This window comes from Pseudomonas sp. (genome assembly GCF_035554175.1).
GTDB lineage: Bacteria > Pseudomonadota > Gammaproteobacteria > Pseudomonadales > Pseudomonadaceae > Aquipseudomonas.
Genome location: NZ_DATMIV010000045.1, coordinates 57,672 through 110,527 on the forward strand (window position 1 = coordinate 57,672; position 52,856 = coordinate 110,527).

The window sequence follows — 52,856 nt, forward strand, 5'->3', positions numbered from 1 at the left end:
TGGGTGTGCACGTCGATGAACCCCGGCGTCAGCACCTGGCCGGTGGCGTCGATTTCTTCACTGGCGCTGGCGTCGTGCAGGTCGCCGATGCGTTCGATGCGGCCGTTGAGAATCGCTACGTCGGCCTTGTAGCCGGGCGTGTTGCTGCCGTCGATGATCACGGCATTGCGAATGAGGGTGTCGTAGTGCATGTCAGTCTCCCAGCGGCAGGTGATCGTCGCCGCCACGGTATTCGTCGAGGGCCAGTTTGATCCGCCGCAGCCGTTCTTGATTGTCTTCGGGGCTGGCCAGCGCCAGCTCGGTGGCAAGCACATCGATGGCCAGCAGCATGCCGTAGCGCGCGGCCGTCGGTTTGTAGATGAACGAGGTTTCCGCGCCTTGCAGCGGCAGCACGACGTCGGCAAGTTCAGCAAGGGGCGAATCGCCGCGAGTGATGGCGAGAATGCGTGCGCCGTAGTTGCGCGCCAGCTCGACGGTTTCCAGCAGTTCCGGGGTGATGCCGGTCAGCGAGCAGACGATCAGCACTTGCTCGGCGTTCAGGCTGGCGGCGGTGACGCGCATCATCACCGCGTCGTGGCACACCGCAATCGGATAGCCGAGGCGCACCAGGCGCACTTGCAATTCATCGCTGCACAAGGTCGAGCAACCGCCCATGCCGAACGCGTGAATCATCCGCGCTTGGCCGAGCAATTTCACTGCATCGGCGAAGCGCGATTCGTCGAAACCGGCCAGATGCTGACGCAGCGTGGTTTCGATGTCGCCGACGATCTGCCCGTAAAACGCCGACTGCTCGGGCGTGCCCGCCGGGTCGAGAAAACGGCTGCCGACGCCGCTGGCCTGGGCCAGTTGCAGGCGCAGGTCGCGCAAGTCACGGCAACCAACCGTGCGGGCAAAGCGCGACAGCGTGGCGGTGCTGACCTCGGCCCGTTGCGCCAGCTCTTCGAGGCTGGCGCTGGCAGCAAAGCCGACATCGTCGAGCATCAGCCGGGCGATGCGGCCCTCACCGGCGCTGAAGAAATCCTGGCGGGCGCGGATCTGGTAAAGGATGTCCATGGGCGGCGGGCTCCGGTTACAGCAGGTAGGAAAGGCCGACGGTCAGGGCGAAAGCGACCAGCGAGATCAATGTCTCGAGCAGGGTCCAGGTCTTGAACGTCTGTGCGACCGTCATGTTGAAGTATTCCTTGATCAACCAGAAGCCGCCGTCGTTGACGTGGGAAAAGATAACCGAGCCCGCGCCGGTCGCCAGCACCAAAAGCTCAGGGTGTGGATAACCCAGACCGATGGCCACCGGCGCGACAACGCCCGATGCGGTGGTCATCGCCACGGTGGCCGAGCCAGTGGCAACGCGCATCAGCGCCGCGAACAACCAGCCCATGATCAGTGGCGACAGGTGGAATTCGTGAGCGAGGCCGACGATCTGATCGGTGACGCCGGCATCCACCAGAATCCGGTTCAAGCCACCACCCGCGCCGACCAGTAAGGTGATGCTGGCGGTCGGCGCCAGGCATTCGTTGGTGAATTTGAGGATCGATTCGCGGTTGAAACCCTGAGCAATGCCCAGCGTCCAGAAGCTCAGCAAAGTCGCCAGCAACAGCGCGATCACCGAGTTGCCGATGAACAACAGAAACTGGTTGAACGCACTGCCGGGGGTGGAAATCAGGTTGGCCCAACCGCCGATGAGCATCAGCACCACCGGCAGCAGAATGGTCGTCATGGTGATGCCGAAGCCCGGCAATTTGTCGCGCGGCTCGCGCTCGAGAAATTGCTTTTCCAGCGGGTTGTCCGCCGGCAATTGAATGCGCGGCACGATGAATTTCGCATACAGCGGGCCAGCAATGATCGCGGTGGGAATGCCAATGGCGATCGCGTACAGCAAAGTCTGCCCGACCGAGGCCTGATAGGCCTGCACCGCGAGCATCGCCGCCGGGTGCGGTGGCACCAGTGCATGCACCACCGAGAGCCCGGCGACCATCGGCAGACCGACCATCAGAATCGACACGCCAACCCGGCGCGCCACGGTAAACGCAATCGGCACCAGCAAGACGAAACCGACTTCAAAGAACAGCGGCAGACCGACCAGAAACGCGATGCAGACCATCGCCCAGTGCGCGTTCTTCTCACCGAATCTGTCGATCAGCGTGCGCGCCATCCGCTCGGCACCGCCGGACTCGGCCATCATCTTGCCGAGCATCGTCCCCAACGCCACCACCAGCGCAATATGCCCCAGCGTCTTGCCGACGCCAGCCTCATACGCGCCGACCACAGCGGACGGCGGCATCCCGGCGACCAGCGCCAGACCAAGGGATATCAGGGTGATGACAATGAATGGATTGAGCCGGTAACGGGCGATCAACACGATCAGCGCGATGATGGCCACGGCGGCATACACCAGCAGCCAATAGCCGAAGGAAGGCGTCATGCGGTACTCCTCGAAAGGGTCACGTTCGAATGGGTTGTGAAACTCATAAATCATTTCGAGACCGGGATTTCAAACCGCATGAAAGTAATTTTCGTGGAGAGACAAGGCGTGTCGCTGTCGGATACGACGTGTGTTGGTTTATGAAAATCACCCACCGAAGTTTTCATCAGCGAAACGTTTCATCAACCTTCGGGTTTGCGCGCCCCTGTTTATCTCCGGAAACATACAACACGAATAAAACTGCCAAAACAGACTAAAACCTGCAAAAACAATTCTTTCAGAAGTTTACCCGCGAATCACTTATTTCAATTATTTCCGTCTTACTTGCAGCGCAGAATATTCCTACATTTATAATTTCGCCAACCGAGTTATGTTTGCCGCCCCAAAGACACAACGCTGACCGGCAGACTTAGAATATGAATGAAATAGAACCTGACAACTTCAAGAAGATCACAAATTCGGCAGGCACTGATTCTCTCGAAATATACAACACCACCATCAGCTCCGTGCTTGATGTGATAAGGCAATCGAAACAACAATACAAAAACACCCTGAAAGACAGCGACTCAAAACTGTTCGCCGATAAAATTCACGACTACGCCAGCAGTGTTGCCAGGCAAATAACTCGCGAGCAAATGGAACGCCAGCTTCACAAGACAGAGAGTGACCGCAACAAGCGTGACCTGAGCGTCACCGAAGCGAGCTATAACAATTTATTTAAAGAAAACTGGGGGATCTTTTGCGCGCAGAACGATATAGCTGCAATCGATTCGCCAGCAGCCTATCTGCGTGCCCTGTATATATTTGCCGGCCAACTTGATGCAGACGAAAAAAATGAGCGAAAAATAGACACGCTTCGCCCGGATATCAGTGAACAGAAAATAGATGCCGCCAGTGTTTTCGAATCGATTCCGGCGTTGCAACTCGTCAACGCTGTACTCGCTAAAAAAATTCAGAACCATCCACTCCACGCGAGGGACAAGGAGGCTTTGGAAATAATGTCAAAGCAAACCAAACCTCTGCACTTCCCGTACCATCACCAGCACCGCCGGTGCGTGGCAGCGCTCGCCACGAAAAATGAACGACCAGGTATTCTTGACTACAAGTTACAGCTTGACTGGCCGGATTCTTTTTTCCAGAAATCTATCAAGGCAAACCTGCTACAGCATTGCAACACTCAGATAAAGATGTCGAGTCTTGGCAAAAGGCAAATCGATGTTCTGACCGCCAGACTCGCAGAATATACCAGCCCAACAGATCCACAGACAGGCGCAGCAAACAGTGTCGTGGATAGATCCGAAATAAAAAATGGATGCTACGATCTTGATCGGTTTGCCTCACAAACCAACTGCGCTCCGGCACAGATCAAGCAACTCCTTGAACTGCAAATTACCAAGTCATACCCCTCACACGATTCGTTTCTGGTGGTAACCGATATACCTAACAGCGAACAAAAACGCATTTCGTTGACATACCAAAATGCCGATGCGCACATGTTCACTGCCCTTGACCGTTTGCAGCGAATGATACGTTTGCACAGATGGACTGACATCTCGCTGGAGGAGCTCGATGTGTTGGTCTGCAGCGCAACCCTTGGCAAGAACATTGATACATTCATTACCAACTCGACATTAAGTGCTCTGGGTGTTTATCAATATTTCAATCAACGCTGTGGGATTGAGGCAGAGGAATTCGCTGCCCTTCTATACCGCCTGCCCACCCGCCCAATCAACGGCCGTACCTCTTTGTTCGATCGTGTTTTCCAGCGTAATCTCCTGGCTGCCAACCCGTTCAAACATGAAACAGGCAGTATCGAAGCATCTCCTGCACTCCTTGCCGATGGATTGAATATTCAGATTACGCAGGATTCGTTCGGATTCATTGCGCGGTTAACCAAAAAACATCTTGGCAAGTTTCATCAAAACCTGATCAGTGCTTCATCCATTTATCGTCAGGCGCGCGTAGCACAACTGTTTGGTTTGTCCCCGCTCGAGTGTCATGAATTAGCCGATTTACTGGGCGGTGAAGCATTCGAGCGACTTCTGGTAACAGGACAGTCGGGCGATGAGGGCGAACCCGACTTCCTCCATCTGCTGATGGCATTGGACGGAGTGATGACGTGGTTGCGTTCGGCCGGCCTGACAGCGGCCCAACTATTGCGCATGCTGGGCCGCCGTCTTCCTTTTGCTCGTGAAACGCTGCCTGCGCATTTGGCGGCGATACGCGCAACGCGTCATACGACGGAAGAAGAACCGCAAATCCTCGCAATACAGCAGCTGTTGCAGGACGTTGCAGGGCTTTCGGCGCAATACGTACCCTGCGTCATGAAAATGGTGGGTACCAACGAACAATCGCTCGATGCGCAAATCAGGGACGGGAAGAACCTGCTGGTGAACAGATCACTGGCTGCCGCGGAAATCTGCCAGGCACTGAACATAAGCAGCGACGCACTGCTGACATTGTTGAACACACCGGATTTGCTCAAAGCGCAATGGCAAAACGTATTTCAATTACCAGAGCTTTATTGCCTCGAACGTTTTGCCAATTACAGTCGACGCGATGAAAACGCAAGCGAAAAACTACTCGGTTACTTGTCCTCAGCCCAAACCGTTCAGTCAAAAGACGCCAATGATGCGCTGAGGGATCTTCTTGCTGTCGAACGCCCCCTGGACATCCTGACTAGCCAATTACCCAAGAGCCATGTCGAGAACATGCAACAACTGGACTGGATCATCCGCCACCTCGACGTATCCACCCGTACAGGGCTTTCGTTGAAAGGCTTGCGCGATCTTTTGAAGTTGAACGACGAAAGCTCGATGAAAGACTGGAGCATCGTCGCAGCCGAACTTCTCCCAGGCAAAAATGTTTAAGGACTGAACATGAACACCATAGAAATTCAAAAGCACTTGGAAGAAGATCTGCGCGATGCCCAGGTGGCTTATTACCTTCACCTCGAAGCATCTGCAAATGCCAACACCAGGATCACCTCTGCCGAAGCACTCTACGATCATTGTTTGTTCGATGCGCTGATCAGTCATGATGTGTCAGCGACGCCGGTCAGCTTTGCCATTTCCAGCCTTCAACATCACCTGGAACTGATCATGACTCGCCGTTCGTCCGGCTATGCGCTGACCGAGGAGCAACGCGCTTACTGGCACAATGTTTTGAGCCATTACCCGACATGGGCGGCCCACCAGCAACTGATGTATTTCCCTTCGCTTTATCTTGACCCGACATTGCGAGTCGATAAGAGCGAAAATTTCCGCCAACTGGAAAACGATCTGACGCAGGGCCGGATCGACGCAGCGACCGCACAAAAAGCGATTCTGGGTTATCTGACCCGATTTGAAGAAGTGGCTAACCTGAAGATCCTCAGCGGCTATATCGATGGCGATGATGCCGACAACGGTATTTATTATCTGCTGGCCAAATCACGCTCTTCTGAACGCTATTACTGGCGCTCGCTCGATATGTCGCAGCGACCTGTGAAACTGTCCGCTTCCGGATCCGAAAAAGTCGAACGTCCCGATCCTCAGGCGTGGAGTCAATGGGAGAAAGCCGATGTGCCCATTTCACAAAATGCCATTGAGCAAACCATTCGGCCCGTTTGGTTCAACAATCGGCTTTTCGTATTCTGGGCAGAAAGTTATCACCAGCATCCTGATCAGCTCACAGAGAAAAGTTCAAGCGCAAGAAGCAATCCACAGCTCAAACTCAATTACGCGTGGCGCAAAATAGATGGTAACTGGAGCCTGCCGACGGCGTGTCTCGAAAGTTTTTTCAACGGCAGCCTATGGAGTGCCGCAACACCCGAGAAACTGAAGGAAAACATTACGACTTACGCTTTTGAAGAAAATAACCGGATCGCAATAGGCCTTGCACTGGGTGGGGAAAATGTGACCGGCTTTATCGACAAGAATTTTTCGATCTCGATAACCGACAGGAGTTCGCCCGAAAAAGCACAGCGTGAACAGTTGAAGGCTGCCATTGAGCTCCTTCCCGGCTCAGACAGCCTGATGATGAAAAATAATCAAAAGACTCAGTGGAAGATCGTCACTGAGGGCTCGTCTCAACTATTGCGATTGCGGGAAGAACGCGCCGGTTCTTCGTCCGGCGCTGATAAGCAGATCAGTCTCAATACCGGCTTCGCCGCCGAGATGATCCGGCGCGCGGAGAACAGTCTGGATGAGTTGTTCAACCTTGACTCACCGAAATCCGAACCTGTCGCGCCAGATTCAACCCGCCCGAGCCGCCAGGCGCTGGATTTTCACGGTGCTTATGGCCAGTACTTCACGGAATTGTTTTTGTATGTGCCATGGCTGGTCGCGAGCCGTTTGAACGCAGAGCACCGTTACGAACAAGCGTTGAAGTGGACCAACTATCTTTTCGATCCCTGGGGCCAGGATGAGTCCGGCCAACAACAACTGTGGAAATCGGAACCCCTGAATCCTGTCGAAGAGCCCTCCTATGCGCAGAATGATCCTTATGATCCGCACCAGATCGCACTCAGCCATCGCGTGCATTTTCGCAAAGCGGTGTTTTTCCTCTACGTGGATATTCTGCTCAATCGTGCTGATGAGGCCTATCGCCGGCTGACGACCGAAAGCCTTGGCCAAGCGAAGTCCCTTTATTTGCAAGCGCAACACTTGCTTGGCGACCGCCCGGTGATCAACGGGCCGAAGGCCGTCTGGACGAACCTCACCCTGAAAGACCTGGCCAGCACTGACCTGACGCAGATGAAAAAACTCGAGCAAGAGCTCATCAAGGGCGACAGCGTGCAGCTTCAGCCAGGCAGGCAAAACACCGCGCTACCGCTCGCGCTTCCGGCGAGCAGTCATCTGCGCATTCCTTTCCACCCGGATCTGCTCAAGCGTTGGGATCAGGTGGAAAGTCGCCTTTATAACTTGAGACATGGTCTGGACATCGCCGGTAAACGCCAACCCGTTCGCGTGTTCGAAGCACCTCGAGACCCTCGCACACTGTTGCGCGCTGGCGCCCCCGGCGGGCCGAGTGATACACGCTCCTCCCCTGCCGCCAGCCGGATTCCGCATTACCGCTTCAATGTGATGCATGGCCAGGCGCTGAGCGCCGTTGACAATCTGATTCAGTTCGGCGGGACGCTGCTTTCGCTGATCGAGCGTCAGGAGCAAACGCAACTTCAGGAGGTTCAGCAACAACAAGCCTGGGCGCTGGCATCGCTGTCCGTCGAGTTGCAGACACAAGCGTTGCGCGCCGAACAGCAGAGCCACAAAGCGCTGCAGGTGGGCAAAGCGATCGTGCAGCAGCGGCTTGAACATTTTGAAACCTTGCTCAAACAGGACATCAGTGCCGAAGAGACCAATGCCAGCCAGTTGTACCTGCGTAGCGGTGTAGGCGAGCAGCTGGCATTGGCTTCCCAGGTAGGCGCCGGCGCGCTGATGCTCGCGCCAAACACCTTCGGCCTCGCCAATGGCGGCATGCGCTGGGAAGGCGCCCTGCATGCCTTGAGCGCAATCGCCCAAGGGGCGGCTGCCGCTGACCGAATGGCCGCCAGCCACCTGGATCGCACGGCCCAATTCACTCGGCGCCGTGAAGAGTGGACATTTGCACGTGATCAGGCCGCACTGGAACTGTCACAGATCGATGCCCAGTTGCAAGCCACGGAGGAACAGCGCAAAGCCAGCGCATTATTGATGCGTCAGGCCGAGACCACGTTGTCCCAGGCCAAGAGTAATCACGACTTTCTCAGCACGCGCTTCACTCAGGCACAGTTGTATCAATGGCTTGGTACTCAGCTCGCGCCTCTTTACAGCCAGGCTTACGACATGACTCTGGCCCTGTGCCAGGCCGCCGAGGCAGCGTGGCAGTACGAGATTGCCGACTTTGACACGACCTTCCTGCAGCATGGCACCTGGCAGAACAACCAGCGCGGCATGGGGGCTGGCGAGCACCTCAAGCTGGCGTTGACGAAAATGCAGACGGACTACTTGCAGCGCAATGGCAGGGATCTGGAGATCCGCAAAACCGTGTCGCTGCGCGAGCTCAAACAACAGAAAAAGATTGACTGGAACGTGGTACTGGGTGATTTCAAATCCACCGGCAAATGCGATTTCGAATTTGACAAAGACCTGTTCGAGCGCGATTACAACAATCACTACCTGCGCCGGGTCAAGACCATCAGCGTTTCGTTCCCGGCGGTTCTCGGCCCGTATGAAAACGTCCGGGCGACCCTGATGCAAGTGTCCAGCAAGGTGGAATTGGCTGCGGCCGAGAACCCGCCGGTCAAGCAAGACCTGCGGGTCAATGAAGTCATCGCACTGTCGACCGGCGTTGACGATAACGGCCTGTTCACCCTCAATTTCAACGATGATCGCTATCTGCCGTTCGAATTTACCGGGGCCATTTCCAGCTGGCGCCTGTGCCTTTCCAATCATGAAGGCCAAACGACGTTCATCGATTCGCTGACTGACGTGCTCGTCCACATCAACTACACGGCCAGGTCGGCGGGAGGCCAGCAGTGAGTCGCCCGGAGTCCATGTCCATCAATATTCCCGCGCTGCCCAAGGGTGGTGGCGCCATCCAGAGCGTGGGTAAAGGCTGGGGGCCGGTAGGGCCGACCGGCGCTTGCAGTTTTCAGCTGGCGATGCCGATTTCGCCGGGGCGCGGTTTCGACCCGGCCCTGACCCTGGGTTATTCGAGTTCGGCAGGTAACGGTGTGTTCGGTATCGGCTGGAGCCTGCCGACACCGGCAGTGACGCGGGTGACCGGTAAAGGCGTGCCGACTTACACCAGCGAAGACGAAATCGCCGGCCCTGACGGCGTCGAATGGTATCCGGCGCAGGCGAGCCAGCAGGACAAGTTCAACGGTCTCGAGCTGAAAAAAACCTACACGGTCACGCGCTATCACGCCCGTGTGGAAAGCACTTTCGACCGGGTTGAACATTGGTCTGCCGACGATGACCGCGCCGGTTTCTGGCTGGTCCATGGCGCTGATGGCACCCTGCATCTGTTTGGCCGTCAGGCCAGCGCACGACGGGCTGATCCTGCCAATCCGCAGCGCGTCGGTGAATGGCTGCTGCAGGAAAGCGTCAATACTTCAGGCGAGCATATTCTCTACGAATATCAAGCCGACATGGAGGGTGGAGAAACCACGGCACAGCGTTATCTGAGCCGTGTGTGCTATGGCAACGAAAAAGCCCAGCAACATCTGTATCTGTGGCGGCCGAAGCGTCTGGAATCCGTGCGCTGGCATTTTGAGCTGATCCTGGACTACGGCGGACGCGCCACCGGATATCGGCAAAAACCCGCGTACGTGTCCGACCGCGCAGCCAATCGCGACGATGAGGTTCTCAATTACGCCTACGGCTTCGAGTTGCGCACAACGCGCCTGTGTCGGCAGATTCTGATGTTCCATTGGTTCCCCACCGAACTGGGAGAGACTGCGCAGCTGGTCAGACGCCTGCTGCTCGATTATCGGCAGACGGAGGCGGGATATCATTTGCTGTCGGCGGCTCATGAGCAAGCATTCGACGAATCGCCCGAGCCCGAAAGCCATCCGCCTGTGGAGTTCACCTACAGTGAATTTACGCTGCAACCGTCGGCTTGCGCCTGGGCTGGCTTCAACCAGATGCCCAAAGTCGCCGGCCACCGCATGGAGTGGGTCGATCTGTATGGCGAGGGCTTGCCGGGGCTGCTCTATCAGCAGCATGACCATTGGCGCTATCGCGAGCCGCTGCGGGGCGAGCGGAACACTGACAGCGTTGTCTACGGCGACGGGCAGCTTCTGCCCGCCATGCCAATGCTCAACAGTGCGTCCCGGCAAGCGCTGAGCGACCTGACCGGCGACGGCCGTCTGGACTGGATCATTGCGCAACCGGCCATGAGCGGCTTTTTTTCCATGACACCGAATCGCTCGTGGAGCGACTTCAGCACGTTCACTGCATTACCTCTGGATTTCTTCAACGATAAAGCGCATCAGGCTGATCTGATCGGCGAAGGTCTTGCCGATCTTGCACTGATCGGGCCACGCAGCATTCGGCTGTACGCCAACCAGCGTCGGGACGGGTTCGCCGCAGCCCATGAAGTCGCCCGCGCAGCTGACGAAGACAATCTTCCGCTCTTCAGCGATTCGAAGCGCGAGCTGGTCGCCTTCAGTGACCTGCTGGGTAGCGGCCAGCAGCATCTGGTGCGCATCCGTCACGATGAGATCAAAGTGTGGCCAAACCTCGGCCGTGGGCGTTTTGGCCAGGGGCGGGCTTTGAGTTGGCCCGGTCTTGCGCCCGAAACCTTCGATGCCTCGCGCATCCGTCTGGCGGATCTCGACGGTTCGGGCGCGGCCGACCTGATTTACCTGACGGCAGAACACGCACTGATCTTCCTCAATCGTGCCGGCCACGGCTTCGACTCACCCATGACATTGGCCTGGCCCGACACATGGCGCTTCGACGACCTGTGCCGTGTCGATGTGATCGATACCCGGGGACTGGGCTGCTCCAGCCTGATAATCCATTCGCCCCGACAGTCGCCACAACACTGGCGCTATGACTTCGTCCGGCACAAGCCCTACCTGCTGACCGCATCGAACAACAACATGGGCCAGTCTACGAGCATTGCTTATCGCAGCTCCGCGCAGGAGTGGCTGGACGAGAAAGCCGAGCGCTTGAAGGAAAAGAAAGTCGATCTGGCCTGCCATTTGCCCTTCGCCTTGCATCTGGTCAGAAGCCAGACGCAACGGGACGAAATCACCGGGAATCGGCTGACGCGACGATTCAGTTATCGCCAGGGCTATTACGACAGCAGGGAGCGGCAACTGCGAGGCTTCGGGCTGCTGATCGAAACCAGCAGCGAGCGCTTGTCCAGCGCCGACCTCATGCCACCGAGCAGGACCCGCCAGTGGTTTCATACCGGCCAGCCAGGCGAGCCATCCCGCCTGGGTTATGACACATCCGACAAACATGCATTGCCCTTGGGCAAGGTCTATGTGAGTCGGTATCAGAACAGCGAAGACATCGCCGTCGAAGCGACCGATGAGGCCACCAGCCGGGCGATTGCCAGAGCCCTGTGCGGGCGCTTGCTACGGCGCGAGGTTTTCGAGCTCGGCCCCACAACGAAACTGCGCAAGCTGCTGCAGGTAGAAGAACACCGTTATCACGTGCGCCTGCTGACCCCGCAGCAGGTTGCGCGAGGCCACATCCGCGTACTGCCGCTGGAACTTGAATCGATCAATTACAGCTACGACGGCTTCGTTGCAGATCCGCAATGCCTGCACACGATCAATGCCCGCCGCGACCGGTTCGGCGCCGTAGAGCAGAGTTTCCAGATCCATTACGCCCGTCGCCTGAGCGCCAATGACACCGCGCCCTTCGACCAAACCGATGAAAACGCCTGGTGGAAAGACGCCCACGACCCAGCGCAACAGCGTTTCTACATCAGCGAGAACAGCGCCCGATACATTCATCTCACCCACGATGCGGGTTGGCGTCTCGGCCTGCCCTGGCGCCAGCGCAGCCAGGCATACGAAGCGGGCAAGTCACCGGCAGTCGATGGATTGAGTCCGAGCGAGATCAGCTACGAAGCGTTTGCCAAATGGCTTGTCGATTCTGGCGTTGCGAAGAAAGGCGTGCTCACCGGGTTGTCGGTACAACGCTACCAGAATGCCCGCAGCGGCCACGTATTGCCCGACGGTGTGGCTGAAGTGGCCGGCATCGGCGCCTATCTTGAAACGGCCGAACTTGACCAGACGTCATTGCGTGCCTTCGACACTCTGGCGCCCGAGCTTCGGCCCGACGACACATTGCTCACACGCTTTGGCTATGAGCGCATGACTGACTGGCTCGACCCCGACGCGCAACACAGCTTCTGGTCGGTCAAGAGCGGCTTCGTGAGCGTGGCTTCGGGCAAAGGCTTCCATAAAGTCAAATCGCAGCAGACCACCGCACACCAGGGGCCGGTGACCATCGAGCATGATGCGTATCACTGCTGTGTCATCGCCATTCGCCAGGAGGACGGCTGTACCACCCGGTGCAAATACGACTACCGGGTGATGGCGCCAACGCAGATTACCGACGCCAATGGCAACATCAATGAAGTGCTTGTGAACCGTTTCGGCGAGGTATTGGCCAGCAGTGTGCATGGAACCGAACAGGGCCGACCGGTCGGATTCGCCGGGCTGAGCAGCTACCGGCGACCGGATGCTCTGACACCGGCGGGCGCAATTGCAGATCCGCAAGGCGCATTGCAGAAGGTAGCGAGTATCGCGGCGTACGATGTGTTCAGCTGGATGGGCCGCATTGAAGCGGATGCACGGCGCGACGGTGAATGGCTGATGCGCTGCGTAGCGCAGGGTCTGCTGTTACCCGACGGCCACATTTGCGCACGCGCCCGCGAACTCGCGGCCAGTGGCGCTCGGTTGAGCGAGGATGCGCAACGGCTCGCAGCACTGATTGCGCAGACGCGTCGCGAGCCCGTGCACACAGCCTTGTTGAGCGCAGACCGTTATCCCGGCGATCAGCAGCAGATCCGTATTTCCCTCAGTTGTCTGGATGGCTTCGGGCGGGAGTTGCAAAGCAAACAAAAGGTCGAGCCGGGTCTGGCATACCTCGTGGAAGACAGCAGTCTCGTCCTTGACAACCATGTGGCACGCGAAGGCTTCACCACCACGCGCTGGTGCGTCACGGGCCGGAAGGAATACAACACTCAGGGCCTGCCGATCCGGATCTACCGACCGTACTTCGCCAATCATCATGGCTACATCAACGACACGTCCATGCGCACGCTGGATCATCACGACCTTCAGCATTACGACGCGCTGGGCAGACCCACCGAAACGGTTCTGGCGAGACAGGGCACGATTTCATATCTGCGTCGCCAGCGCTATCACCCTTGGTACTCAGTCATGGAAGACGAAAACGACACCCTTGAAGAAGCGCTGTCCGCAACCTCGCAAGGAGTGCAAGCATGAGCGCACGCCTGCACAACAAGACCCCCAACGTCAGTGCCGTCGACAGTCGAGGCCTGGTGGTGCGACACATCGCTTATTACCGCAGCAGCGAATCGGCGATACCTGCGACCGCTCGGGTCACCCGGAACACCTACGACAGTGCCGGACATCTGGTCGAGCAGCGGGATCCCAGACAAGGGGCACGAAAACGGACCCCGAATCGCAGGATGTACTACACGCTGTCGGGCACCCCGTTGGGCGTTGCCTGTGTCGATTCCGGATGGAGTCTGGCACTGGCAATGGCCACCGGCCAGATTGGCAGGCGTTGGGACCAGCACGGCAACCTCTGGAACATGGAATACGATCGCCAGCTACGTCCGGTGCGCATCGATGCCCAGTCGCCGGATCAGCCCATGCGCGTTGCCGAGCGTTTTACCTACGGCGACAACTCGGCCAACTCTGCACAACGCAATTGCTGCGCCAGACTGGTGCGTCACGATGACAGCGCCGGCACGCTGTCGAACGATGCCTATGCGCTGTGTGGAGAACCGTCCAGCCAGACACGCCGCTTACTCCTCGATTCACAGCTGCCAGACTGGCCAGACGCTGTAGAGACACGCGACGCCCTGCTTGAAGCCCGGCGCCATACCACCCACTGGCGGTATGACGCGAGTGGCGCAATGCTGGAGCAAACCGATGCGGCAGGCCATACCCAGCGCTACACATTCAATGTCGCCGGGCAGTTGAAAACGCTACTTCTGAAGATCGCTGGCCAGTCCGCCGAACGCGTGATCATCAGCGACATCGAGTACAACGCATTTGGGCAGATCCAGAGCCAACGGGCCGCAAACGGTGTGACCAACCGCGCCAGATACGACTCGGCCAGCGGTCGCCTCTGCGCGCTGAGTGCCGCGAAGGGCGCCCGCGTCCTGCAGGACTTGCAGTACACCTTCGACGCGGTGGGCAACGTCTTGTCGATTACCGACAAGGCCCAGCCCGACAGCTATGCGAACAACCAGCAGGTACAGGCCATCAGCCGTTTTACCTATGACAGCCTCTACCAATTGATCAGCGCAACTGGCCGCGAGTCGCAGGCAGCCATCACCCAGGCAAAACTGGCGCCTGCCGCCAGCATGGCGATCCCGGCCGGAGAGTTGTTCAATTACACGCAGCATTTTGCCTATGACACTGGCGGTAATCTGACCACGCTGCGCCATGTTCGCGACGGCAACCAATACACGAGAAATCTGAATATTGCCGATGACAGCAATCGTCTTGTTTCATGGAACCAGGGCCACGCCGTCACCGACACAGCCATGGGCACGGATATCCGAGGGAATCTGCTGAGCTTGCAGCCCGGTCAGCCACTGCAATGGAATGCCTTGGGCCAACTGGCTGGCGTGACGCTGGTCAGCCGTAAAAACGGTATCGATGACGAAGAACTTTACACGTATGACGGCAGCGGTCAGCGCGTGCGCAAATGCCGCACGTATCACGGCGGGACAGTTGTTCATCGCGATGAGGTGGTCTACTTGCCGGGGCTGGAATTGCGTGCGCAAAACAGGCAGCGCCTGGAGGTCATTACGATGCAGGCCGGCCGATGCAGCATCCGCTATCTGCACTGGGCCGAAGGCAAACCCGCAGGCATGAGCCCCGGCCAGCAAATGCGCTATAGCCTGGAGGATCCTTGTGGATCGTACATGCTGGAGCTTGATGACGACGCAAGTCTGATCAGCCAGGAAGCTTACTATCCCTTTGGGGGCACGGCCTGGAGCGCAGCGCGATCAGTCATCGAGGCGCAATACACAACGGTGCGCTACTCGGGCAAGGAACGCGACAGCAGCGGTCTGTACTACTACGGACAGCGCTATTACGCCCCGTGGCTGCAACGCTGGATCAGCGCCGATCCGGCGGGAACCGTCGACGGTTTGAACCTGTTTTGCATGGTGGGCAACAACCCGATCAGATACAGCGATCAGGGCGGTCTGCAGAAATTCGAAGCGCTGAACTTTGTCGATATCGCTGATAGCGCAATCCAGCGTGCCCCGAATGCACACTTCAAAAGCCGAGCCTATTCAACGTTTTCGACCAAAACCGGCGAATACCTGAAGGGCGCAATAACCCATTCGCGCTCAACCGGTGATCTGAACCAATCGGCCGCTCAAAGCACTGACAGCGCGCAAAAACCGGCGCCCTCCAGTCCCAAGGACATACCCAGAGGTGTAAAGAACCGCACGGCACACGCAGCCTACGCCCAGGCAGACGATCCGGCGTCGCCGCTGATTGGCTCATTCTTCAATCTGCCTGGCAGTCCCAGTGGCAAGAACCCTTTTCCCGGTATCACGGTGAATGAAACCGACTACACGACTAACGGCATTCCGAGTTTCAATGCCGTCAGAAAACGCGTGCAGAGTGGCCGGGCAATCAGTGCACCATTTGCGGAAAACGAGTTACTCGCACCGAGCGACCTGGGCACGTACTCGGTAACCAACATGAAAGTGTTTCTGGATGCTGTAGAAAGCGCTTATAAAAACTTCAGCGCAACGCCATTGCATGCGAGAACCAGAAAGTTGATCGAGGCTCACATCGAGGCTAACCCGGTTATCCCGATACGCGCAGGGGTCGCCGGGCTTCACGCAGATGTGCAGGCTATCAATCATGTCGCCAGCGAACTGCAGAAAAAAGAAAATGGCAACTTTGATGAAGTCACGTTTCAGCGAGCAATGTTCAACACTGTCCTTTACGTGCAGAAATTGACCGTACCTGGCAGTCAGAACTTCCCGGCCTGCGGCAATTGCACCGGGATCATTCCGAAAAATGTGGCCGTGGCCACTGGCTTGTCGCCCTTTGGACGCCACCCTTCGAGTACACGCGCCAGGCACTTTTCCGGCTGAATAACCCCCGTTGTTTCACAGGTTGGTCGCATTCCTCTGCCAGGGATGCAATCAACCTGTGCTCGTCAAACGCCAATTCACTGTTGCGCAGGAAACGCGATTCAGCCCGTGAACTCGGCGCTCGCGTAGGCGGCGAGTTTGCCCTGAATGAAGTCGAGGAAGCACTGGATGCGCAACGCCAGTTGCGAGTTGCGGTAATACACCGCGTTGATCGGCTGGCGGTAACCGCTGTTGAATTCGCCGAGCAGGACTTTCAGGCGTCCGGCGCGAATGTCGTCGATGGTCATGAAGTGCGACAGACAGGCAATGCCCTGCCCTTCCAGCGCCAGGTGCCGCACGGTCTCGCCGCTGGAGGCGCTGATCGCCGGAGTGATGGGCCAGCGGTCGCCATGCACATAGCGCAGCGGCCATTGGTTGAGGCCTTCGTTCTGGGTGAAGCCGAGCAGCGTGTGTTCGCTCAAGTCCGCGACCTGTCGTGGCGCGCCGTGCTTTTTCAGATAGGCCGGGCTGGCGACAATCAACAACGGACTGCAGCCGAGCGAACGCGCGTGCAGCGTCGAATCGGCGAGGGTGCCGATGCGAATGGCGATGTCGGTGCTTTGTTCGAGCAGGTCAATGATCAGGTCGTTGCTGTTGAGTTCGAGCTGAATGTCCGGGTACAGACGGCGGAATTCGTCGATGTAGGGAACGACCGCGTGGAGCATGAACGGCGACGCGGCGTTGATTCGCAAGCGCCCGGACGGGGTTTGCTGGCGCGAGGAAAGGCGTTCCTCAAGTTGCTCCATCTGATCGAGAATCAGCTTGGCCTGTTCAAAGAAATACTTGCCCTCCTCGGTCAGGTCCATGCGCCGCGTGGTGCGGTTGATCAGCGTGGTGTCGAGCTTGGCTTCGAGCTTCGACAGCGTGCGGCTCACCGCCGAGGGCGTTTGCCCGACCTGCTCGGCGGCAGCGGAAATCGAACCGCACTCGATCACACAGACGAAAATCTGCAACTCATCGGATCTGGCTTTCACGGGTGTCCTCGCTGGAATCGCCGATCACAGCCAGTCGCCATGCCCCCGTAGGAGCTGCCGAAGGCTGCGATCTTCTGCTGTGACCCCGATATTAGCCTGAAAGCCTCAAGCCTTGAGACCAAACACCTCGGTCAGATGCTGCTCGTAGCGCACCACATCATTCTCGATGTTCGGACGCTTCATCACGTCCACGCAGAGGAAGGTCGGCAACGCGGTCATGCCAAGAAACTCGTTGGCCTTGTGGAAAGGGAAGTACACCGCGTCCACGCCCTTGGCTTCGAAGAAATCGCTCGGGTCATCGAACGCCTGCTGCGGCGCGTTCCAGGTCAGCGAGAGCATGTATTGCTTGCCCTGAATCAAACCGCCGCTGCCGTACTTCTGCGAGGCGTCGGAACGGGTGCGACCGTCGCTGGCGTAGAGGCTGCCGTGACCTTCGGTGAAGACTTCGTCGATGTACTTTTTCACCGTCCACGGCGCGCCCATCCACCAGCCCGGCATTTGATAAATGATCACGTCGGCCCAGAGAAACTTGGCCACCTCTTCGGCGACGTCGTAGCCCTCGTCGATGAAGGTGGTCTTGACGTCGACCCCGCCGCGATCGAGCACGCTCAGCGCGGTCTCGTGCAGGGTGGTGTTGTAGCGACCGTCGGAGTGGGCGAATTTTTTACCGCCATTGAGCAAAAGGACTTTTTTCATCGGAAAACCTCGGTGCAGCCCTTGGGCTGGATATAAACGGAAAATGCAATGGCCGGCAGATTAACGATCGGCCTCGCGCGGAAACAGCCACGTCGGCGCAAAATACAATTGACCAAAACGCACGAATCGATAGCCAATTGTTGCCGTAACATTCGCAGCTTTCTTGATTCGAGGAAGTTGTGATGAGTGAACGTCAGGGTTTCATCCTGCACGCCAAGACCCGCCCGGAAAAAGCCGCCGAGTTCGAAGCGCTGTTCCGCGCCTATGTCGAACCGAGCCGCGCCGAACCGGGCTGCATCGAGTACCACATGCTGCGCGACAAGGAAGATCCGACGCTGTTTATCTTTTACGAGATCTGGGCAAGCCAGGCGCATCTGGATGTGCATTCGGCATTGCCGCACATGAAGGAATTCTTCGCCAGGCGCATGGACTATCTGGAGCGGGATTTCGATATCCGTCCGATCGACATGCTCAGCGAATCCTCGGCTAGCCGCTGATCAGCAAATGGCCGCCGAGCGCGCCCAGACCGATAAAGAACACGCGCTTGAACAGCGCGGCACTGATGCGCTGGCGCAGCCATTGGCCGAGCCACATGCCGAGCATGGCCGGGATCAGCGCCAGCAGCGAGGCGCTCAATTCGCCGCCGCCCAGTTCGCCGTGCCACAACAGCCCCCCCGCCAGCGCCAGGGTCGAGACGGTGAACGACAGACCGAGCGCCTGCACCAATTCATCGCGGCTCAGCCCCAAGGCTTGCAGGTAGGGCACCGCCGGAATCACGAACACGCCGGTGGCTGAGGTGATGACGCCGGTGATCAGGCCGCACAACGGGCCGAGCCACCGTTCATGACGCGGGTTGACGTGCAGCGTAGGTAGAAACAGTCCGCTCAATGCATACAGCAACAGCGCAGCGCCCAGTCCGCGAACGACCCAGTGACCGCCGGACATGCCGATCCAGATTGTGCCGCCACCAGTGCCGAGGAGGATCAGCAGCAGCAATGGCCAGAGGCGTTTGCTCAACCCTTGCAGATGACCGCCGAAGGCCAGTTGCCAGAGATTGGTCAGGGTCGCCGGGATAATCAACAGCGCGGCTGCCTGCGCCGGAGCCATAGCCAGACCGAGCAGGCCCATGGCGACGGTGGGCAGGCCGAGGCCGATGACGCCTTTGGTCAGACCGGCGAGGAGGAAAGTGGCGACGACCAGTAAAGACAGGGTTACGCCGAGGGTTTGGTAGAAGTCGGTTAGCGTGTGCATTGGGGTAATGTGCGCTGATCCGGGGCGGGTGAAAATCTGCCATATACTGAGGCTGCCTCTTCGTTCGCAAGAGGCAGACATTGGCTTTGAGGCATCTGGCCTCTTCGCGAGCAGGCTCGCTCCCACATTGGATGTTGGGTATACATAAGTCCCTGTGGGAGCGAGCCTGCTCGCGAAAGCGCCAGCCCAGTCACCACAAACCAGAGGCAAACCCCATGCACTTCGACCTCACCGACCTGCGCCTCTACCTGCACATTCTCGACGCCGGCAACATCACCGCTGGCGCCGCGCGCAGCCACTTGTCCCTGGCCGCCGCCAGCGCCAGAATCCGTGCCATGGAGGCCTCGCTGGGCAGCGAATTCCTCGAACGCGGGCGCCGCGGCGTCACTCCGACGCCCGCCGGCAATGCCCTCGCCCGCCATGCGCGCATCCTGCTGCAACAGGCCGAACGTCTGCAGCAGGAGCTCGCCGAATATGCCCAAGGCGTGAAAGGCCAGGTGCGCCTGCTGTGCAACACCACGGCGATCACCGAATACCTGCCGGAAGTGCTCGCGGATTTCCTGCGCAGTCATCCCAATCTCGACATCGATTTACAGGAACTGCCCAGCGCGCGGATCACTCATGCCTTGCGTGAAGGCGCAGCGGATCTGGGCATTGTTTCCGACGCGGTCGATACCAGTGGCTTGCAGACCCGCGCATTTCGCGATGATCCTCTGGTGCTGGTTCTGCCCCCGGGCCACCCCCTGGCGAGCCGGACATCACTGACCTTTAGTGAAACCCTGGCGCATGACTACGTGGCACTGGGCACCAACAGTGCACTGGCCATTCATCTGGAGGAGCAGGCCCTGCACATCGGCCAGCGCATGGCGATTCGCATTCGTACCGATGGCTTTGACGGTGTGATGCGCATGGTCGCTCGTGGCGCGGGTCTGACGATCGTGCCAAAGGTTGCCGTCGAGCGTTCGGCCCCTCTGCATGGGCTGATCTACCGTCCGCTCGACGACATCTGGGCGAACCGCACATTGCAGTTGTGCGCGCGGGATTTCGCGCACCTGCCCGGTTACGTCCGTGCCTTGCTCGATGCACTGATGCCTTGACTCTACCGCTAGGGGCAGACTCTATCCTGTGGGCTTCATTTCAGGAGTACACGCAATGAGCAAACGAATGCTCGTGATTCTGGGTCACCCTTGCACAGAGAGTTTTTGCGGAGCATTGAGTGAGTCTTACGTTCAGGCCGCCAGGGACGCCGGGCATGACGTCCGGCTGCTGCGTCTGGATATGCTTGAGTTCGACCCGGTCCTGCACGAAGGCTACAACAAGGTGCAGCCACTGGAGCCGGATCTGCTGCAAGCGCAGGCCGATATCACTTGGGCCGAACACCTGACGTTCGTCTATCCGATCTGGTGGGGCGGGATTCCGGCACTGCTCAAAGGCTTTGTCGACCGGATCTTCCTGCCGGGGTTCGCCTTCAAATATCGTGAAGGCAAAGCCTTTCCGGACAAGCTGCTCAAAGGCCGCACCGCGCATTTATTGGTGACCATGGATACGCCGTACTGGTATTACAAATGGGTCTATGGCATGCCGGGGCTGCATCAGATGCGCAAGACCACGCTGGAATTCTGCGGCATCAAACCATTGAAGACGCTGACCTTCGGACCGATCCTCGGCTCCAGGCCAGACCAGCGCGATGCCTGGCTGAAAAAGGCGCGAGCGACCGCCGCCGGCTGAGCTTTGTCAGTTGCCCTACCCTGACGGCGCACACCGCCGCCGTCAGTATTTCTTCGGGTTCGCTCCAGGAGCCCGTCCGTCGCCTGTGCACGTGATTTACGCGCAGTTGCAATTTTCAGATGTTATTGGACATATAATCGCCACCGATCCGGCATGACGCCTGATCGCGCAACGCTATGTTTGATCATTGAGACGGACCTTTATGTATATCGGCAAAGCCGCCCAGCTGTCGGGCACCACTGTCAAAAGCATTCGCCATTACGAAGAAATCGGCCTGTTGCCCGAACCCAGGCGCGAAGGCAAATACCGCATCTACAGCCAGCAAAGCGTCGAGGTGTTGACGTTCATCAAGTGCGCCCAGCAACTGGGCTTCAAGCTCAAAGAGCTTCAGGTGATCCTCAACAACTACCGCGGCGACGAATTCCCGTGGGACATGGCGCAACGAGCCATTTCCGAAAAAAAAGCCGAACTGGTCACCCAGATCGGCGATTTGCAGCAATTGCATGACGGCCTTGAGGCGTTCGAAAACAACCTCAATGATGCCCGCCAGGAATGTCAGTTCGAACGCGTCGCCCGTTATGGCGAAAAAAACCCGGTCAATACACTGAACTGAAAACCCTGTTGCGCCGCATGTCCGGACTCGCCTGCCGTCTCAGGGCTGGCACGTCCGGTCGTTGGCAAATCAGCCCGGCACCGGCTCTCCCTCTGAGTGCAGCGCTTGAACCGGCGCATGTACCGGCACAATCGCCGCAAAGAACCACGGTGAGACCAGCGTCACCAGCACAATGGTCATGACCCCACTGGAAAACAGCGCCATCGCCACCAACGCACCCAGATCGACAATCGGTTTGAAGTCGGAAAACAGCAGCGCCATGAAGCCTACGGAGAAGATCACCACGTTGATCACGGTCGAGCGGCCGACGCTGTGCATCGCCTGCAAAATAGCCGCGTCGATCTCAATACCCTGTTGCACCAGCAACTTGATGCGCGACAGCAGGTGAACGGCGTAGTCGACCACTCCGACGACGAGGAAAGTCACCAGCGTCGTACCAATATTCAATTCGATGCCGAACAGGAACATGAAGCCGTACACCGTCACCGACGTAGTCAGCAAGGTCAACATGCCGAGCACACCGAGGCGCACCGATTTTAGCCAGTACATCATCATCAGCGTGACAACCAGCAAGGCGAGGGAAAAACTCAGTACCTGGCCCTGAGTGATTTCCTGCAACACTCCGGTCCAGATCAACGGCGTACCGGCGTGGGTCACCTCTAGGTTGGCCGGTTTGTTGACCAGCAGCCAGGCGTCGAGGCGGTCGAGCATGGCCTGATAGTCGCTGGCCACCGACGAGGTCATGGTGTACAGGGTAAGGGCCTTGGAAAAATCGCTGTTGAGCACGTTGTTCAGGTCAGAACCGCCACCATTCTCGAACAGCATCACGTGTTGCTCGATCAGCGAATTGCCCGGCACGTCAAAGCGCTCAAGCTGCCCGTCGTCATTGACCGAGGTGACTTTCTCCACGGCGTTCGGCACGCGCAGATACTCGGGATTCATGTCGTTGAGCACCAGGTTCATGCGCTTGACATAAGTGGCCAGGGAATAGCCATAACTGACGTTCGGTTGTGCCTTGATGAAGTGGTCAAGCTTGTCGATGAACTGCACCACTTCCGTGGTCAGCACGCCGCGCGGCTCCTTGCTGTCGATGGCGATCCAGCCCGGTGCGGTGCCCGCCACTTTCGCGTGGTTGATGAACTGATCGGACACCCGAATGTGGCTCTCAGGCTTGAAATAGGCGATGCCTGAGTCTTCGATGTCGACGCGGAACGTGTACACCGTAGCCAGCGCCAGCAGCGGCAGAATGACCATCAGGACCGGCTTGCGAAAGCGGATCATCCAGGCGCAGAACGCAACCAGATAACGCGAAATGATCGATTCCTGATGCACAACAGCCTTGGCCTTCGCCGGCTGATCCTTGCCCCATATCGAGATCCAAGCCGGAATCAGCAACAGCGAAATGATCAGCGCCGCCGTCAGGCCAATGGACATGAACACACCGAAATTACGGATGCTGACAATGTTGTTGGTGGTGGAAATCATGAACGTGGCGATGGTCGTCACGGTCGTCAACACCACCGGCACCACCATCAAGCGCTGGGTTTCGCGGTTGGCCTCGCGATTACTCTTGCCGGCACTTTTCTGCTCGTAATATTCAGCCATTACATGGATGGCATCCGAGCAGCAAATAGTGAACAGGAACACGGGCAAGACGCTGGTCAGCAGGTCGAACGGCACCTGCAACAACGCCATCAGTCCCAAGGTCCAGATGGTGCAGAAGAGAATATTGAACAGCGGCAGCAGCACGCCCAGCGGTTTGCGGAAGAAGAAAATCAGTAGCAGCGTGATCAGCAAAAACACGATCGGAAACAACACGGCCAGGTCGTGATCGATGATTTCCTGTTGCGCGGCAATGAAGATCGGCATGCCGGCAATGAAGATCTCATCCTGGTACTCCGGGTGCTCGGCCTGATACTGCGCAACGATGCCGCGTACGATCTGATAAGCCCGCAGTTGAGCCTGAGCATCGTCCTGCTTGGTGCCGAGCTCGGCCACCAGCATCGCAACCTTCTTGTCCTTTGACACGACCCCGTCGACCATCAACTCGTTGCCCATGATCTGCGACTCGACCAGCGCCGGGTCCATGTCATAGGCATTGAGGGTTTTGTGAATCAACAGCTCGCCGTCGTCAGTCAGGACGATGTTTTCCAGATCGCCCATCGAGGCCATTTCACGAATCGGGTTGATCCGCTCGGCCAGGAAGGTCAGGAACAATTGATCATGGGCATCCCAGCGCTGACTCTGGGCATGATCACGCAATGCCTTGGCATTGGCGTAATCGTTCTGCGAAAAACCACCCTCGAGAATATCTCGGGTCAACAACTGCGCACGGCTGTCGTCCGGATGCCGGGCCACGATCTGCGCCAACTGTTCCTTGTCGGCATCGTTGGCCAGAATCATCTTGCGCACTGACTGCGACATTGAAAACAGGGCGTTGAGCGTGGATTTGTTGAACACCGTTTGCGGGTTGTTCAGCGCCACCATCACCGAGTCGAAGGTGCCGGTGAACTCGCCCTGCAAGTCGATTATGGTCTTGCGCGCCGGATGGTTTTCCTTGAGCAGGTAAGGGTTGGTGTCGGACACCAGCGCGCCCAGCGTATAGGTGAAATACGCGGTGATCGCCACCAGCAGGAAAACAATCGCCCGCGCGTAGCGCTCGACGAAATTCAGATATCTTTCCATGATCACAGGTTCCAGGTGGTCGGAGTCGGCGCTTAGCGGGCAGACACGGCAAATTCCGGCAGGTCACCGGTTTTCAGCCCGCGCTTGATGGCAGTCTGGGTAAACAGGCGGTCTTCCAGAGAGACGTTGTACTGCAACCGGTTGAAGCGCATCTCCGAGCGCGTACCGTCAATGAAGTGTTCGGTTTCGCTGAGCACGATGCTGTCGATCGAGTCGATGGTCTCGACTTTCTGCGTGCGCATCTGCTTGGTCAGCACGCCTTTGACGTCGAAGAAATCCTGACGCATGACGAGGAAATTCTGCTTGTCGATCCACACTTTGAGTTTGTTGTAACCGGTCTTGGCCAACACCTCGGGGGATGCCGGTTCACGCTCGATGACGTAACAGTCGCGGCCCTTGATCTGTTCTTCGCCTACCAGTTTCTGCGAGTAATCCTTGACCCGGATCTTGTCCAGATCGGCATACGAGTACTCACTGCCCATGAACGAGCCGCGTTTATCGGTGGTGGAGATGCGTCGGGTCTGACGACTGACCGGCAGGTACATCCACTGGCTGTCTTCCTGGCCGAGGGTTTCGTGCGGGTTTTCAATGTGGAAGGCGACGTCGCGCACATCGGTCGGCGCGGAAAAGTACATGCTGAACTTGTCGCTGTCCGGGTAATCCTTCTGCAGGTAGGTGAACTCGCGAACGCGGGTATTGCCCTTTTTGTCATGCAGGATCAGCGAGACCTGGGACATGAAACTGTTTCCGTCGTTGCGATCGCGCACCTGACGGATGATCTCATCGGCATTGCCAGCCTCTGCGGCACTGGCACAAGCGCTGCCAAGGATCAGAGCGGCGGCGGTCAGACTTTTGAAAAACGGCAACATGACAACTTCCTTTTCGTTGGATGAATGTGCCTGCGCACCCGGGCGGCAGGCGTGATGGGTCAGAACAGGTAGCCGGCCGACAGCCGCACTTGATCGCGCTTGCTGTACTCGCCGAAGGTCTTCTCGGGCTTGCCGAAAAACACGTCCACTTCCAGCCCGAGCTTGATGTAGTCCACCGGCTTGTAGGTGAAGATGCCTTGCAGCAAGGCGTCGTCCTGAAACGGCGGTGAGCCGGCGACCACCAGACGACTCTTGAGCCGATCCTGCCAATGGGTGCCTTCGGCCGACAGGGTGAACAACGGCTCGTGCTTGTCCTGCAACATGCCGTCCTGCCAGTCGAGCAGCATCTGCTCCTGCCATTGCGCGGAAATCAGCCAGTCGCGCAGCAGGTAGTCGACGCCCAGCAACGATTTGACCATTGGCGTACTGTCGGCACCATGGAGACGGGTCGGATTGGTCACCCGCCAGTTGTCGAAATACGCAATTTCACTGCGTACCACGATGCTGTGTCCGGCATCGATCGCCAGCCCGGCGCCGCCCATGGTGTAACGGGGAAACTGCCGCTCAAGCCGCGTGCGACCGTCGTCGGCCAAGCCCTCGACGGCGTATACCGGGTCCTGCTGGCGGGCGCTCAAGGCGACGAAACTCGTGTCCACCGCGCCGATCCGGCCGTTGGCACTCAAGCCATAGGAGTAGCCCTTGTCGCCGTCGTAGCCGGGCCTGGAATCGAGCAGGAAATATTGCGGATCCGGCGCGGCAAACAGCGGCGCGGCAAATTCACTGCCCTCGACCGGTGCCTGGTTTTTCACGAAATCAGTGATCCACAGCGCCTCCAGTTCCCACTCGCCCACCGGTTGCGCAAAACGCACCATGGGCACGGCGATGCGGCTGTCTTCGAGCAGCGGCGTCAGACCATCGCGATAATCCAGTGGGTTGATCTGATCGAGCACGCGCAATTCATCCGCGCGCCCCCAGACCACTTGTTGCCAGCCAGCCGTCACTTCGCCGTCCCCCAGTGAATGACCGACGTAGAGGTGCCGCCAATCGGCATCGAACCGGTACTTGTCCCGCGCCCGCTCGCTGTACGGATTGTTGCCGTCATAGCGCGCGTCATAACGCACGCGCCCCTTGGCCCTGTAATAGCCGCCGTCCCAGTTGTCTTCTAGGCTGGCCTTGAAATACACGGCTTTCTGCGTGATCGGATCGTCGCCGTGCAGGCGTACGGCGGTGGCCAGGCCGACTTCACCGTCGGCGTAATCGGGCTTGAGATCCGCGACGGTGAATTCAGCCAGTGCGGCGGGCGCAGCCATGCATGCCCAGACCGCACAAACGATGCGAGTGTTGTGAAATCGAGGCATCGTTACATTCCCAACCCGACACCGCCATCAATCACCAGACTCTGGGCGGTCACTCCGCCGGCTTCCGGGCTGGCCAGATAACGTACCATCGCCGCCACTTCTTCACTCTGGATGAAACGGCGCATCGGCAGTTTCTTCTTCGCGTTGCGCACGATCTGCTCCTGGGTCAACCCGGCTATCGCCGCTTGTGTCGCCAGTTCACCCTGCAACATCGGCGTATCGATCCACGCCGGCAGGATCGCGTTGACGGTGATCTGGCGCGAAGCGAGATCCAGCGCCAGCGCCTTGGTCATGCCGACAATGCCGTGCTTGGAGGCACAGTACGCGGTGTTGCGCACCTTACCGGCGCGACCGAGGATCGATGACATGTTGATGATCCGCCCACGATCGGGCATCAGCGCCAGACACAGCGAAGTCACGTAGAACGTGCCGTTGAGGTTGACCGAAATCACCTTGTGCCAGTTGTGCAGATCCTCCGGTTCGTTCTCGTTGCAGATGCCGGCGCTGTTGACCAGCACATCCACGTATTCGACCTGCGAACCAAGGGTCTTGAACAAGGCTTCCATGGCCGGCAGGTCGGCGATGTTCGCCGCATGGGTTTCGACCCGCGCCCTGATCTGCTCCTGTCGCTCGTCAACCCAGCGTTGCAGCTCTGCCAGATCGAGATCCAGCAGGATCAGGCGGCTGCCGGCATCGGTGGCGAAATCCTCGGCGACCGCGCGACCGATACCTTTCGCCGCACCGGTGATCAGAATGGTCCGGCTCATGGCATTTTCAACCCGCCGTTGACCGGCAGGACCTCCCCGGTCAGGTACAAACCGCGATCGGCGAGGTACAGCACCGCTTCGGCAATTTCCTCCGGTTCGGCGTAGCGCTTGATCAGCAGACGGGACTGGAGTTCTTCCTCCTGAGTGCCGATCAGCGCGGTACTCATTTCGGTCTTGACGATACCCGGAGCGACCGCGTTGACCCGGATGTTGCGCGGCGCCAGCTCGACCGCCAAAGCACGGGTCAATGACTCGACACCGCCCTTGGCGGCGGCATAGTTGCTTTGCCCTTTACCCGGCTTCTGCGCCGCCACCGAACTGATGTTGACGATGCAACCGCTGCGCTGGCGCAGCATGCCCGGCACCACCTGCTGGCAGCACAGCATCGTGCCGATCAGGTTGGTCTGGATCACCTCGACCAGGTCGCGCGCCGACATCGTCGCCAGCAAGCCGTCGCGGGTGATGCCGGCGTTGTTGACCAACAGGTCGACACGCTGGAAATGCTCATCGATCCGCTCGAAAAACCCCTTGATGCTGTCGCCGCTGCTGACGTCGCACTGCAACGCCAGGCAATCGTTCCCCGACGCCTGAACCTGGTCACGCAAGGCCATCGCCGCGACTTCATCGCGCACATAACTGAATGCGATCTGATATCCGGCTCCAGCCAGTGCCAGGACGATTGCCCGACCGATGCCACGACTGCCACCGGTCACCACTGCTAATTTATTCGGCATGACCGTTCCTTAGAGCGAGTTGTCGGTTTTGAACTGCGCGAGGCTGAAGCCGTGGGTCGCAGCCAGGGCACGAATCTGCTGCACTTGTTCGCGGCTGATGTCGCCGTAGGAGTAGTGCTGTTTCATACCGGACAGGCCCATCAACACCGATTCGGCCATGCAGGCGTACAACTGACCTTGCTTGAGATAGGCCCTGACGTTTTTTTCCAGGCCATCGCCGAGCGGCGTCTGCACGATGCCGCCGTGCATGTAGAGCACGTCGCAGCGTTGGCTGGCGAGGTTCTGGTCGACGTTCAGCGGTACGGCGATGTCGCAGATCACGCTGCGTTCGGCAAAGTGGTCGGCACCGAGAAACGCCTGCGGTGCATTCGCCGCGCAGAGCACGATGCGCGCCTGTTTCAACACTTCAAGATCGTTGCTGACCGTGATGAATGCGTTCGCGCCCAGACGCTCTTCGACCAGTTTTGCCACATGCTGCCCCAGATCGGCATCGTTGCCATGGGCCTGCAACAGCGCCTCGATACCGTCAATCTGCTGCAAGCGACGGGCGAGACGGTCGTGTTCGGCAACCCCCTTGATAATCGCGCGGGCGGCTTCGGCATAAATCTGTTGAGCGGTTTTTTCCAGGCGGCGCAGGGAACCGTCACGGCCGCTGCCGATGAGAATCAGATGCTCGACGCTGGTCGACAATAGCGAAGCATAGGTCGAGGCAATGTTGCCGGCCGCACCGACCACGGCGGCGCTCTGCTCGCCGAGTTCCAGGCCTTGCTGCCTGCAGCCCTGCTCGATGGCCTCCAGCCCCATGCCGATGGTCAGCGCATTGCCGGAAGTCAGCGCCATGTCGGGGATCTGCAACGCCTGGCAGTTGTTGGTGACGATCGAGGTGTACATGCCCAGCCCGGCGACGGTGTAGCCATCGGCGCGGGCATCCTTGATGCGATTACCGACCTCTTCGCGGATGGTTTGCAGATCGCCACTGGCGATATACGCCGCCATGGCATCGGAATCCATGCACAGCGGGTACAGGGTGAATTCCACGGCAGTGCCCAGTTTCGAGCGAATCTGTACCGGGCCGATCGGCGCGGCACGGCGCTCAGGCGCCATGCGCTTGATGAATTCGCGCTTCTGCTCGGCGCTCAAGGACGACAGTGAAGGATCGACGTCGCTGAGCATGTCCGAATCAATCAAATGGTTGATGAACGCCACACGCGCCACCACGCGCACGTTCTCGTCAGACTTTGGGCGGTGTTCATACTCCTTGAAGCTGACCTCGCGGGGCGGCACCTGTGCAACGCTGTCGGCACACACACCGGCCGCCAACGGGAAGGCATCACGTCGACGCAGCATGTCGCAGACCTTCTGCAGGGAGCCGATCAAGCCATCGATTTCTTCGAAGGTGATGCACACCGGGGGTTCCAGGCGGATCACATTGGCATTGCTGCCCGACGGCGCGACACGCAGGGATTCGAATTGCAACAGGTAACCGGCAATGATGTAGCCCAGTGCATCGTTGTACTGCGCCGATGCCTGAACCAGTGAACTGGTGCCGGTCAGGTCGTGCAATTCGAAGCCCAGCAGCAAGCCACGACCGCGCACGTCGGCGATCACGTCCGGATAGGCCGCCTTGAGTTCCAGCAGCGAAGACTTGAGGTACTCGCCCTTCTTGTTCACGTCCTTGAGCATCGCGCTGTCGTTCTCGAACAATCGACGCAAGGCCGCCAGGGCGATATGACAGGACGCATCGTCTTCGGCGAAGGTCGAACTGTGGATGTAGCTGAAGTCATTCTCGTAATGACTGGCGCGGATCACGGTCGCGGCGATTTTCATCAAGCCGCCGCCCAGCGCTTTCGACAGGCAGTAGTAATCGCCCTGCAGATTGAAATGACTGGCGCCGAGCAAGGTACCGGTGCGGCCGAAACCGGACTGCACTTCATCGATGATCAGCGGGCATTGCTGCTCGTTGCACAGGCGCCGCAGGCCCAGATAGAACTCGCCGGCAAATTCGTTGATGCCACCTTCGCCCTGAATCGGCTCAAGCAATACTGCAGTGATCGCGCTGAACGCTTCACGGCGCACCTGCAGGGTTTCGCCACTCCACTCCAGGCTCAGCCAGTGATGCACATGACGGGCCGGCAGATCCTGCAATTGCTGGGGCTGCTGCGGGTCGATGAACTCGACGTTGAGGCCAAAACGGGCGAACGGTTTACGGTACTGCTTGCCGTACGTCAGTTGAACAGTGTTCACCAGTTTGCCGTGGAAGCTCCCGCGCACAGCCAGGAAAACCGGCTCGACATGCAACAGCTCAAGGTTGTGCTGACGTACCGCCTCCGCCACTTGGCGCACGGTCACGCAGGACAGGTTTTGCGGCAGCAGACCGGATGGCAAATCGAGGTCGTCCATATCCAGTTCGACGTACGCCTTGTCGCTGGCAACAAGATTGGCGAGGGCAAAATCTCGCTCGTCGAATTGCTTCTGCAGGTTTTTCTGACGACGGTATTCGGCGTGCTTGACGGCAATCTCTACCGACTCGGCACCACTGTTGGAAAAGGTCGAGATGTAGCGCTCGCTGTTGTTCAGCTCACGGTTGAACGCTTCACTGAGTTCACGCCCCAACTGGCCGGCCGCGCCGCGCACCGACATTTGCGCGTTGAATGGCACATCGGCGCGCAACAGGTCGACGAGTTGTTCGACAAACTGCGGATCATTGTGGCCGTACAACGCTGCGCCATAACCGCCGAGGAAGTCGGTTACGGTCACTTCGCTGCCCTGCCGGTCGCGGTAAAACAGCTTGCTGCCCAACGCTCTGTGAAACTGGCATTCCAGGCCCAGGGCCTGCATCAGTTCAACGAATTTCGGCCGTACGTAATCGCGGTAATCCATGACAGTTCTATCCCTTGAGTAAAATCAGATGCTTTGCGTTGCGTGCAGACGGTCAGTCGGCTGCGTGAAACTGGAGTTGGTAACCTGCACTGAAGCCGTTGTCGTCGCGGTTGATGACCAGACAATCGTGCAGGGCGGCATGGCGCGGGCCGCCGGACACAAACGGAAGATGCACATCCACCGGCTGCTGCAGATCACAGACCGGCGGGATGCTTTGCGCCTGCAATGCCTGCCGGGCGAGGATCAGATCAACCAGGCTCGGTGCACCGCTGAGAATGCCGGTCAGCGCTGTGCTGCTGGTGATGTGTGCGGCACCGGCTCGGGCCAGGGCGCGGGCCAGATCGGCATCCTTGTACGGATCGCCGGTGGCACTGCCGATCAGCAGATCCACCTGTTTGTCCGGCAAGCTCAACGAGTCCAGACGAGGATGGGCGAAGAGTGCCGTCAGGCACGTTTGCGGTCGTGCAGGCAGATCACCGGCGCGACGTAGTACCAGGGCGGCCGCACCCTCACCGGCAATCCCCCCCCTGCCCCGGCGGTCAAAGGCGTGCAGATTTTGCGAACCGTCAGTGCCGATCACCCCTGCCTCGGCCAGTGCAGCGAGTGCCAGCGGATCAAGCTCACTGCCGGCGCCGACCACTATGGCCGCGTCGATTCGACCGCTTTGCAACGCCGCGCAGGCCTCGCGCAGCGCCGCCAGATTGCCGGCCACGCCTTGCATGTAAGCGTTGCTTTCGCACTCCAGTTTCAAGGCCAGACTGACCACCCCGAGCAAACCGTTGCTCAGGCTCTTGAGCACCAGAAACGGGTCGAGCGCGCGCTCTTGCAACACACGTTTGGCAAGCCGCTGCATGTCGGCACCGGAACCGGTCTGACATTCATGCAGCAGTTCGCCGTATGAAGCGAACGACGGGTGGGTGTAACCGCCCTGACAGCAATAAAGGCCGAAACGCACATCGTCACGGCCAGGTTCAAGCCCGGCCTCGGCCAGCGCCTGACGCACAGCGCTGACCCCCCAGATGACTGCCGGCGGGCAGTAACGCTGCAGGTTCTGGGCAACGTCCTGACGACTGCGTTGATGATCGTCCTCAGCGACATGGCCGAAGGCAGCGACACGCTCACTGTAGAAAAGCGGCGATTGCAACGCCGAGATCGCGCTGCGGCCTTCCAGGGCCGCCGACCAGAATCGCTCGACCCCCCAGCCGCTGGGCAACACACAACCGCTACCGGCGATAGCGACCTGTACAGTGGCATCCGTCATTGTCCGTGCTCCCGATATTTGCCAAGCGCCAGCGAGGTATTGAGGCCACCGAAACCGAAGGAATTGCTCAGCGCGTAATCCACTCGACGACTGACAGCCTGACCGGCGCAGTAATCCAGATCACACTGCTCGTCCGCGTGGTGCAGGTTCACCGTGGGCGTTACCAGATCGTTCAGGCAGGCCAACGCGGTGACAATGCACTCAGGGGCGCCGGCCGCCGCGATCAGATGACCAAACTGCGATTTGTTGGCACTGACCGCCAGGGCCCGATAGTGCTTCTGCTCGGCAAACACCGTTTTGATTGCGAGGGTTTCGGCGACATCGTTGAGCGGTGTTGAGGTGCCGTGAGCGTTGATCAGATCAATCTGCTGCGGGCGCAAGCCGGCATCGTCGAGTGCGGCCTGCATCGCCAGTGCAGCGCCACGTCCTTCAGGTTGCGGGGCGGTGACCTTATAGGCATCCAGACTGCTGCCGAAACCGAGCACTTCAGCATAAGGTGTCGCGCCTCGGGCCAAGGCGTGCTCAAGACTTTCAAGAACAACAAAACCGCCGCCTTCTCCGGCGATGAGCCCGCTGCGATCGCGATCAAATGGCCGACACAGGTCAGCACCCCAGCGTTGCTCTCCCGAAGCGGCGCCAAGCAAGTACAGCGCGGCCATGGTGTCCAGATTGAGCACCGAGTCGGCACCGCCGGCCAGCGCTACGCTGACCTCGCCGCGACGGATCATCTGAAAGGCATTGCCGATCGCTTGCGAGGCGCCTGCACAGGCGCTGCTGATATTGATCACTGGCCCTTCGCAGCCCTGATCATCAGCGATCACCCGCGCCAGACGGTCGTTGCTCTGACGCAGCGAGCCATCGGCACTCACTTGCCCGGCACGCGACATCAGGTGCTGCCAAGCCGGGGCGCCGCCATCCGCAGCTTTGGTCAGCAGCATGTCGGCGAGCATGTGCTGCGGCGCGCCAGAGGCACACAGAACCGCTGCGCCGCGCAGTTGCTCGGGCTGCAAGCCGCTGTCGCTGACGGCTTGCGTAGCGGCTACCCAGCCAAAGCGGCTGCGTTTTTCCAGTGGCTTGGTCCAGGCCGGGTGATTGCGCAGTTTTTCCGGTAACAGACGCATATCGACAGGCGCCGCGTAACGCACCGCGAACGAAGCGTCCTGCAGGTCGTCAGGCTGCCATGGCCGCACACAATGTTCGGCGCCGAGCATCTTCTCCCAGAGGGTTTGCCATTCGAAACCGAAACCGGTGACGGCGCCCATGCCGGTGATCACAATCCGTGTCGCACTCATGCGTGCCTCTCCATGGTTTCACTGTTCAACAGCAACGCACCCCAGTGCCCGGCACGAGTGTGGCTGACCAGCAGCGTGTAGCCCGGCGTTGCCGCCGTGGCACAGCTGAGGTGCAAGGTCAGCGCAACCTCTGTGAGCAAACCGCTGGCGCCCAGTTCACCGGTCACGGCACGGGCGCTGCGAATCTCGCGGGGGAACGCTTCGAACAACTTCATCAACTGCTCGTCAGCACAGTTGCCGACGATATGCTCCACGTCGCCCAGGCGCAGTTTCTCTCGACCCAGGACCTGGTCGATCAGGCGTTGGCCAACCGCTGGAGAGCGCTGCGGATCGGCGCTGTAGCCCCGAGCGAACCCGGCTACGCGCACGACGACTGCCGCATTCGCGGGTGGCGTTGAGGCCAGCAACAGCGCGGCGGCGCCCTCACCGAAAATCGGCTCGCTCGCTTGATCGGGCTCGCGCAGGTACAGCGCCGGTGTCAGGTTCGGGCTGCTGCTGACCACCAGCGCTGCGTCGGCATGTCGCTCGCCGATCTGCTGGCAGGCTTCGATCAGTGCATCCAGCCCGGCGTTGTCCTGGGAACAGAATCCACCCATGGGTCCGTGGCAATGGAGTGCTTCGGCCACATACGCCATCACGCTGCTGTTGAGCAGGGTCAGTGCATGCAGAGGCGGAGTGTTGGCCAGCAACTGATCGAGTTGCTTGTGTGGCTTTTCGATGATCGCCTGCACCGCGTCCCAACAAGGACTCGGTGCGTCCACTTCGGGAATGGCCGCTGTCAGCGCAACACGCGACGGGGGCAATTGCAGTGCCGCCAGCGATGGCGCCAGCCGTGCTGCGCAATGCAACAGTCGCAAGCCCTGCGGTTCGACACTGCGCTGGATCTTGCGATCAAACAGATCACTTGCCAGACGCGGCGTCGGCAGCGCAAAGGCCAATCGTTGCGCATCGAAAGCCAGTGGTTGTGCAGACCGTGGCGCGCCGAGCAAATCGGCACATTCGCTGCCGGCAGCGTTAAGAACAGCAGCGGTATGCAGATAGATGGATCTGTTCATGTCATGCCCTTCCCAGAACCAGCGAACTGTTGATACCGCCGAAGCCGAACGAGTTGGACATCACCACGTTGATCGACTGGCGCACCGGCTCGCTCAAAAACTTCAGCGATGGGTATTCGGCACGCTCAGGGTCGTAATTCAGGGTGGGTAACAGCACACCGTCGCGCAGGCTGATCAGCGACAGCACGGCTTCGATCGCACCACTGCCCGCCAATGAATGGCCAACAGCCGATTTGTTGGCGGTGAAAGTCATGAAGTCCTGGCAGCCTCCAAACAACCGCTGCAAGGCCAGTGCTTCACAACTGTCATTGGCCTGGGTGGAGGTACCGTGGGTGTTAACGTGTTGCACGGCGCTGCGCAGCAGCCCCGCATCTTCGATTGCAGCTTCCATGCATTCCTCGTATTTGCTGCCGTCGCGGCTGCTTGAGGTCATTTTCTGGGCTTCGCAGACGTTCGCGTAACCGAGCACCCGACCCAATGGCGAAGCGTGGCGCCGTCGGGCGTGTTCGGCAGATTCGAGAACGACCATCGCCGCTCCTTCGCTGAGCACAAAACCACTGCGGTCAGGCATGAACGGGCGGCTTTGTTCGCCAGGCTTCAGGTCCGCCTGACAAAGCGCGCCGAGACTGTTGAACATGAAGTAAGGCAATTCGTTGGCCATCAACTCGACGGCGCCACAAATGGCCAGGTCGATCTCACCGCGCTCGATAGCCCGGTAGGCACTGCCGATGGCCATGGTGCCAGCGGCACAGGCATCGGAATGGGTCGAGAGGTGATCGCGGATGCCGAGCCGATCTGCCAGGTGTTGTGTCTGCTGATCTACCCGGCGGGTGAATCTAGCGCTGGACAATGCCGGACTGTCCAACAGACGGTCGAGGTCGACACGTCCGGCTTCATCCATGCAACGGCTGAGCCGCTGCAAGTCCTGGCTGTCGGCACAATACTTGTTGGCCCCCAGAAAAAGACCGCTACGACTGTGGGCAACGTCTGCCGGCGCCAGACCGGCATGCTCCAGCGCCTGTCGGGCGACATACTCCGCCAGCACACTTTGCCGCGGGTGCAGCGCCGCATTACCGCCAAAACCTGCACCGATCTGCTGCCACTGCGCGTCATCGATAAACCCGGCAGCGCTGTTGGTGAATCCCAGCGTCTTGAAGCGGGGATGTTCGCGGACACAGGATTGCTTCCGGCAAATCCGCTCGAACAACGTGGCAGCGTCCAGCGCCATGGGCGCAACCAGGCCGAACCCGCTCACATAGACTTCTCGTGTCCGCATGAGAACTCCTACACCGTCTCTTTGACGTGAGTGGCAACAAACTGCTCGACCAACTGACGGGACACTTCGTCACCATCGGCCGGCACCAGACGGGCACTGCATGCGCCACAGATCACTTGTTGGCGATCATTGAGAACGGCCTGGTGTGCATGACAATCCGGGCACGTAGCCGGCAGGTAGTTGAAAAGATTGCGACACTGGTTGGCCCAATTGCGCACGGTGGTGGCGGCAAAAACCTGCGCGGGCTGCATGCCGGCCTTCAACTGATCCGGGGTATAGGCACTCAGGCTTTGCTCAAGGAGGGCTTTGCCGCTCTCGCTGATGCGGCCATTGAGGAGGAACTCGCCGGCGTCGCCACAAACAGCCAGCGCATGATCAAGCACGCTGGTCTTTGGCAATGTGCAGCCATACTGGCGGCCCAACTGGAAGCTCAAGTCGACGATATCCAGCGAATCAGCTCCCAGATCTTCGACGATGCTGCTGTCCTCATCGATCTCATCCGCGTTCATCACCAACAGCTGTGCCAGGATCTCGCGAGTGCTGGCAATGACATGTTCCAAGTCCAATGGATTGTTCATCTCTATCTCCCTATATGTCGTGACTACTTCGTAAATTCAGCCAAAGAAAAGTAACTCTTCCTACAGAAACTTCTCACGCGGCGGAAATCTAAACTCTGCCCTTAAGGGGAGAGTCAACGAACTATTCAAGGTTTTTTCAAAACTTTGAAAATCCTCAAACCCCCTGCAATCGCCGCACCTGAAAGGTGCGAATCTGTCAGCGTCGTTCGACATATTTACTTAACAAAGACGGGGTATGGTGGGGCGCCTGCGCGCCTAAAGATTGAACAAAGAAACAACTAAGTCGAAACAGCACAAACGTACAAAAAATAAATTTTGAGAAGTAAAAACAGTTATAACTTCATAACTATTGTTCCAGATCAGTACTGCCGTTAAATAAATTTGCTGGAGGGTTTATTCGCCCCCCAGTGCAACTGCTGCAGCGTTTATGGATAACTGGATGTCGAGCACAGACATCTGACCCGGGACCCGGCGCTATAGGGTGCGACTTCAGTCAACAACCAACAGCCCGGAGCCCCCATGACCGCGACCGCCCCTATCACCGTTCTGCGCGACACTCACCCGCTGCCAGTGCTCGACGCCTGCAAGTGGGAAAAGCTCGAAGGCGACCCGCACACCGTCAACCTCAACGCCTACACCAGCGAAGACGGCAGCAAGATCATGGGCACGTGGATCTGCACGCCGGGCAAGTGGCGCGTCGATTATGTGAAGTGGGAATACTGCCATTTCCAGGAAGGCTACTGCGTGATCACCCCGGACGGCATGGCGCCGATCCACCTGCGTGCCGGCGATATCTTCGTGGTTGAGCCGGGCATGAAAGGCACGTGGGAAGTGGTTGAGACCGTGCGCAAGTATTTCGTCTTCGCCTGATAAAGCAAAAGATCGCAGCCTTCGGCAGCTCCTGCATGGGAATGCGTTCCTGTAGGAGCTGCCACAGGCTGCGATCTTTTTCTGGCGGCACAAAAAAGCCGGAAAATCACCCGACGTGATTTCCCGGCAAATAATCTCTTGTGGGAGCGAGCCTGCTCGCGAAAGCGCACGGTCAGTCGCTACGCTAGTGAGGCTAACCCCGTCTTCGCGAGCAGGCTCGCTCCCACAGTTCGTTCACCACACCGCGTTTATTGCGGCTTGCGATAGCTGTTGATGATCGCCGAGAAATCCTTCCCGCCCTCACCGCGCTGGCTCATCGCCTGATACAACTGCTGCGCCACCGCGCCGAGCATCACCGGTTGGTGCGCCTGCCGCGCCGCTTCCGTCGCCAGTCCGAGATCCTTGAGCATCAGTTCGGCGCCGAAACCGCCGGTGTAACCGCGCGACGCCGGGGCCGTTTCCACGATGCCCGGCCACGGGTTGTACATCTCCGAACTCCAGCAACGGCCGGTCGAGCTGTTGATGATGCCGGCCAGCACACCAGTGTCGATGCCCAGCGCATCGCCCAACGCCATCGCTTCACTGACGCCGACCATTGAGATCGCCAGCAGCAGGTTGTTGCAGATCTTGGCGATCTGCCCGGTGCCGACTTCACCGCAATGCACGATGTTACGGCCCATCTGCGCCAGCACCGGTTGCAGAGTGGCGAACAGTTCGGGGGTGGCGCCGACCATGAAGGTCAGCGTCCCGGCGGTCGCGCCGCCCGTGCCGCCGGAGACCGGCGCATCGGCCATGGCCACGCCCTGTTTGGCGGCTGCGGCTGCCACATCGCGAGCGGTCTGCGGATCGATGGTGCTGCAATCAACCGCCGGCACGCCCTGGCGAATGCCGGCGAGCACGCCCTCTTCACCCAGCCAGACACTGCGCACATGCACAGCGGCCGGGAGCATGGTGATCACCAGTTCGGCATCTTCGGCCGCCTCGCGCGCCGAAGCGCGGATGCTGCCGCCCAATTGCTCCAGTTCCGCCAGCACGGTTTTGTTCAGGTCAACCAGATTCAGCGAGTGGCCGGCCTTGATCAGGTTGCGCGCCATCGGCGCGCCCATGTTGCCCAGCCCGATAAATGCGATTTTCATGATCGATTCCTCAGCGCAGGTTGATGGTGGTGTTCACGCCGTCGTTGACGCTGTCGTCATCGAACCAGCGCGCCGTGACCGTTTTGGTCTGGGTGTAGAACTGCACCACTTGCTTGCCGTACGGCCCGAGGTCGCCGAGTTTCGAACCGCGCGAACCGGTGAAACTGAAGAACGGCACGGGCACCGGGATCGGGATGTTGATGCCGACCTGACCGACGTCGATTTCGGTCTGGAACTTGCGCGCCGCCGCACCGCTCTGGGTAAACAGGCCAGTGCCGTTGCCGAACGGGTTGGCATTGACCAGCGCAATCGCCTGATCGAGGGTGTCGACTTCCAGCACCACCAGCACCGGGCCGAAGATTTCCTGGGTGTAGATCTGCATGTCAGTGGTCACGCCCGAGAACAGGGTCGGGCCGACAAAGTTGCCTTGTTCGTAACCCGGCACGCTGATGTCGCGACCGTCCAGTTCGAGCCTGGCGCCTTCCTTGATGCCGCTTTCGATCAGTTCGAGAATCCGCGCCTTGGCCTTTTTCGAGATCACCGGGCCGACATCAGTGCCCGGCTCGCTGCCGGCGTTGACCTTGAGTTTCTGCGCGAGTGCCTTGAGGTCCGGCAGCCATTGCTTTGCCGCACCGACCAGCACCACCACCGAGGTGGCCATGCAGCGTTGCCCGGCGGCACCGAAACCGGCGCCGACCAGCGCGTTCAACGCTTGTTCGCGATTGGCGTCCGGTAGCACCACGGCGTGGTTCTTTGCGCCCATCATCGATTGCACGCGTTTGCCATGCTTGCCGGCCAGGTCATAGACGTGGGTGCCGACAGCGGTCGAACCGACGAAGGAAACCGCTTTGATGTCCTTGTGCGTGCACAGGCCATCGACCACATCCTTACCGCCATGAACGACGTTGAGCACGCCAGCGGGGACGCCGGCTTCAATCGCCAGCTCTACCAGCAGCATGGTCGACAGCGGATCCTGTTCCGAGGGCTTGAGCACGAAGGTGTTGCCGCAGGCGATCGCCATCGGGAACATCCACAGCGGAATCATCGCCGGGAAGTTGAACGGGGTGATCCCGGCGCAGACGCCGATCGGTTGGCGCAGAGTGTAGGTGTCGACACCGCCGGCGACGTTTTCGGCGAACTCGCCCATTTGCAGGGTGCCGATCGAGCAAGCGTGCTCGACCACTTCCAGGCCCCGGAAAATATCGCCCTCTGCGTCGGCAATGGTCTTGCCCTGCTCGGCGCTCAAGACGACGGCGATGCGTTTGGAATGCTCACGGATCAGCGCCTGCAGTTTGAGCATGATGCGCATCCGTGCGCCAATCGGTGTCAGCTTCCAGGTCTGGAAGGCGCGCTGGGCGGCGCTGACAGCGGCATCGACCTCAGCAGCGGTGGCGAACGGAACCTTGGCCAGCACTTGCTGGGTGGCCGGGTTGACGATGTCATGCCATTCGGTGGTCTGCGACTCGACCCATTCGCCATCGATCAGCAGTTTGACCTTTTGTAGCGTGGTGTCATTGGGCGTAAGCGATGCGTTCATGCTGGTCTCCAGAACTTGTTTTTATCGCAGGAGCCAAGGCGAAAGGTTCGCCTTGAGATGAGGCGGGTGTCACGAATTGGTTGTCGGACTGTTTTTGGAGTATAGATGTGCAAACTTCTAATAAGAACGCACATATAAGCCCGTCCATCATGCAAAAAAACATCACCTCGTTAGGCTCGCTGAACTGGGACGACCTGAAGTTTTTCCTCGAAGTCGCCCGCACCCGCAAGGCCAGCACCGCGGCCAAACGCCTGGCCGTCGACTACACAACGGTGTCGCGACGGATCAGCTCGCTGGAAGCGGCGCTCGGCACATTACTGTTCGAAAAATCCCGCACCAGCGGTTTCGTCCTGACCACTGAAGGCCAGCGCTTGCTGGGTTATGCCGAGTCGATCGAAAGTACCTTGCACATGGCCTGCGAGCAGGTCTCGGGTTCGGGCGTGGCGCTGTCCGGGCATGTGCGCATGGGTTGCACGGAAGGCTTCGGCAGTTTTTTCATCACGCCGCAGCTGAGCCGTTTCGTCGACGCCTACCCGGCAATCTCGGTGGACATCCTGCCGCTGCCGCACTTCATCAGCCTGTCCAAGCGCGAGGCCGATATCGTCATCGCCCTGGAGCGACCGGAGCACGGGCCGTACGTCTGCTGCAAACTGTGCGACTACCGCTTGCAGCTCTACGCCACCCAGGACTATCTCGACAAGCACCCACCGATCCGCCGCCCGGCCGATTTGAGCAAGCATCAATTCATCAGTTATGTAGACGACCTGGCGTTCAGCTCGGAGCTGCTTTACCTGGCCAACGTACTGCCCGGCGCCAGCGCGCACTTGCGCAGCACCAGCGTGATCGCCCAGTTTGTCGCCGCACAGCAAGGGCGCTCACTGGCGATCCTCCCGTGCTTCCTCGCCGCCCAGGATCCGCGACTGCTGCCGGTATTGCCGGAGCAGATCGATATCACCCGGCAGTTCTGGATGTACTGCCGGGAGGATCTGCGCAAGTTGAAGCGGATTACTTTGTTGTGGGATTACATCAGGGAAGTGACCGAGCGAAATCAGGGGCTGTTGATGGGTGAAACCCGGGAGATGCGCTTTGCCGATTAGTCAGCGCTGACCACAATCGACACGCGGCGATTTTCCGTGCGGCCGGCCGGCGTGTCGTTGGAGGCCACCGGCTCGCTGCTGCCCAGACCTTGCAGCTGAATGTTTTCCTGCTTCATGCCGACCGTGCCAAGTACGTTGGCCACGCTTTTGGCCCGACGCAGCGACAATTGCTGGTTGTAGGTTTCCTTGCCCGACGCATCGGTATGGCCATCGACGCGCACCCCCTCGATACCCACGCCAAGCAGCGCCTTGCCGATGCGCTCGACGATTTCCGTGCTTTGGGCATTCAGGCTTTCGACATCGCTGCCGAACAGCACTTTGCCGGACAGGCCGAATTCCCAACCGTCGTCGGTCAACTCGAAACCCTGCTGTTTGAGCACGGCGACCTGCGCTGGTGTCAGGCCCTTCTGTGGAGCGGTCTGGCAACCGCTCAGGGTCAGCGCGGCGATCAATAGCAATGCGGAAAAAATACGAACGGAAAGAGTGAACACAGACATCAGCTCCTGGTGTGAACGGGATCGACCGGGCGCTCCGACCCGGCCGTGAATTGCGCGCCGCGCGCCAAGCGCTTGGCCTGATACATCGCCGCGTCGGCTGCGTTGAGTAAGGTTCCCGGGGTGGCGCCATGATCGGGGTAAACGGCGATACCGATACTGAGCGAGGTCACGACACTGGTATTACCGGGCAGCATGATCGGCATGTCCATGCTGGCGAGGATCTTGTCAGCGATGTACTCGGCGTCTTCTACCGTGTGCAACGGCGTGAGCAACACGGCAAATTCATCGCCGCCCAAGCGCGCGACCAGATCGTCCTCGCGCAACTGCGCCCGCACACGATTGGCGATGGCCACCAACACTGCATCGCCCGAGGCATGACCGAAGCTATCGTTGATCCCCTTGAAACGGTCGCTGTCGAGAAACAGCACGGCGACGCGCTCGTTGAGTTTCTTGCCGTTGCGCAACGCCCGAATCAGACGGCCTTCAAAAAATGCACGGTTGGGCAATCCGGTGAGGCTGTCGTGCGTCGCCTGATGGGCGAGGGTTTGGTTTTCGTTTTGCAGGTGGGTCTGCCAGGACTCGAGTTCGCCGAGCAAGGCATTGAAGTCGTTGCCGAGGTTATCGAGTTCGGCGATCTGCGCCGGCGGCACCCGGCGGTCCAGTGCCCGTTCGCTGCGGGCGGCGTGGGCAACGGTGGCGAGGCTGCGCAATGGGCCGATGATCGCACGCAGTTGCCGCCGTGCCAGATACAGCGCGACCCAGGCGCTGATCGCGGTGCACAACACAATTCCGGCCAGACCGCTGAGCAAGAAGCGAATCAGACTGCCGCCGTGCCCGATGAGCAGGACTCGACCGATTTCGCGATCCTGATGTTCGATCGGCAGGCTGACCGGTTTTTCCAGAATGGCGCGAGTGATCTGCATCTCCAGCTCGGAGAACAATCCGTTTTCCGCACGTTGCCATTGTGCGATCAACTGGCCCTGGGCATCCAGAACCCTGGCGTCCGCCACTTCTTCGGTGGAGGCAATGATCGCCAGCGCCTCAGTGGCAGCGGCTTTATCGTTGAACACCACGGCGGCTTCGACGGTGTAACTGATCGAGCGGGCGATCAGATGCAGGTTGTGATCGGCGTACACCCGCAACGCCAGCACGCCCAGCAAGGTCAGCGAAACACTGGCCATCGCCACGGCCACCAGCGCGACAATCAAATGCCCACGGCCGATGACCGAGCCCAGGGTCGGGCGGGTTTTCCAACGGAACAGCTTCATGGTGCCGCCGCTTTTCGACGGGACAACTGCAGCACGCTGGGGTGAATGCGTACGCCGCTGCGAGCCACGGAGTCGAGATTGACCTCGAACGACACCTGATCGTCGCCAACGCGCAGGCAGAACAGACTGCCGACGGTGCATTGATTGTCCGCTTCGCTGATGCTCAATACCGGATGGCCGATCAAGGACGCGAACAAGCGAGCGCGTTCATCGGCGGTTAGTTTGCCGATGTACACCGCATCGCACTCGCTGACAATGGCCGGGTTGTCCGCCAGCAGACGACGCACAGTCACCGGCCGGCCAGTGGCTTGCGTGGTGCCTTTGACCAGGTCATCGGTGTATTCGGTGGGGCCGACGATGCACAGGCGCAACTGCCCAAGCTCCACAGGCCAGCGCGCATAACTGAGGATGCCGAGAACCACTTGGGTGACGGATTTGGCCCGCTGTTCAGCCGGCTCCGTTGCCGTTTGCGCTTGTGCGATGGCGATGCCCGTCAATAACCAGAGCAAAACGACCAGCAATGCGTGCGGGCACGCAACCACACGCTCTGTCGCCCAGACGGCCACCTTCATGCAGGATTCTCTTGGAACGTAACGAAATGATGCCGCAACGATAGCACAGCGTCGAAACGCCAGCGAGGCGCCAGACCCTGACCGGTTCGTCAGTAATCGTCGCCGATCATTCCGAGCCTCAGCCTCACGGCTCTGCGCCCTCCTCCAGTTCCAGCATCAGCCCGCTCAGACGCTTGACCTTGCGCTGCACCGCCTCTTCAAAGACACCGGCACGCGGCTCGATCAAGGTGAACCAGTTTCTGGCGCGCGTGATCCCGGTGTAAATCAGCTCTTTGGTCAGTACGGGGTTCAGCGCATCCGGCAAGATCAGCGCCGTGTGGGCGAACTCCGAGCCCTGGGATTTGTGCACGGTCATGGCGTAAACGGTTTCGACGTCATTGAGCCGACTCGGCAACACGAAGCGCACACCGCCCTGACCGTCGTTACGTGGAAAAGCCACGCGTAGAACCGCCTTGCCGATCTCGGGACCTTCGCGCTCTGGCAGCTTCAGGGCGATGCCGATGTCGCCGTTCATCAAGCCCAGCCCGTAATCGTTGCGCGTCATCAGTACCGGCCGGCCTTCATACCACTGCTGATCGTTCTCGATCAGACGCGCCTTGAGCAAGGCTGCGGTGATGCGCTGATTCAGGCCTTCCACGCCCCACGGGCCTTTGCGCACGGCGCACAACAACTGGAACGTGTCGAAGGCCTGCAGAACTTCGCGCGCCCAATCGGTCCAGTCCGGATGCTCGAGTGGCCGTGCCGACGGCGGACGCTGATTGCGCAAGACGCTCAGGTAATGGCGATAACCTTGCGGGCCGTTGCCGTGACCTTCGAGCAACAGTCGCTCGAATTTTTGATCGTGCTCGCCCTTGAGCGGCAACGAATAGACATCGTCATAACCGCCGGTCGCGAGCAACTGACGTGCCTCATCAGCCAGTTGTTGGTTGACCCGCCGTGCCAGCTGACCGATACCGCTGCCCTCGCCGAAGCGACGCGAGTGACGCAGCATCACCACTTGTTGTGCCAGCGGATGAGCGCCGTCGCGGTCTTCATGCAAACCGCTGTCGCGCAACGACTCACCACTGACGGACTCTAGCCATTCTCGCGTTTGTGGGCTGTACCAACCGCCCTCGGCGTCACGGCACAAATCGCCCAACACCGCACCGGCCTCGACCGAGGCCAACTGATCCTTGTCGCCCAGCAGCACCAGCCGAGCGTGCGCCGGCATGGCGTCGAGCAAGTTGGCCATCATTTCCAGGTCGATCATCGACGCTTCGTCGACCACCAGCACATCCAGCGGCAAGCGGTTACCGACATGGTGACGAAAGTGTCGGGTGCCCGGTCGACTGCCAAGCAGGCGGTGCACCGTGGTCACATCACTGGGGATCGCAGCGCGCACCGTGTCGGCGACTTGCAGCGATTGCACTTGCTGGCTGATCGACTCGGTCAAGCGTGCGGCGGCTTTGCCGGTCGGCGCAGCGAGGCGAATGCGCAGCGGATGACCGGCCTCGACCGCCGGCGCCTGCAGCAATGCGAGCAAGCGCACCACCGTGGTGGTTTTACCGGTGCCCGGGCCGCCGGTGATGATGCTGAAGGCGCTGCGTGTCGCCAGGGCACAGGCGAGTTTTTGCCAGTCGATCACCGCCGAGGACTCAGCCGCGCCGAACAATTCGTTCAGGCGCTGCAGCAGGTCATCCGGCGTCGGTTCGTGGTGCGCCAGACGTTGACGCAATGCTGCATCGATGCGGCGTTCGTAGGTCCAGTAGCGGCGCAGATAAAGCCGTTTCGAGGACAGCACCAACGGACGTTGCTGCGCCATTTCACTCGAATCTGCGGCCAGCGCAACCAGTGAACTGCCCGCCAGCACTTTGCACCAATGGGCTCCGTCGAGCGTTTCGAGCAGTTGCGAGGGCAGCAATAACACGCCGCCCTGCGCATCGCCCTCCGGCGGCAGCGACAGTGCAAAATCCGGTGCCTTGAGGGTTTCGAACAGGTCCAGACACACGTGACCATGGCCCAGTTGATGGCTGGTCAGCGCCGCCGCCAGTAACACCAGCGGATCGGTACCGGGCTCGAGCTCATGCAGAAAAGCCACAAACGCCCTGTCAAGCGCGCGCAACCAGCCGCGTTCGACCCAGCGGCTGAGCAACAGCAGCAAATCATTGGCGCGGGTCAGCGGCGAAAGCTTCGACAGGCTGTCAGCCTCCAGCGGTGTCGGCAGCAGGTCGGCTAACGTGCGGTTCATAGCAGGACTCCCTGTTCCCAGGCGGGCTCGGCCTTGGGTTCGGGCTTGCCCTGAAACATCCGGTCGAGGCGTTCGATCAGCTCCCGTGGCGGACGAACGAAGTACACGCCGCGACTCTGCGCACGCGTGCCGCGCAAGAACAGATACAGCGCCCCACCGATGTGGCGATCGTAATCGTATTCCGGCAACCGCGCCTTGAGCTGGCGATGCAATGCCAACAGGTAAAGCACGTATTGCAGGTCATAACGGTTGTCGAGGATCGACTGCTCCATGGCCGGCACGGTGTAGGCCTGATCATCAACGCCCAGCCAGTTGGATTTGTAATCGGCGACGTAATAGCGACCCGCATGTTCGAAGGTCAGGTCGATGAATCCCTTGAACATGCCGTTGAGTTGTACCGGTTCTGCAGCGACGCGGGCAACACCATTATGGGTGTGCTGGCGCACCTGCTCGTCGAGCTTGAGTACATCGACTTTGTGGCTGGCGAACCAGAATTCCATCTCGACGCGGTATTGTTTCAATTGCTCGAGGATCACCGGTGGCTGTCCACCAGCGATCGGCAAAGGCGACTTGAGTAAATCTTGCAACCAGTCAGTCAGGGTGGTGATCCAGCCTTTCCAGCCGCGCAGGTTGCAACGTCGGGCAATCGCATCTTCCAGTGCTTCGCGGGTCACCGCAAAACCTTCAGCGCCCGCCCATTCGAGCAGGCCATGGAGAAACGTGCCAGGGTTGGGGCCACGGGGGAAGCGGTGAATATCGGCGCCGCCACTGGTGATTTCATGGGGGGCGTCTGGGTCGAGGCGCTCGTCGTCGAACAGCTTTTGCGCCTGCGGACTGTCCGGCGCTTCATCGCTGCCGACGCTTAGTATGTCGCTGATGCGCAAGGCGCTGTAGGAAGCGATCCACCAGTTTTCACTGGCTTTGCGTTTGGGCCGTAGCGGGGCACGCAGGACGGTTTCATTGCGCGGCGGCTGATAGTGTTCGTCAGTGGGCTGAGGCATGTCAGCGATGCCGATGACTGGACAGTCTTGCTGCAGATCCTGCAACCATCGGTCCAATTCGCTGGATTCGCGCAAGGAGGCGCCGCCACCCAGCAAGTAACCCAACGCCGAAAGATGCAGCACCGAACTGTTGTTATTACCCCGTTTGAGATCAGTGACGCCCAGCCAGCAAGCATGTTGCGCACGGGTCAATGCTACATACAGAAGCCGCAGATCTTCAGCCAGCCGCTCGTCGTCCGCTTGGGCAATCAGCTCAGCGGTCGGCTTGAGGCTGATCTGCGCCTTGCCCGAAGCGTCGTGGTAATGCAGCGGCAAACGACTGCCATCCACCGGTTTTGCCGAGCAAATGAATGGCAGGAATACCAGCGGGTATTCGAGGCCTTTGGATTTGTGGATGGTCACCACCTTGACCAGTTGCTCGTCGCTTTCCAGACGCAGGATCTGCTCTTCACCGGCCTGACCGGAAAGTGCCAGCAGCTCAGCGAGATGGCGGATCAACGCTTGCTCACCGTCAAGTTCAGCGGCGGCTTGCTGCATCAGTTCCGAGAGGTGCAAAAGGTTGGTCAGCACGCGCTCGCCGTCACTGCGTTGCATGAGGGTTTGCGGCAAATGGAAGTCATGCAGCAGACGCCGCAGCATCGGCAGTACACCCTGTTTGCGCCAGAGTTCGCGATAGCCGCGGAACTGCATGACCCGGGCTTCCCAGATCATTTCGTCCTGGTTCAGCCGCTCCAGATCGATCAGCGGCAGGTTCAGGGTGGTACACGCCAGCGCTGCCTTGAGCGAACGCTCGACATCGGGTTCGGCGCACGCCTTCAGCCAGGACAACAGGTCGTGCGCCTCCTGCGCGGCGAAGACCGAGTCCTTGTCCGACAGATAAACACTGCGCACCCCCCGGGCAGCGAGTTCGGCGCGCACGGCTTGCGCCTCTTTACCGTCGCGGACGAGGATCGCGATGTCCGAAGGCCGCAAGCCTCTGAAGTCATCTGCCTGAATGAATCCAGCGCTGCCGGTTTGTCCAGCATTGAGCAGTGCAGTGATTTCACTCGCACAGGCAGCAGCCATTTGCTGGCGGTAGACCGCGCCCGAAAGCGGCTGATCACTGGGCAGCAGCCAGACATTCAGCGCCGCGACATCTTGCCCGGCAATCTGCAGCGCTTCCTTGCGCCCCTGAGATTCGACGGGAAGGAACGGCACCGGGTTTGCGCCGTTTTTCTCGCGAAACAAAAACGCGCCGCGTCCCTGTTCTCGGGACTCGGCGCGTTCGAATACATGATTGACCGCAATCACCATGCCATGGCTGGAGCGGAAGTTGGTGCCCAAGGTATGCAAGCGGCCAGCGGTGGCCTGACGTGCACGCAGGTAGGTGTAAATATCAGCGCCGCGAAAGGCGTAGATCGCCTGCTTGGGGTCGCCGATCAAAAACAGGCCGGTATCAGGGTGGTTGTCGTCGATGCGGTAGATGCTCTCGAAGATACGGTACTGCACCGGATCTGTGTCCTGAAACTCATCGATCAGCGCCACCGGAAATTGCTCGCGGATCAGCGTCGCCAGACGTTCGCCGCCCTCGGACTGCAACGCTGCATCGAGGCGCAGGAGCATGTCGTCGAACCCCATTTCCGCACGGCGCCGTTTCTCTTGTTCAAATCGCGCACCGACCCATTTGGCGGCGTGTTGCAAGACGGTGGCATCGGGTGTTGGCAAGGCGTCGAGACTCGACTTGAGTCCGGACATGGCGTCGAACCCCGGATGGCTGGGTGCCTGGCCTTTCCAGGCTTCGGCCATGCCGTCAGGTGTCAGTCGGGTAAACCCGGTGCCTATGTCCAATTGCTCGAGCGACTCGTCTTCGGCCCAGGCCTTGAGCTTTTCGAACCAGGGCTCGAAGTAACGTGCCTGCATCTTGCGACCATCGACGGTTTTATTGGCAACGCCTTCATGGCACAGAGCAAGCAGTTCGTCTGCCCACTGGCGCCAAGGCATTTTCAGCTCGACCAGTGCTGCTCGGCGCTCCAGCAAGCATTCTGCAATCAGCTCCGCCGGGGCCTTGCCTTCATCCGTGTCGCGCTCACTCGCAAACAGGCTGCGCACCCGAGGCAACAACGCTGCCGGCCCGCCCCAATTGCTGCGCACCCAGTTCAACGCATCGCCCTGCATGGGATAGCAGAACAGACGCCAATAGTCGCGCAACACTTCGCCCAGCAAATCGCTGTGATCAGTTTCCAGGGATTGGGTGAACAGGCTGCCGCTGTCGAACGCGTGTTCGCGCAACATGCGCTGACACCAGCTGTGGATGGTCGAGACGGCGGCTTCATCCATCCATTGCGCGGCGATATCAAGGCGGTTGGCACAGCCTGGCCATTGCTGTGGATCGAACCCATCGCGTAGTTCGGCAATCAGTCCGTCTGGCGCAGGAATCTCATTGCGGAAGAACCGCGCAGCCTCGGCCAAGCGTGTGCGAATGCGCTCACGCAACTCTTTGGTGGCAGCGTCAGTGAACGTCACCACAAGAATTTGCGGCGGCAACAGTTCGCGGGAAAAACCGTTTGATTCGCCGCTATGGCCGAGGATCAATCGCAGATAAAGTGCCGAGATCGTAAAGGTTTTGCCAGTCCCGGCGCTCGCTTCGATCAATTGGCTGCCGCGCAGCGGGAAGGCCAGAGCCAATGGTGTCTTCGTACTCATGAGCATGCGCCTTGGCTGGACTGGGAGCGCCAGGGCGCTTCCAAGATTGGCCGGTACAAAGCATCACACCACCCCATGAAGGTTTCGTCGGCCAGCAGTGCATCGAAGTCTGGGTATTGTCGCAGCAGCGCCGGGCTTTCTCGTCGCTCGCCCTCGCTGGTCAGCCCATCACCTTCATAGGTTTTTCGCGCCGCGGCTTCGGCTTTGATCGGGTCGGATTGTGACAGCCAGGCGAACGCAGTTTTTATCGCGAGCGGCAAGGGTTGGCGCATGCCGGCTTGCCAGGCGAGAAGCAGATCTGTGAGAAAGCGAAACGCCCTTTCTGAATCCATTGGCTCAAGCAGTAAATTGTCGTCACTGGCCACCAATGCCGTGGTGAATGGATGCCCGCTGGCGCAGGCTACCAGATGAGTCACCCAAGGTTTGCTCAGCCGATGCCACTTGCGAGTCTTGATCGAACCGATGCTGTTGGGAATTGTGGTGACCGACAGCAGGCCACCATCGGCGCGTTGGTGCAGAGCGGAGAGCCAGCCTTCCACACGAATCCCCTGCAAATCGAGACTGACCGGAATCGCACTGGTCAATGGTGTTGGCCACAAAGTCAGCAACTGTTGATAACGCTGCAGCAGATCCGGCAATGGTTCGATCAACTCTCGCTGCAGGCTCTCGCCAAATCCGGCCATGGGCAACAGACCGCTGTTTTGCAGGCGCAGTGCCCGTGCTTGCAGTGCCTGATCGATATTGTCTGGCTGGCTGAGCGCGGCTTCCAGCAAGCTGTCGCTCAACGTGTAGCGCTGCAACGCGTCCAGCACGAAAGGTTCTTCGTCAGCCAGTGGCGCTTCGGCGGCCTCGAAGTACACCTTGAGTCGCTGGGTGAAAAAATGCCGAACCGGGTTACGCAGGAAATCCTGGAGCAATGCCAGCGTCAACGGCTCTTCCTGGACATAGGGCGTGAGCAACGGCGCCTCGCTCTGGACCGCGTTCTCTTGATGCAAGACTTGCCACTCGCTGGCATAACTGAACAACTGATCGCCTTCATGGAAATAGCGGGCGCTGAAAGGTTGCAAGGGATGTTCTTCGGTCATTGCCTCTAGCAGATCCTGACGTTCTTCGAGCGAACGCCAGCCGCTGGCGAGATGATCACGCAACTGGCCGATCAGCACCGAAGCTGGTCGCTCACTGTTGTCGCGAATACTGCGTCCTACCCAGCTGATATAAAGCTGATTACGCGCGGACAACAGCGCCTCGAGTAGCAGATAGCGGTCGTCCTCACGGCGGGAGCGGTCACCCGGACGGTAGTCGCTACCCATCAGGTCGAAATCCAGCGGCGGTTGCGCGCGCGGATAATCGCCGTCGTTCATGCCCAACAAGCAGACCAGTTTGAAAGGAATCGCGCGCATTGGCATCAAGGTGCAGAAATTCACTGCGCCAGCTAGGAATCGTTGCGACAAACGGCCCTGGTCCAGCCCGGCGAGCCAGGCTTCGCGAACGACGGTCAGCGGCAACTCATCAATCAGGCCTACCGCCTCGCAGGTCTCCAGCCAGGTTTCGCGAAGCTCTTCCAACTGGGCCAGCAGGTAGTCGTCATGCTCGGTGCTGGCTTGGAAAAACACCTGCATCAGCGCCTGCAATCGCTGCCCCCACTCCCTGGGCTGAGCAGGTTGCGTAAGTTGCTGATGAGCGATTTCCAAAGCGTCAAGCAGAGCGACCAGTGGCCCGATCAGCGCGGCATCCAGACCACCGATTTCATCGTAAGGCTCGATACCCGCACACGCATCGGCGCTGCCCACGGCATAACCAAGCAACATTCGGCGCAGCCCGAAATGCCAGCTGTTCTGCTCCAGCTCCTCCGGCAGTCCAAGCCCGGCCCGTTGTTCGGCACTCATACCCCAACGCACACCGGCCCCTTCGATCCAGCGGTGCAGAATCGGCAGGTCGCGTTCCTCTACACCGAAACGGGTGCGTAATGCAGGAACGTCGAGCAGGTCAAGGATCTCACTGACGGGGAAACGGCTGTCCGGCAGTTTGAGCAGGTGCTCGACCGCGATCAGTAACGGATCACGGCCACGCTGGCCCTGATCTGCCAGCGTGAACGGAATGAAGCGCGGATCATATCGATCGAGCTGACCGAAAACGGCGCGAATATGCGGTGCGTAGCTATCGATATCAGGGACCATGACGATCACATCGCGGGGACGCAGATTCGGGTCGGCGCTGAAACGCGCCAGGAGTTGATCGTGAAGAATTTCAACTTCGCGCTGGGCACTGTGGGCGATGTGAAAGCGGATCGAGTGATCTTGCGTCAGATCGACAGCGGGCCACAACTCACGAGTCTCGTAGAGGGGACGCAATTCAAGAATGTCGTCCTGAAGCTGGTTCAGCAGAGTTTGGGGCCGGGTTTCGCTGAACAGGTCGATGCGCCCGTCACGGAAGGCTGCGCGGTAGCTGTTGGGATCGTCATAGCTGTCGAGCAGGTTGATATAGTCGCGGCCTTGCTTGCCCCATGCGGCCAACAAAGGATGCGCGTGCTGATGCAGTGTCTCGGCATCAAGCATGACGGGCATGCCGCTTTTGCGCGACTGGCGCTTGTATTGATGTCGCAGCAGATCCTTGTCAGCGACGATATCAGCCCAATGATGACGGCAAGGGTTGTGCACACAAAGCAGCACCTGGCTGAAGCGCGCGAGGCCAGCCAGCGCTTCCAGAACCTGTGCGGGCAAAGACGAAATACCGAAAACGATTACGCGCGGGGGCAACCCCGCCGGCGCCTCATCGAGCGCGTTGATGCGCTCCATGAAGCGTTGATGCACGCCGGCACGGCTCTGCGCCATGCCTTGTTCGCCGACATCCTCCAGCAGCGCTCGCCACAATTCTGCCTGCCAGCAACTGGTCGGTGGCAGCGGGTTCACTTCGCCTCTGACATTGCGCAGTTGATGCCGTCCTTCAGCCCAATCCTCAAGCCAGTCAGCCCGATACACCTGATATTGGTCAAACAGATCGGCCAGACGCTCTGACAATTGATAACGCTTGCGCAGGTCGGGGTCATGAGTCAGGAAGCGTTGCAGCGGTTCGAAATGTGGGCGGTCGATCACCTGCGGCAACAAGCGCATGAGACGCCAGGTCAACGGGGCCTTATCGAGCAGGGATTTCGCTGGAATTTCATCTCGGCCCAATACCATCCGATAAAGCTGCCACATGAAACTTCCGGGCAGTTGCACATCGATTGCTGCAGCGATACCGCAGCCACCCAGATCGCCCTCTTCAGGATCCTCGGCCAGCGCCAGTTTGAGCCACTGGGCAATGCCATTACTTTGTACCAGGGCGATTTCGTTTTCCAAGGGTGCCAGTGGATAACGACGCATGATGCTGACCACAAGGCTGCGCAGTTCATCGAGACTGTTGCTCTGAACCACCATGAATGCAGCGTTGAGGGACTGGGCGTCCGACATATAGATTCCTTGGAAAATCACAAAAGCCAGGGCAGAACCTTAGCATTGTCGGCAGGTTGTGACAGCCGGACGGCGTCTGTGAAGGCTGTAAGAACTTTCTCGCAGGCAAAACAAAACCCCAACTGCTTTCGCAATTGGGGTTTCGGAATTTAATCTTGACGATGACCTACTCTCACATGGGGAAACCCCACACTACCATCGGCGATGCATCGTTTCACTGCTGAGTTCGGGAT

35 protein-coding genes and 1 rRNA gene (1 of these 36 only partly in view) are annotated in these 52,856 nt (G+C 59.4%); 10 read left to right on the forward strand and 26 right to left on the reverse strand.

The genetic code is table 11. The annotated features are described in order from the left end of the window. The 3 genes in view from VNV36_RS19810 to VNV36_RS19820 are tightly spaced (at most 16 nt apart) and all read right to left on the reverse strand, a layout consistent with a single transcriptional unit that may run on beyond the window. A protein-coding gene (locus VNV36_RS19810) for an N-acyl-D-amino-acid deacylase family protein (RefSeq protein ID WP_325719707.1) crosses the window boundary here: on the reverse strand, nt 1-191 show its 5' end (the start). The gene continues 1,267 nt to the left of window position 1, outside the view; the window shows 191 of its 1,458 coding nt (coding positions 1-191); its start codon is at nt 189-191; its stop codon lies beyond the left edge, outside the window. Nucleotide 192: 1 nt separating this feature from the next. Then, a complete protein-coding gene (locus tag VNV36_RS19815) occupies nt 193-1,053 on the reverse strand; it encodes a MurR/RpiR family transcriptional regulator (protein ID WP_325719709.1) in 861 nt (286 codons plus the stop codon). A 16-nt stretch (nt 1,054-1,069) separates the two neighbouring features. Continuing rightward, a complete protein-coding gene (locus VNV36_RS19820) occupies nt 1,070-2,419 on the reverse strand; it encodes a GntP family permease (RefSeq protein ID WP_325719711.1) in 1,350 nt (449 codons plus the stop codon). A 416-nt stretch (nt 2,420-2,835) separates the two neighbouring features. Here VNV36_RS19820 and VNV36_RS19825 point away from each other — a divergent pair, with 416 nt between their 5' ends. The 4 genes from VNV36_RS19825 to VNV36_RS19840 are packed head-to-tail and all read left to right on the forward strand — an operon-like array spanning nt 2,836 to nt 16,231. Further along, nucleotides 2,836-5,289, forward strand: coding sequence for a Tc toxin subunit A (locus VNV36_RS19825; RefSeq protein WP_325719713.1), 2,454 nt, complete (start codon nt 2,836-2,838; stop codon nt 5,287-5,289). 9 nt (nt 5,290-5,298) lie between these two features. After that, nucleotides 5,299-8,919: a Tc toxin subunit A-related protein gene (locus VNV36_RS19830; protein WP_325719715.1), complete on the forward strand. Its 3,621-nt coding sequence runs from the start codon at nt 5,299-5,301 to the stop codon at nt 8,917-8,919. Nucleotides 8,920-8,933: 14 nt separating this feature from the next. Then, on the forward strand, nt 8,934-13,358 hold the full coding sequence (locus VNV36_RS19835) for a SpvB/TcaC N-terminal domain-containing protein (protein WP_325719717.1): 4,425 nt from the start codon (nt 8,934-8,936) through the stop codon (nt 13,356-13,358). Further along, the gene (locus VNV36_RS19840) at nt 13,355-16,231 is read left to right on the forward strand and encodes an RHS repeat-associated core domain-containing protein (protein ID WP_325719719.1); all 2,877 of its coding nucleotides are present in this window, start codon (nt 13,355-13,357) and stop codon (nt 16,229-16,231) included. Before VNV36_RS19835 ends, VNV36_RS19840 begins: the two co-directional genes overlap by 4 nt. 101 nt (nt 16,232-16,332) lie before the next feature. On the opposite strand, the gene VNV36_RS19845 is transcribed toward VNV36_RS19840, so the two are convergent. After that, the gene (locus VNV36_RS19845; protein ID WP_325719721.1) at nt 16,333-17,244 is read right to left on the reverse strand and encodes a LysR substrate-binding domain-containing protein; all 912 of its coding nucleotides are present in this window, start codon (nt 17,242-17,244) and stop codon (nt 16,333-16,335) included. 105 nt (nt 17,245-17,349) lie between these two features. Beyond that, nucleotides 17,350-17,940: an NADPH:quinone oxidoreductase MdaB gene (gene mdaB / locus VNV36_RS19850; protein ID WP_325719723.1), complete on the reverse strand. Its 591-nt coding sequence runs from the start codon at nt 17,938-17,940 to the stop codon at nt 17,350-17,352. Nucleotides 17,941-18,122: 182 nt separating this feature from the next. Between mdaB and VNV36_RS19855 the strand changes: the two genes are divergently transcribed. Then, nucleotides 18,123-18,437 (forward strand): putative quinol monooxygenase, encoded by a 315-nt coding sequence (locus tag VNV36_RS19855; RefSeq protein ID WP_325719725.1) that lies wholly within the window; start codon nt 18,123-18,125, stop codon nt 18,435-18,437. Here the strand turns inward: VNV36_RS19855 and VNV36_RS19860 are convergent. Further along, entirely contained in the window at nt 18,427-19,191 is a 765-nt protein-coding gene (locus VNV36_RS19860; protein ID WP_325719727.1) for a sulfite exporter TauE/SafE family protein, read from the reverse strand. The genes VNV36_RS19855 and VNV36_RS19860 overlap by 11 nt on opposite strands. Before the next feature lie 215 nt (nt 19,192-19,406). Between VNV36_RS19860 and VNV36_RS19865 the strand changes: the two genes are divergently transcribed. The 3 genes from VNV36_RS19865 to VNV36_RS19875 all read left to right on the forward strand — a co-directional run bounded on the left by VNV36_RS19865 (nt 19,407) and on the right by VNV36_RS19875 (nt 21,532). Continuing rightward, complete coding sequence (locus VNV36_RS19865; protein WP_325719728.1) at nt 19,407-20,288, forward strand: LysR substrate-binding domain-containing protein; 882 nt, start codon at nt 19,407-19,409, stop codon at nt 20,286-20,288. A gap of 55 nt (nt 20,289-20,343) precedes the next feature. Beyond that, nucleotides 20,344-20,919 (forward strand): NAD(P)H-dependent oxidoreductase, encoded by a 576-nt coding sequence (locus VNV36_RS19870; RefSeq protein ID WP_325719730.1) that lies wholly within the window; start codon nt 20,344-20,346, stop codon nt 20,917-20,919. A gap of 202 nt (nt 20,920-21,121) precedes the next feature. Next, nucleotides 21,122-21,532: a MerR family transcriptional regulator gene (locus VNV36_RS19875; RefSeq protein ID WP_325719732.1), complete on the forward strand. Its 411-nt coding sequence runs from the start codon at nt 21,122-21,124 to the stop codon at nt 21,530-21,532. Between the two features lie 69 nt (nt 21,533-21,601). Here the strand turns inward: VNV36_RS19875 and VNV36_RS19880 are convergent, their stop codons facing one another. From VNV36_RS19880 to VNV36_RS19930, 11 genes are read right to left on the reverse strand one after another with little or no spacing between them, the layout of a single operon-like run. Beyond that, on the reverse strand, nt 21,602-24,217 hold the full coding sequence (locus VNV36_RS19880; RefSeq protein WP_325719734.1) for an efflux RND transporter permease subunit: 2,616 nt from the start codon (nt 24,215-24,217) through the stop codon (nt 21,602-21,604). Between the two features lie 32 nt (nt 24,218-24,249). After that, the gene (locus VNV36_RS19885; protein WP_325719736.1) at nt 24,250-25,086 is read right to left on the reverse strand and encodes an outer membrane lipoprotein-sorting protein; all 837 of its coding nucleotides are present in this window, start codon (nt 25,084-25,086) and stop codon (nt 24,250-24,252) included. A 59-nt stretch (nt 25,087-25,145) separates the two neighbouring features. Continuing rightward, a complete protein-coding gene (locus tag VNV36_RS19890) occupies nt 25,146-26,444 on the reverse strand; it encodes a DUF1302 domain-containing protein (protein WP_325719738.1) in 1,299 nt (432 codons plus the stop codon). 2 nt (nt 26,445-26,446) lie between these two features. Next, nucleotides 26,447-27,211, reverse strand: a complete 765-nt coding sequence (locus tag VNV36_RS19895) for an SDR family NAD(P)-dependent oxidoreductase (protein WP_325719740.1) — start codon at nt 27,209-27,211, stop codon at nt 26,447-26,449. Beyond that, a complete protein-coding gene (locus VNV36_RS19900; RefSeq protein WP_325719743.1) occupies nt 27,208-27,945 on the reverse strand; it encodes a 3-oxoacyl-ACP reductase family protein in 738 nt (245 codons plus the stop codon). The genes VNV36_RS19895 and VNV36_RS19900 overlap by 4 nt, the downstream gene beginning before the upstream one ends. Before the next feature lie 9 nt (nt 27,946-27,954). Continuing rightward, complete coding sequence (locus VNV36_RS19905) at nt 27,955-30,825, reverse strand: aminotransferase class III-fold pyridoxal phosphate-dependent enzyme (RefSeq protein WP_325719745.1); 2,871 nt, start codon at nt 30,823-30,825, stop codon at nt 27,955-27,957. Between the two features lie 52 nt (nt 30,826-30,877). Continuing rightward, complete coding sequence (locus VNV36_RS19910; protein WP_325719747.1) at nt 30,878-32,086, reverse strand: beta-ketoacyl synthase N-terminal-like domain-containing protein; 1,209 nt, start codon at nt 32,084-32,086, stop codon at nt 30,878-30,880. Next, complete coding sequence (locus VNV36_RS19915; RefSeq protein WP_325719749.1) at nt 32,083-33,378, reverse strand: beta-ketoacyl-[acyl-carrier-protein] synthase family protein; 1,296 nt, start codon at nt 33,376-33,378, stop codon at nt 32,083-32,085. Before VNV36_RS19915 ends, VNV36_RS19910 begins: the two co-directional genes overlap by 4 nt. Beyond that, the gene (locus VNV36_RS19920; protein ID WP_325719751.1) at nt 33,375-34,433 is read right to left on the reverse strand and encodes a beta-ketoacyl synthase; all 1,059 of its coding nucleotides are present in this window, start codon (nt 34,431-34,433) and stop codon (nt 33,375-33,377) included. The genes VNV36_RS19915 and VNV36_RS19920 overlap by 4 nt, the downstream gene beginning before the upstream one ends. Nucleotide 34,434: 1 nt before the next feature. Continuing rightward, nucleotides 34,435-35,709 carry a beta-ketoacyl-[acyl-carrier-protein] synthase family protein gene (locus VNV36_RS19925; protein ID WP_325719753.1) on the reverse strand — a complete coding sequence of 425 codons (1,275 nt, stop codon included), beginning with the start codon at nt 35,707-35,709 and terminating at the stop codon, nt 34,435-34,437. A gap of 8 nt (nt 35,710-35,717) precedes the next feature. Then, on the reverse strand, nt 35,718-36,287 hold the full coding sequence (locus VNV36_RS19930) for an acyl carrier protein (RefSeq protein WP_325719755.1): 570 nt from the start codon (nt 36,285-36,287) through the stop codon (nt 35,718-35,720). Between the two features lie 519 nt (nt 36,288-36,806). Between VNV36_RS19930 and VNV36_RS19935 the strand changes: the two genes are divergently transcribed. Next, entirely contained in the window at nt 36,807-37,157 is a 351-nt protein-coding gene (locus VNV36_RS19935; protein ID WP_016770579.1) for a cupin domain-containing protein, read from the forward strand. Between the two features lie 248 nt (nt 37,158-37,405). Here the strand turns inward: VNV36_RS19935 and mmsB are convergent, their stop codons facing one another. Continuing rightward, nucleotides 37,406-38,293, reverse strand: coding sequence for a 3-hydroxyisobutyrate dehydrogenase (gene mmsB, locus VNV36_RS19940; RefSeq protein ID WP_325719758.1), 888 nt, complete (start codon nt 38,291-38,293; stop codon nt 37,406-37,408). A gap of 10 nt (nt 38,294-38,303) precedes the next feature. Beyond that, complete coding sequence (locus VNV36_RS19945; protein WP_325719759.1) at nt 38,304-39,830, reverse strand: CoA-acylating methylmalonate-semialdehyde dehydrogenase; 1,527 nt, start codon at nt 39,828-39,830, stop codon at nt 38,304-38,306. 149 nt (nt 39,831-39,979) lie between these two features. On the opposite strand from VNV36_RS19945, the gene VNV36_RS19950 reads away from it, so the two are divergent. Next, entirely contained in the window at nt 39,980-40,927 is a 948-nt protein-coding gene (locus tag VNV36_RS19950) for a LysR family transcriptional regulator (protein WP_325719761.1), read from the forward strand. On the opposite strand, the gene yfiB is transcribed toward VNV36_RS19950, so the two are convergent. The 7 genes from yfiB to rrf all read right to left on the reverse strand — a co-directional run. Further along, on the reverse strand, nt 40,924-41,424 hold the full coding sequence (gene yfiB, locus VNV36_RS19955) for an outer membrane lipoprotein YfiB (RefSeq protein ID WP_325719763.1): 501 nt from the start codon (nt 41,422-41,424) through the stop codon (nt 40,924-40,926). The genes VNV36_RS19950 and yfiB overlap by 4 nt on opposite strands. After that, nucleotides 41,424-42,692, reverse strand: a complete 1,269-nt coding sequence (gene dgcN, locus VNV36_RS19960) for a diguanylate cyclase DgcN/YfiN (RefSeq protein WP_325719765.1) — start codon at nt 42,690-42,692, stop codon at nt 41,424-41,426. The genes yfiB and dgcN overlap by 1 nt, the downstream gene beginning before the upstream one ends. After that, a complete protein-coding gene (gene yfiR, locus VNV36_RS19965) occupies nt 42,689-43,264 on the reverse strand; it encodes a regulatory sequestration protein YfiR (protein ID WP_325719767.1) in 576 nt (191 codons plus the stop codon). The genes dgcN and yfiR overlap by 4 nt, the downstream gene beginning before the upstream one ends. 124 nt (nt 43,265-43,388) lie before the next feature. Further along, nucleotides 43,389-45,491, reverse strand: coding sequence for an exodeoxyribonuclease V subunit alpha (gene recD, locus VNV36_RS19970; protein WP_325719768.1), 2,103 nt, complete (start codon nt 45,489-45,491; stop codon nt 43,389-43,391). Beyond that, nucleotides 45,488-49,174, reverse strand: a complete 3,687-nt coding sequence (gene recB, locus VNV36_RS19975) for an exodeoxyribonuclease V subunit beta (protein ID WP_325719769.1) — start codon at nt 49,172-49,174, stop codon at nt 45,488-45,490. Before recB ends, recD begins: the two co-directional genes overlap by 4 nt. Beyond that, nucleotides 49,171-52,623 (reverse strand): exodeoxyribonuclease V subunit gamma, encoded by a 3,453-nt coding sequence (gene recC / locus VNV36_RS19980; protein WP_325719771.1) that lies wholly within the window; start codon nt 52,621-52,623, stop codon nt 49,171-49,173. Before recC ends, recB begins: the two co-directional genes overlap by 4 nt. 153 nt (nt 52,624-52,776) lie before the next feature. Next, nucleotides 52,777-52,856: ribosomal RNA gene (gene rrf, locus VNV36_RS25890) — 5S ribosomal RNA — on the reverse strand; the annotation flags it as partial.

What these genes read in the sequence shown, in the direction of transcription:
- VNV36_RS19815 (WP_325719709.1), bottom strand. Translation starts at nt 1,053, where the DNA reads ATGGACATCCTTTACCAGATCCGCGCCCGCCAGGATTTCTTCAGCGCC.
- VNV36_RS19820 (WP_325719711.1), bottom strand. Translation starts at nt 2,419, where the DNA reads ATGACGCCTTCCTTCGGCTATTGGCTGCTGGTGTATGCCGCCGTGGCC.
- VNV36_RS19825 (WP_325719713.1), top strand. Translation starts at nt 2,836, where the DNA reads ATGAATGAAATAGAACCTGACAACTTCAAGAAGATCACAAATTCGGCA.
- VNV36_RS19830 (WP_325719715.1), top strand. Translation starts at nt 5,299, where the DNA reads ATGAACACCATAGAAATTCAAAAGCACTTGGAAGAAGATCTGCGCGAT.
- VNV36_RS19835 (WP_325719717.1), top strand. Translation starts at nt 8,934, where the DNA reads ATGTCCATCAATATTCCCGCGCTGCCCAAGGGTGGTGGCGCCATCCAG.
- VNV36_RS19840 (WP_325719719.1), top strand. Translation starts at nt 13,355, where the DNA reads ATGAGCGCACGCCTGCACAACAAGACCCCCAACGTCAGTGCCGTCGAC.
- mdaB (WP_325719723.1), bottom strand. Translation starts at nt 17,940, where the DNA reads ATGAAAAAAGTCCTTTTGCTCAATGGCGGTAAAAAATTCGCCCACTCC.
- VNV36_RS19855 (WP_325719725.1), top strand. Translation starts at nt 18,123, where the DNA reads ATGAGTGAACGTCAGGGTTTCATCCTGCACGCCAAGACCCGCCCGGAA.
- VNV36_RS19860 (WP_325719727.1), bottom strand. Translation starts at nt 19,191, where the DNA reads ATGCACACGCTAACCGACTTCTACCAAACCCTCGGCGTAACCCTGTCT.
- VNV36_RS19865 (WP_325719728.1), top strand. Translation starts at nt 19,407, where the DNA reads ATGCACTTCGACCTCACCGACCTGCGCCTCTACCTGCACATTCTCGAC.
- VNV36_RS19870 (WP_325719730.1), top strand. Translation starts at nt 20,344, where the DNA reads ATGAGCAAACGAATGCTCGTGATTCTGGGTCACCCTTGCACAGAGAGT.
- VNV36_RS19875 (WP_325719732.1), top strand. Translation starts at nt 21,122, where the DNA reads ATGTATATCGGCAAAGCCGCCCAGCTGTCGGGCACCACTGTCAAAAGC.
- VNV36_RS19880 (WP_325719734.1), bottom strand. Translation starts at nt 24,217, where the DNA reads ATGGAAAGATATCTGAATTTCGTCGAGCGCTACGCGCGGGCGATTGTT.
- VNV36_RS19885 (WP_325719736.1), bottom strand. Translation starts at nt 25,086, where the DNA reads ATGTTGCCGTTTTTCAAAAGTCTGACCGCCGCCGCTCTGATCCTTGGC.
- VNV36_RS19890 (WP_325719738.1), bottom strand. Translation starts at nt 26,444, where the DNA reads ATGCCTCGATTTCACAACACTCGCATCGTTTGTGCGGTCTGGGCATGC.
- VNV36_RS19895 (WP_325719740.1), bottom strand. Translation starts at nt 27,211, where the DNA reads ATGAGCCGGACCATTCTGATCACCGGTGCGGCGAAAGGTATCGGTCGC.
- VNV36_RS19900 (WP_325719743.1), bottom strand. Translation starts at nt 27,945, where the DNA reads ATGCCGAATAAATTAGCAGTGGTGACCGGTGGCAGTCGTGGCATCGGT.
- VNV36_RS19905 (WP_325719745.1), bottom strand. Translation starts at nt 30,825, where the DNA reads ATGGATTACCGCGATTACGTACGGCCGAAATTCGTTGAACTGATGCAG.
- VNV36_RS19910 (WP_325719747.1), bottom strand. Translation starts at nt 32,086, where the DNA reads ATGACGGATGCCACTGTACAGGTCGCTATCGCCGGTAGCGGTTGTGTG.
- VNV36_RS19915 (WP_325719749.1), bottom strand. Translation starts at nt 33,378, where the DNA reads ATGAGTGCGACACGGATTGTGATCACCGGCATGGGCGCCGTCACCGGT.
- VNV36_RS19920 (WP_325719751.1), bottom strand. Translation starts at nt 34,433, where the DNA reads ATGAACAGATCCATCTATCTGCATACCGCTGCTGTTCTTAACGCTGCC.
- VNV36_RS19925 (WP_325719753.1), bottom strand. Translation starts at nt 35,709, where the DNA reads ATGCGGACACGAGAAGTCTATGTGAGCGGGTTCGGCCTGGTTGCGCCC.
- VNV36_RS19930 (WP_325719755.1), bottom strand. Translation starts at nt 36,287, where the DNA reads ATGAACAATCCATTGGACTTGGAACATGTCATTGCCAGCACTCGCGAG.
- VNV36_RS19935 (WP_016770579.1), top strand. Translation starts at nt 36,807, where the DNA reads ATGACCGCGACCGCCCCTATCACCGTTCTGCGCGACACTCACCCGCTG.
- mmsB (WP_325719758.1), bottom strand. Translation starts at nt 38,293, where the DNA reads ATGAAAATCGCATTTATCGGGCTGGGCAACATGGGCGCGCCGATGGCG.
- VNV36_RS19945 (WP_325719759.1), bottom strand. Translation starts at nt 39,830, where the DNA reads ATGAACGCATCGCTTACGCCCAATGACACCACGCTACAAAAGGTCAAA.
- VNV36_RS19950 (WP_325719761.1), top strand. Translation starts at nt 39,980, where the DNA reads ATGCAAAAAAACATCACCTCGTTAGGCTCGCTGAACTGGGACGACCTG.
- yfiB (WP_325719763.1), bottom strand. Translation starts at nt 41,424, where the DNA reads ATGTCTGTGTTCACTCTTTCCGTTCGTATTTTTTCCGCATTGCTATTG.
- dgcN (WP_325719765.1), bottom strand. Translation starts at nt 42,692, where the DNA reads ATGAAGCTGTTCCGTTGGAAAACCCGCCCGACCCTGGGCTCGGTCATC.
- yfiR (WP_325719767.1), bottom strand. Translation starts at nt 43,264, where the DNA reads ATGAAGGTGGCCGTCTGGGCGACAGAGCGTGTGGTTGCGTGCCCGCAC.
- recD (WP_325719768.1), bottom strand. Translation starts at nt 45,491, where the DNA reads ATGAACCGCACGTTAGCCGACCTGCTGCCGACACCGCTGGAGGCTGAC.
- recB (WP_325719769.1), bottom strand. Translation starts at nt 49,174, where the DNA reads ATGAGTACGAAGACACCATTGGCTCTGGCCTTCCCGCTGCGCGGCAGC.
- recC (WP_325719771.1), bottom strand. Translation starts at nt 52,623, where the DNA reads ATGTCGGACGCCCAGTCCCTCAACGCTGCATTCATGGTGGTTCAGAGC.